Genomic DNA, 55371 nt, shown 5'->3' with positions numbered 1-55371 from the left:
GTGGCCCGAACCCCGCTTCGAAATTCTTCACGCCGGCATCCTGGATCGCCTCACCCGCCTGCTCTGGCGCCGCAGCGCGAATCTCACACCGCAACCGGTGGTCTGGCGCGAGGCATTGGCAGCGGTGGCCGAGCTTAACCGGGAAGGAGGGGAAAACCCCTGGCGGCTGCCAACGATCAACGAACTGGAAGTGCTGGTGGATTGCGCCGCCCACAGCCCGGCCTTGCCTTCCGGGCATCCTTTCGCCGACGTGCAGGACATTTACTGGTCGTCTACCACCAGCCTGTTCGAGCCCGATTGGGCTTGGGCCCTGTACCTGGAAAAAGGCGCGACGGGCGTCGGGCAAAAGCGGTTCGCAGAATTTTCGGTATGGGCCGTGGCAACCACTGTAGGCCGTTAGGCCGTTCAGATGCCACGAGAACCAGAGCACAACTAATTCAGAATGATGCGAATGCCCTTCAAAGCTCATGTTGAGAGTGGCTAAAAACCAATCTGGTCCAGGCACGTTGCATGCTTATCCGGTTATGCAAGAGCGTTGAATATTCGCGATTGTCTGTTAACTGGTTTTTCTGTATTTTTACTTGCTTATGCCGCTTTTACGTATTCACCGACCATTTGTCTTTTCTCTCTTTCCAGCGCTGCCAGATCGATGCCGAAAAACTCCAGCAGAAGTTGTTCCTTGCTGGTATGGATAGGCATATACCATGGATACTGCGGCTTGTATGGCTCGCACAGGCTAAGCCCTTTCTGTTGTTCGGCCCATTCAAGGAAACTGGCGATAGTGTGCGTCAAGTCGGAGACGCGTTCGAATTTATTGTTCAATGGGTATTTGGTGTCTGACATAGTCCGAATTTCCTTGATATTAAATAATTATTCTTAAGTTCGTGCATGGTTGGTTAGCGCAGTGGATCGACATAGGCCTCGGCACCCAGCCAGTCATTTTCTCCCGCGCCGAATCCGGGGTTTGTGCCGGCGCCTAACCCGATCGCTGCGGCAGCATGGTGGCGCATCTCTTCGACGATGGATGGCGGCGGCGGAATACTCTTTCTGTCGGTCAGAAAAAATCCGTAGTTGGCAAAGCGGCTGGTTTTCTGGTTATTCGTGTTGGACACGCTATTCTCCAATCTCATCGCTATAAAAACACGGCATCAAGAGCTCGGGCGGCCTTGAGCCTTCTTACTGATGCGCAATCGGTTTTTCGGTGAACAAGTAGTCCTTGAGCTCCTTGGTAAACTTGGGGTCTTTGCGCCGAATCCACTCCAGCAGCATGGATGCATGCTCTTTTTCCTCGTCTCGATTGTGCTCGAGGATCGCCTTGAGTTCCGTGTCTTTACAGGCATCAGCACGTTGGTTGTACCAATCAACGGCTTCCAGCTCTTCCATCAGAGAAACAATGGCTCTGTGCATGTCGCGCGTTTCAGTGGACAGTTCCTCTACAGGCTCGTGATAACCGACACTGGACATTTCTTTACTCCTGTTAATTGCGGGATTGTTGGCGAAGAATGCTTTACTTTGATGCAAGCAGATCTAGCCTCCTTCGTCGCAGCCGGCCTGTCGCCACCTGTGCCCCTGGCGTAGCGACAGGCTGGACTAATTGCATGGAGGAAACTCAGGATGCAGGTGCAAGGCTAGTCGTAGGACCAAGCGCGGTCGGTGCGGTGGCGTACATAGGTCCACACTTGTCCACGGCAGACCACGTAGGTCATGGCCTTGGTTCGGGTATCAGGAAGTTCGCATCGCCGCCGCAGTCCTTGGGAGTGGGGGAGTGCTCTGGACTACGGCGAGCACGAACCGGGCTCTGTGTGCGGTGTCGTACAGACGGTTGCCATCATTTGAGTAATATTACGGGTAAGAACATGGCGATGACTGCCGAGATAGGCCCGCTCTGCTCATGTAATCCATTGTTTTTATTTTGCGTTCTTTGCGCCTTTGCAGTTCAGATGCTTTTTTAAGGATGAATATGCCGCGACGCACGAAAATAGCGCTCGCCGTCGCCGCCGGTCTGATCGCCGTTCCTGCGGTCGCGTTGGTCGTGCTACTCAATTTCGACTGGAACCGAGCCAAGCCATGGCTCAATGCGCGCAGCAGCGAAGCGCTCGGCCGCCCGTTCGCGATCTCGGGAGACCTCTCGCTGACTTGGGAAAAGCAAGCCGCGGGGCCGGCCGAACCGGATGAAGGTTGGCGCGGCATGATTCCGTGGCCGCATTGGGTCGCGCATGACATTCACGTCGGCAATCCGCCAGCCATGATGGCGCTTGCGCCAGCCGATACGAGTGCACCAGCGCCTGCGCCGGTCGATACGAGTGCAACGGCGCTGCAACCGGCCGACATGGCAAGCATCAAGCAGTTGGCCTTTTCGCTGAACCCCTGGGCATTGCTGGGAAAAAAAATCTCGATCCCAGTCCTGCGTTTCGATTCGCCCGTCGTCAGCTTGCTGCGTAGCGCCGATGGCAAGAACAACTGGACTTTCAAGAACGTCGATAAGCCATCGCCCTGGCAGCTGGAATTGCAACGCGTCATCTTTACCAAAGGCAGCGTCCACCTGAGCGACGCCGTCCAGCATGCCGATGTGACGGCCGATATCGATACGCTAGCCTCGGACCCGATTTATGGCGTGGCGTGGCACATACGCGGCAAGTTCAATGGCGAAGCAGTCAGCGGCAACGGTAAGGCTGGCGCCGTGTTATCGCTGCAACACCAAACTGCACCTTACCCGATCATGGCCCATCTGCGCATGGGGAAAACCGTGATTGCAGTCGAGGGGTCGCTCACCAAGCCGACTGATCTGGCGGCACTTGACATGCGCTTGAAATTGTCCGGCGTGAGCATGGCGCGGCTGTATGCACTCAGCGGCATCGTCTTGCCGGAGACACCGCCGTTCGCGACGGAGGGCCATTTGATCGGCACCCTGAGCCCGCATGGCGGGCGCTGGATTTATGAGAAATTCAGCGGCAAGGTCGGCTCCAGCGATATCGGTGGCAGCCTCGACTATCAATCGAAACAACCCCGTGCTTTGTTATCCGGGACGGTTGTGTCGCACTTGTTGCACTTTTCCGATCTGGCACCCCTGATCGGCGCCGACTCGAATGCCAGCAAGGCCAAGCGCGGTGCCGCCGCCGTCCAACCGGAGAACAAAGCGTTACCGGTCGAACCCTTCAAGACGGAGCGCTGGACCAGTATCGATGCCGACATTAAATTCAGCGCCGAAAAAATTATTCGCAAAAAGGAATTGCCCATCAACAAGCTGACTACGAACGTGCATCTGCAAGACGGCGTGTTGTCCTTGTTGCCGCTCAATTTTGACATGGCGGGGGGGAACCTGAGTTCGAACATCACGCTCGACGGCAGCGGAAAAGCCGGCAAGAATGCGATCAAGGCGACCATGAAAGTGACGGCCCGCCATTTGAAGTTGAAACAATTATTTCCCGCCTTGCAACCGCTGCAAGCGAGTGCCGGTGAAATCAATGGCGATGCCTCCCTGTCAGCGGTCGGCAACTCGGTTGCCAGCTTGCTGGGCGCATCCAATGGCGAAATCAAGACCCTGATCAATCAAGGTACGGTCAGTAAACTCTTGCTAGAAGAAATGGGTTTGAATATCGGCAACGTGATCCTCACCCGCCTGGTCGGCGACAAGCAAGTCAAGCTCAATTGCATGGCGACCGATTTTGGCGTGACCAATGGCCTGATGCAAACGCGCAGCTTTATCATCGATACCGACGACGCCCTGCTCGCTGTCAGCGGCAACATCAATTTGGCGCAGGAACAACTGGATCTGACCATCAACACCCATAGCGAAGGGTTGCGCGTGCTTTCGCTCAGAGCGCCGCTCTATGTGCGCGGCAGCTTCAAGCAGCCGCGCGTCAGTGTCGACAAGGGGGTATTGGCAATGAAAGCGGGTGGCGCAATCGGGCTGGCAGCCTTGGCGCCGGTCGCGGCCCTGATCCCCTTGATCAATGCCGGGCCGGGAGAAGACAGCGAGTGCGCCAGGCTATTGGCAGATGCGCGCGTCAAACCGGTGGCGCCACCGCCGGGCAAGACTTACCACAGAAAAGCGAAACCCAACGTAAAATAAAATGCCGATGGAAACCGCCAGGGCAGTCGCATCCAGCCCCGCAATCTGTCAGCCAGAAAAGCCGTGTCTATGTATGAAAGCGCACAGAGGAATTCTAGACAAATTCCTACCATTGAACCTTGCGTCATCCATAGGCTCACAGGCATAGGACAACAATGACCGGAATTTATCTAGGGAAGCTATCGGAACACGACCCTCTGCACGGTTATCTCCAGCATGACATTCAGCCGCAGATCAGCGGCGCCTCGGGCAGCTCGAAGTACCGTGTATTCAAGCTCAATGGCTCAAACGACGTGTACCTGTATGAAGACCGCAATACTTGCACAAGGGTCATAGGCAAGTTTTTTCTTTCTTCAAGAAAGAAGGACGCAGTCAAGGCGGTATCACGCCTGACGCGCGAATTCGACAATCTCTGCATGATGCGCGATTACGGACTGACGGGCTATCCCCACCATGTCGTCAGGCCGCTTGGTCGCAACTATTCGTTGAATGCGCTTCTGGTCACCGAATACTGCGAGGGAGAACTGCTCAGCGAAGTGATACTGGAGGTGATACAGGGCGGCGACCAAGGTAAACTCTATCATAAGCTAACCGCACTCGCGTATTTCCTGTCCGCCTTTCACAACCGGACAGCCATAGGCGTGGGAGTCGAGTTCCACCAAGACTGCGATTATATGGATCGCCTGATCGACAGACTGCTTGAAATCAGGGCAATCGGAGAGGGCGAGGCACGTGAGTTGTACTGGCTGCGCGACCAGTGGCGTGATCAGCCGAGGATGTGGGAAGACCAGAAAGTGCTCGTGCATGGGGATGCGACACCTGAGAATTTTATGTTCGGCAATGAGTTGCAAGTAATCGCGTTCGATCTGGAGAGAACCAAGCGCGCTGATCGTGTTTTCGACACCGGCCGCATCGCCGGAGAACTGAAGCATTTTTTCATGCGTGCAACCGGCAACAAGGACGCCGCCGAGCCTTTCATCGGCCACTTCCTCTGGGAATATGCCTGCCACTTCCCAAACCGCGATAGCGCCTTTCAATCGATCACCGGCAGGACACCGTTCTACATGGGAATTACGCTATTGCGCATTGCGCGTAACAGTTGGATCGAACCGAATTACCGCCATCGCCTGATCAGAGAGGCAAAAGAATGCCTGCGGAGGTTTTAAATGATCGTTAAAGGTATTGCTTTCGATATCAACGGAACACTTTCGAATATCCAGACGAACGAATGGCATGACGATGTGTATCGCGTCATCAGCAATCTCCTGTCATATCAAGGCATATCTCTCGACCCGAACGTTGTTAAGGATCTGTATTTCCAGATAATGAAAGAACAACGCACGGCATACGGTGAGCGTTACGCGGAATTCGATGCCATCGGTATCTTCCGAGAGATCATCACCCGGCACTCGACGGATTTCACACGCGGCCTGCCAACTGAGAAGCTTGAACAGCTCCCGAGACTTCTTGCCGAGACTTACCGTGCCGCATCACGCTTCCAGTTGCAGCTCTATCCCGGCGTAGAGGACACGATCCGACAACTGTACCCAAAATATCATCTTGCAATAATTTCCGATGGTCAGACCGCCTACGCAGTCCCGGAACTGAACGCCGTTGGGTTATCTGGATATTTCGATCCGATCATCATCTCGGGAGACGTCGGGTACCGCAAGCCCGATGAACGCCTGTTTACAGCAGCATTGACCGCCATGAAAATGGAGCCGTCAGAGGTTCTGTTTGTGGGCAACGACATGTACCGCGATGTTTATGGGGCGCAGAGACTCGGAATGAAAACTGTTTTTTTCAAGTCAAACCAGGGGACGCAGGAAAAAGAGGGCGTAAAACCCGACTATATTATTTACAATTTCCCTGAATTGCTAAACGCCATCCGATTTTTTGAGGACCGGTGACTTACCGGTTTACTATTCGACCGCCGTGAGAGGATTGGTCCTCGTTCAAAATGCCGTCCCGAAACCCTCATCCGTTTCCAGTCTCAGTGCAGGCAAACCGGCGAGTTCATGAATAGGCATCAGCACGCCGCGCGTATCAGGCATGGCGTCAAACAACATATAAAGATATTTGCTGCCGCCTTTGGATTCGTATGCCTCTTCGAGAAAACGCATATGCTCATGTGCGGCAAGACAGTCGCGCGTCTTGCAATCTTGTTTATAGTGTTCGATCAATGAATGGATCACGCTCATGTGTTCGTCGTTCAGGGCGAAGTTTTTGGCTGCGGCGTTTTTCCTGACTGTTTGTTCAAGCTGATCTTTGGTCAAGTCTTTGACCGCGTCGTAAATCAGATTTTCTCCTTCGTGCATCGTGTTTTCGGCATTATTCATCATTGATCTCCTTGATTGTTGATGGGCAAATGGCCCACAGCGGCTTCATGTGATTCTTTAAAGGTTATCTGCACTTTAGATTGTTGCTGCATGCAACCAGACACGGCATTTTTGCGGTCCTGATGTGAGCCCCCGGGTCAAGTCCTTGCTCTTCCCGAGGGCGGCGCATAGAGCGACTCTCTATTCCGTCGTTTTGCCGTCGAAGTGTTCGTTGTCGGCCTCCGCCTCGTCGCGGGTATGGTGGACAACGCCGTCGCGATGATTCGGTGGCGCATAGAGCGTATAGAGCTTCAGCGGAACACTGCCAGTATTGATGATGTTGTGATTTGTCCCAGCCGGGACGAGCACGGCGAAGCCCGCGCTGATCAACGTGCGAACACCATCCAGAACGGCCTCACCGGCACCCTCTTCCACGCGAAAAAACTGATCGAGCTTGTGAACTTCCATTCCGATCTCTTCCTTTGGCTTCAACGTCATGACAACGAGCTGACAGTGCTTGGCCGTGTAAAGTACCCGGCGAAAGTCTTTATTCTTGACGGTAATGCTTTCGATGTTTTGTACAAAACCTTTCATGGTGACTTCTCCAGTTAACAGCTTCAGACCCGATCAGGATTGGACGGACATGACAGGTCAGCCCACACCAACGCACGATGCCTCATGAGCGGCCTATAGTCTGTTCGGCAACGCACACAGGACACCGGTTTTTCTATGTGCGCTGGCGCACGGTGCCTGGCGTCACTCGCGGATATCCTTTGCAGGACTGTGACAAGGAGGTTTGAAATGAACGAGATAAATATTCTGGGTATCGTGGGGAGCCTGCGCAAAGATTCTTACAACCATTTTGCACTCAAGGCGGCGCAGGAACTGGTGCCGGAGGGCGCGGTGCTGAACCTGATCGAACTCCATGGCATTCCGGTATTCAATCAGGATGATGAAATGGCTCCACCGGCAATCGTGCTTGAATTCAAGCGACAGATTCTGGCCGCCGATGCCATCCTGTTCGGCACGCCGGAATACAACTATTCGCTTTCCGGCGTGCTCAAGAATGCTATCGACTGGGCCTCGAGGCCCTTTGGTGAAAGCGCTTGGCTGGACAAACCGGGGGCGATAATGGGGGCTTCAACCGGTAGTCTGGGAACGGCCCGCGCGCAATACCATCTGCGGCAAATCCTCGTCGCGCAGAACATGCCCATGGTCAATCAACCGGAAGTGATGATCAGCAATGCCGCGCAGCGCTTTGACCAGAAGGGCAGGCTGACCGATGAACCGACCAGGCAGCACATTCAGAAGCTCCTGGCCGCGCTGGTGCAGCTTGCACGAATCAGCCCGCCGATGAAAAGCCAGACCGGTTGAGGATCGCAGCGCACTGGGCCGCCAATGCGAATCCGGACAGTGCTTCCTGCCACCCGCGCCAATGCCATCACCGAACGTCGCCCTATGTATGACACCGCACAGACTGCACCTGATCATGCGACTATCTTTGCACGTTCATCCGGAGTTTTCATGAAATCAGTCCAGGTTGTCGCTGCACGAGGTAGACAAGTGGCGAAAGGCCGGCTATGAAAAGAGAAGCTCGATTGGCAATTCCGCCGGTCGGGTCTCGAATCGAAGGAGTTTGATATGAACCGGGATATCTTTGAAGATTACTGGAAGCAGTTCAAGGGCAAGGCTAAAGCACGGTGTGACAAGCCCAGCGACGATTACCTCGACGTGATTGCGGACAAACGCGCCGAAAAGGCATCTCCTACAGGAAAATGCATGATGAAGGAAGAAATTCCGCCCCGCAGGGCTGTGCTGCGCGGTGCATTGGCGGTTGGTTGTAGCCTTTTTGTGCCAATCGCACTTTTTAGTTCTCCGGCCAACAGCGCGAATTCTGCCCCGCCAACGGCAACCAAGAAAGTGCCAAAGGCAAGCGTGCAGTACCAGACAAAGCCGAAAGACGCGCAAAAATGCAGCAACTGCGTGAATTTCATCGCCGCCTCGAATACCTGCAAGCTGGTTGATGGCCAGATCAGTCCCGAGGGCTGGTGCAGCCTGTGGGTCAAGAAGGCCTGAGCCGTTACTTCACCAGGCTTGCGCCCCGGGCATTGCGAACTTCCTGATAGTGCGCCATGACAGCGCTCGGGAGGTGGCAGGACAGATCGCCGGCCCGGTACTTGCGGACAATTTGTTTGCACAAGCCCGTGGTTGATTTCTGGAGCAGAGTCATGAGCAATCACCTGTCGCTGGAGGTGCCGTGGCTGAATATCGCTTGCTGACGATCTGGCGCATCCAAGCGCCGCTGGAAGAGGTGTACGCGGCCATCCACAATTCCCTGCGCTGGCCGGACTGGTGGCCGGGCGTGCAAAAAGTGGAACGGTGGCAGCCGGTGACGCCGATGGCATCAACAGCGTCTGGCGCTATTCCTGGCAGGGGCAATTACCCTACCGGGTGGTGTTCGAAGTGTACGCCACACGCATTGAAAGGCTGGTGGCCATCGAGGGAACCGCCCGGGGCGACCTTGACGGGATCGGCCGCTGGCATTTCTCCCGCCAGGACGCGGTCAGCATCGTCCGTTGCGAGTGGCATGTCCGCAGCACCCGGTGGTGGATGAACCTGATCGCACCGGTTGCCCGCTCGATGTTTATCCGTAACCATGCGCTGGTCATGTCGCAGGGCGGGGCAGGACTGGCCCGCCTGCTCAGGTCGTCCCTGGTGGGCCAGGAAACCCTCGACCTGATGGCAGAAACCGTCCCGCCAAAGGCAGCGCTCGGGTGGCGGCGGGAGCGCGGGCGGATTGATCCGGCAATGGCACTGGTTGCCGGTATCGGCGCCGGCGTGATTGCCACCTTGGCACAGCTTGCCCTGTGGTGGCTGGCTGATATGCCGCTCCCCGAAACCCTTTTTCGGGATGCGCGCCTGACTGCCGCCCTGGCCATGGGTACCGATGTCCTGCCCCCGCCGTCGACGCCGCAGTGGGACTCCTGCTGGTCGCGACGCTGATCCACTTCGGCCTGTCCGTCGCCTACGCCCTGATCCCGGCGCACTTGGCCAGTCGCCTGCGCACCGGAACGGCTCTCTTTGCCGGCGCCCTGTACGGCTTGGCCATTTACGTGGTCAATCTGTACGGCTTCACCCTGCTATTCCCCTGGTTCGCGATGACCCGCGACTGGGTGACACTGGCTGCCCACCTCGTATTTGGTGTTGCGCTGGCGGGAGGATGCCGGCTGTTTTCGGCGAAGGTATGATCCGCTTTAATCGTCGCCCGACGCGGCAATAACGCCCGGCCCCTGAAACTCCCCATCCAGGCGTGCCTGCTGAGCGAGATGGTGCGACAGCGCACGGACGCGTCAGGGTACGCAGAATATGCTCGAATACCATCCGTTTCGCACGGTTCACCCCAAGGAGAAATAGCATGGACCAATACCGCCACCACGTATCGGGATTTTTTGCCCACCCCGGAGAAGCCGAAAGCGCGCTTTCCAGGCTCGTCGAGCGGGGGTTGCCGCGCGAACGGCTGCATCTCTTCGAAACCGACTCGGCTCAGCCGGTCACCGCGCAGCAAAAGAAAAGCAATGAAGTGCTGAAGGACGTGCTCGTAGACGGCGCAATCGGAACCGCGCTTGGCACCGGCATCGGCGCGCTAGCGGAAGTGGCGCTGGTGGCGGCGAACGTGAGTCTGTTCGTCGCCAGCCCGTTGCTTGCTCCCCTCATGTTGCTGGGCTGGGGCGCCAGCCTCGGCGGTATCATCGGCGCCGCGGCCGGTACCACGGCCGGCGCCGGAAACAAGGAAGGGCAGCTTGCGGATCTGATCCGCGATGCGATCTCGAGCGGCCAGGTCGTGCTGGTGGCGGAGACCCGGACGGAGCAGGAGACGACGATTGCACGGGAAGTCATCCAGGCTTCGGTCGGGGACTACAACGACGTCAGCACGGCGTGAACGCGATCGACCTAATGGATTAAGCCCAACGGGAATCAGTTACCTATGCCAATGTTCGTACAGACTGTTCCCGGTCCCATAGTCGCGTCTTTGCCGCAGCAATAAATGCAGCTTTGTCGTTGGCATCCACGACGCCCGCATCCTGTCCGACATTCGCTGTTTTCAAAAGCGCCTGGCCACCTTTGTCGACGGCGATTGCCTTGAGGTGACCGAACGCATCGCGCACGAAATCGATCGCTGCGCCTTCCATCGACAGTGCTTTTGCGCCTGCGTCGGAGAGGATGACGGCGACTGCGTCAAATAGCACAGAAGGGGTACCCGCCAGTTGTCCGTCAGCCGCCAGCATCGAGCCATCGGCAAGCTTCGCGCCGCCCACTTTGGGGGCGACGATCTTCACGCTAGCACCCGCATCGGTCGCGGCCTTTTTAATCTTCTTGATGACAGCGCCGTCCGAACCGTCCGCGATCAGGATGCCAATCGCGCGCCCCATGAGCGTGCCTTTCATCTTGCCGATGATCTGCAATGCGGGCGAAGGCGCCATCTCCTGCACGGGCGCTGCGGCTATCGGCGCATCGGGCATGCTGCCGAACCCAAGACCCGCGGCGACACGCTTGGCGAGGTCTTCTTCGATATGGCGCAGGTGACCGACCATCGCCTCACGCACGTGCACATGTTCGACCTTGGAAAGCTCAAACACTAACGCCGAGGCGATGTGCGCCTGCTCATACCCGGTCTGGCTGAGATAGAACTGCCGCGCCTGGCTGTAGTGGTCGGCAAAGCTCTCGGCACGGATGCGGCCTTTCTCGCCGGTTTCAGTTACCGCCGCGCTATGAAAACCCATGGCTGGCGTTTCGCGTGGCGAGCTTTCAGACAAGGAATTGGGTTCATACGCAACACGGCCCGCCGGTTGCGCCATCCGCATGTGCCCGTCGCGCTGATGATTGGCGAACGGGCACTTGGGTGCGTTGACCGGGATCTGGTGAAAATTGGGCGAACCCAGGCGCGAAAGCTGCGTATCGAGGTAGGAGAACAAACGGCCTTGCAACAGAGGGTCATTCGAGAAATCGATACCAGGTACGATATTAGCGGGACAGTAAGCAACCTGTTCGGTTTCAGCGAAGAAATTGTTCGGCCAGCGATCCAGCACCATGCGTCCGATCACTTGCAAGGGCACCAGTTCTTCGGGAATCAGCTTGGTCGCGTCCAGATGATCGAACGGGAATCTGTCCGCTTCCTCCTGCGTGAAAAGTTGAACCGAGAACTCCCACTCGGGGAAGTTGCCGGCTTCGATGGCCTCGAACATATCGCGGCGATGGAAGTCTTGATCGGCGCCGGAAATTTTCACGGTCTCATCCCAAATGGTGGACTGCAAGCCGAGCTTCGGACGCCAGTGGAATTTGACGAAGGTCGATTCGCCGGCGTCGTTAATCAGGCGGAAACTATGCACGCCAAAGGCTTCAATCATGCGCAGCGAACGCGGCAGGGTGCGATCCGACATGATCCACATCACCATGTGCATGGATTCAGGCGTGAGCGAAATGAAATCCCAGAACGTGTCGTGCCCGGTCGCCGATTGCGGAAAGCCGCGGTCTGGTTCCATTTTTACGGCATGAATAAGGTCGGGGAATTTGATGGCGTCCTGGATGAAGAAAACCGGGATGTTGTTGCCGACCAGATCCCAGTTGCCTTCCTTGGTGTAAAATTTGACGGCAAACCCGCGTACGTCACGCGGGGTGTCGACCGAACCTGCACCGCCTGCGACGGTAGATATGCGAGTAAACACGGGCGTCTTCTCACCTACTTCGGTGAGTATCCTGGCGGTGGTGTATTGCTTCAACGAGGCGGTCAGCTCGAAGAATCCATGCACGCCCGTCGCTCGCGCGTGAACGATACGCTCGGGAATACGCTCGTGATCGAAATGGGTGATTTTTTCGCGGAGGATGAAATCCTCCAGAAGCGTAGGCCCTCGCGGATTGGCCCTGAGCGAGTTTTGATTATCGGGAAGTGCGATGCCCTGGTTCGTGGTGAGCGCGGGGTGCTCTCCACCCGCGATCTGGTGCAGTTCGCCGCCAGCCGCCCGTTGTGTGTCTCCAGTCGGGGCCGAGCCCTTTTCCTGTTTGCGTTTTCCAGAATTACTCGTTGCCTTTCCTTTGCTCATGATCGATCTCCTTGGTGAGTAGCGCCGGACTACCGGCTATTGTCGTGTGCCGATGCGTAGGCGGTTATTAGCGCCATGCGATTCTCGGCAAATCGCTCCAAATCAAACAATTTGCATTTTTCATGCTGATGGATGGTCATTAATAAGTGTGCTTAGCACCTCTGAATCTTCGAGGTGAACCTGGGCCCATGCTTCCCGGTCACGGCGCCGGCAGGCTTCGCGCAGGGGGCGGCACTGGCCAAGGCCGGGCTCGCGCTGACGAACGGAACAAACCAGAGCGGCAAGCGCCAGCACCGAGATCCGGCTCCTCATGACCAGCGAGCGGCTGAGGCAGGATGCTGGAATGAGCACTTTTCTACAGCTTCGTTAGCAGCTTGTCAGTTCAGGAAAAAATAGATAATCACTAAAACGATTGCAGGGACACCCAGCAGCCAGGCAATCAAATATTTTCCCATCATATTTCTCCTTTAAAAAATGCGATTGCAAAGAATAAAGAAATAGACTTGCAGCGATAATTGAAGAATAGACGACTTCACTAGATACACCCCGCCCGGTGCCGGCCGAGATCGGCAACGTGGCCATTTCACCGGGCGAGCGCCAAAACCACCAAGCCAGTCAACAGGGCGGTCAGGCGCGGTTGCAACAGCCTGACTGCAGGGCACAACCCGTCACAGCAGTCCCAGCAACAGCAGCACGATGATGATGATCACCACCAAACCCAGCCCACCACTGGGCCCATAGCCCCAGCTCCTGCTGTGCGGCCAGGCCGGAATGGCGCCGATCAGCATCAGGATCAGAACGATTAATAGTATGGTTCCCAAGCTCATGATTTTCTCCTTGATTTGTGATGCGGGTCAGTGAGCCAGGGTCATCGGTTCGCCGAGCAACTGCGCCCGGATTTCACCATTCGGGTACTGAGCGCTGCGCACACTGACGTAAAGCTTGCCGGCCAGGTAACTCTTGTACCGCGCCGCGGTCAGCTTGGCATCGGCGGGCACGGTAAAGGTGTCGTCGGTGGTTTTGGTCAGGGTAATGATAGCCGGGCCGTTTTTCCCGGCGGCGGCCTCATGAATATGCGCCATCGTCGGGACCAGCCCGGAAACCTTGATGCTGCCGCTCACCGTGTGGTCAGGCAGCACCTTGATTTGCCCCGTACCCATCGCTGAAGTTGTCACCGGTGGCACCACGGAGCTGCCATTCAGGGAAATCGACATGGGCTGCTGGGCGTACAGGTTTGCCGAGGCCAGGAGCAGCAGAGCAAGCGGGGCCGCCAGACTGAGCAGGCTCCTGGGGAATTTTGACGTATTGATCATGGTTGACTCCTTGAAAAATCGCAGGGAAGGCGCGCCGGTGCAGCCGCTTAAGACAGTGCTTTACCCGGTTGCCGAGAGTCCCACATGCACCGTACACCTGGAGCGGTCTCAATTCTGTTCGGTAACGCACACAGGCTACCGGTTTTTTATGTGTGCTGGCGCACTGTGCCGGGTGTTACGCGCTGGTATCCTGAAAAAGACCGGGACAAGAAGTCTTGAACCCAATGGTTTAATGACGCAAGGAGAATGAGATGCCATCGACTGCTGCGGCGCTGGATGCCGAAGAGATCGAAAGGATGGACGCCTATTGGCGCGCCGCCAATTACTTGTCAGTGGGGCAGATTTATCTGCTGGACAATCCACTGCTGAAACAGCCACTGCAACTGGCGCACATCAAGCCGCGCCTGCTGGGTCACTGGGGCACCACGCCGGGGCTGAACTTCATCTATGTGCACATGAACCGGGTGATCAGGCAGCAAGAACTCAGCATGATCTTCATTGCCGGCCCCGGTCACGGCGGCCCGGCGGTGGTGGCGAACACTTATCTGGAAGGCAGTTACAGCGAGCTGTATGCCGATATCTCGCAGGACGAGGAGGGAATGCGGCGGCTGTTCCGCCAGTTTTCCTTCCCCGGCGGCATTCCCAGCCACGCCGCGCCGGAAACTCCCGGTTCCATCCACGAGGGCGGCGAGCTGGGTTATGCCTTGTTCCACGCTTATGGCGCGGTGTTCGACAATCCGGCGCTGATCGCCTGCTGCGTGGTGGGCGACGGCGAAGCTGAGACCGGGCCGATGGCCACTTCCTGGCATTCCAACAAGTTTCTCAATCCGCGCACGGACGGCGCGGTGTTGCCGATCCTGCACCTGAATGGCTACAAGATTGCCAATCCGGCCATCCTCGCCCGCATCAGCCACGCCGAGCTGGAAAGCCTGTTTGTCGGCTATGGCTACCAGCCCTATTTCGTCGAAGGAGACCAGCCTGAAGCCATGCACCAGCTGATGGCGGCCACCGTCGATGCGGCCATCGCCGGGATACGCGAGATCCAGCGCAAGGCGCGGGAGGGTAGTGAAGTGAGCCGCCCGCTCTGGCCGATGATCGTATTGCGATCGCCCAAGGGCTGGACCGGGCCGAAGGAAGTGGATGGCAAGAAAACCGAAGGTTCCTGGCGTTCGCACCAGGTGCCGTTCGGCGACATGGAGAAGCCGGAGCACGTGCGGCTGCTGGAAGACTGGATGCAGTCCTACCGGCCTGAAGAGCTGTTCGATGCCAGCGGCAGGCTAAAGCCCGAACTGGCCGAACTTGCCCCCAGCGGCGAGCGCCGCATGGGGGCCAACCCTCACGCCAACGGCGGGGTGCTGCTACGCGACCTGCGCCTGCCGGACTTCCGCGACTACGCCGTGGCCGTTCCCGCGCCCGGTGCCACTCCTGCTGAATCTACCCGGGTGATGGGGGTCTTCCTGCGCGACGTGATGCGGAATAACCCGAACAATTTCCGCGTGTTCGGCCCGGACGAAACCGCCTCCAACCGCCTCGGGGCGTTGTTCGAAGTGACCAACCGCGCCTGGATGGCAGAGCGCTATGACTACGACGATCATCTCGCCCCCGATGGCCGGGTCATGGAAATCCTCTCCGAACACGCCTGCCAGGGCTGGCTCGAAGGCTATCTCCTCACCGGCCGCCATGGGCTGTTTTCCTGCTACGAGGCTTTCATCCACATCGTCGATTCGATGTTCAACCAGCACGCCAAGTGGCTCAAGGTGTGCGGCGAGATTCCCTGGCGCCGCCCCATTGCCTCGCTCAACATCCTGCTCACCTCGCACGTCTGGCGCCAGGACCACAACGGCTTCTCGCATCAGGACCCCGGCTTCATCGATCACGTGGTGAACAAGAAGGCCGACATCATCCGCGTTTATCTGCCGCCGGATGCCAACACCCTGCTGGTTGTCACCGACCGGTGCCTGAAGAGCCGCAACCTGGTGAATGTCATCGTCGCCGGCAAGCAGCCCGAGCTGCAATGGCTGGACATGGATGCCGCCGTCAACCATGCCTGCGCCGGCATCGGCATGTGGGAATGGGCGTGCAACGATCAGGACGGCGAACCTGATGTGGTGCTGGCGGCAGCGGGCGACGTGCCCACGCTGGAAATGCTGGCGGCCATAGACATCTTGCGCCAGCTCGCCCCCGAGCTGAAAATCCGCTTCATCAACGTGGTCGACCTGATGACCCTGCAACCGCGGGAGGAGCACCCGCACGGCTTGTCCAGCAACGAATTCGACTCTCTGTTTACTACAGACAAGCCGATTATTTTCGCCTACCATGGTTACCCCTGGCTGATCCACCGTCTCACCTACCGCCGCACCAATCACGGCAATCTGCATGCGCGTGGCTACAAGGAGGAAGGCACCACCACCACGCCGTTCGACATGGTGGTGCTCAACACCCTTGACCGCTTCCACCTGGTGATGGATGTGGCGAACCGGGTGCCGAAGTTGCAGGCTCAGGCGGCGCACATCAAACAGCGCATGCGCGACAAGCTCAACCAGCACACGCAATATATCCACCAGCACGGCGAAGACATGCCGGAAATACGCCACTGGAAATGGCCCGCTCAGGAGGTAAACACATGAACGACAATCCGCTGCTTGCACTCAAGGCATTGGGCCAGCACGTCTGGCTCGACAATCTCTCCCGTACGCTGCTGCAGGAAGGCGAGTTGCAGCGCCTGATGATGACCGAGGACGGTATCGATGGCGTGACCTCCAATCCTGCCATCTTCCACAAGGCCATTGCGGGCAGCCCTTACTACCGCGAGGATCTGGAACGCTTGCGCGGCTCGAACCTCGACGCCGAGGCGCGTTACGAGTCGCTCGTCATTCCCGACATCCAGGCGGCCTGCGACATTCTTTTGCCGGCCTATGTGTCAAGTGCCGAAGAGGCCGGCTATGTCAGCCTGGAAGTCTCGCCCGCTCTGGCGCACGACAGGTCGGGTACGGTGGCGGCCGTGCAGCGATTGCGGCAGGCGGTGGGGCGCGACAACCTGCTGATCAAGGTGCCGGCTACGTCCGCCGGTGTAAGCGCTTTCGAGCAACTGACCGCCGCAGGCATTCGGGTCAACGTCACCCTGATTTTTTCGCTGGCGCAGTACGAGGCCGTGGCGCAGGCTTATCTGCACGGGGCGCTGCGCTGGCTGGATGGCGGGGGAAATTCCAGACAATTGCGATCGGTGGCGAGCGTGTTCCTGAGCCGCGTCGATACACTGGTGGACCAACGCCTCGACGCCATAGGCACAGCGCAAGCCCAGGCACTCAGGGGCAGGAGTGGTGTGGCCCTCGCCAAACGCTGCTATTCCCATTATCTGGAGATTTTTCACGGCCCGGCCTTCGCCACGCTCGCTCAGGCTGGCGTGCGACCGCAGACGCCGCTTTGGGCCAGCACCGGCAGCAAGAATCCGGCTTACAGCGATGTGCTCTACGTGGAGGCGCTGATCGGCCAGGAAACCATCAATACCATGCCGGACGCGACCCTTGCGGCATTCCGCGACCACGGCCGCGCGGCAGCCACCCTGATGACCGGCATGGACGAGGCGCAAGCCCACATCGAGGCGCTGACGGCGCTGGGTATCGACCTCATCGACGTCGGCGAGACCTTGCAGGTCGAAGGCGTGCGTCTCTTCGCCGAAGCATATGAAAAATTGCTTGCCGCCGTGCAGTGACATGCCCGTCGTTCTGACGCTCAACAGCGGTTCGTCCAGTCTCAAGGCCAGCCCGTTCTGCGTTGACGGCACGCGCCGTGACTGGTGCGCCGCTTGCCGATTCCGCAGAAGCTTGGCATGCGCCGCTACGGCTTTCATGGCCTCAACTACGCCTACATCGCATCCCAATTGCCGTCATTGCTGGGGCAGTCGGCGCCTTTGCCGCCAAGGCCGGCGGCATCGATGCGCTGGTGTTCAGCGGCGGCATCGGCGAACACGCGCCGCAGATCCGAGAGCGCATTTGCGAACCGCTCGGCTTTCTCGGTCTGGCCCTCGACGCCGAAGCCAACCAGGCCAACAGTACCTGGATCAGCGTAGCCGGTTTCAAGCCCGTGCTACGCCTCGCTGCTGGCGAAGAAGGCGTCATCCGTGATCTGGTTGTCGCGTTGTTGGATTAGTCCGTGCTAGTGCTGCGCCACAATGAAAAACGGCCACTCCCGGACGTGATGTCCCGCAGTGGCCCGCGGGCAGTTTCGTTTACTTGACCCGCATGTCATTCTTGACCGACGTCACACCCTTGACACTGCGTGCAAGCTCAACGGCTTTGCTTTCAGCGGCGCGGGAACTCACAAAACCGCTCAATTGAACCACGCCTTTGAAAGTCTCCACATTGATTTCAGCGGATTTCAAGGATGGCTCATTGAATATGGCAGCCTTGACCTTGGTGGTGATGACGCTATCGTCGATATACTCACCGGTCCCTTCCTGCTTCGAAGTGGACGCGCAGCCCACGACAGACACCAGCGCAATCGCCAGGAAAAATGCGGAAAGATACTTGCTAAGTTGTTTCATGATTAAATTCTCCCAAAAAAATACGAAAATAAAACTCTCAAAGTAACTTGCGATCAAAGGGCTCTCTGCAAATGCCTGTTTGCCTTTCCATCGCATCCAAGCGGTTCAATAATGACCCTGAATCCGGGCGCCGTCTGTGCGCTGTCGCACATAAGTCCGACAGTCGCCAAGTCCGTTTTCGGCGATCATGTGCTTAACCAGCGCTTCCTTAAAACAAAAGGCCAACCCAAGATAAATGGGTTGGCCTTTATTTGTTGTGGAGCGTATTGAGGAGCTGAAGGTTACCTCTGAACTGGCTTCTGAACCTTTACTTCCACCATTACGCGGCGGTTGGGTTGCAGGCATTCAACCAGCTTCTTGTTTTTGCCGCTGACTTTGCCTTTCACGTTATCGCAGGAAACAACTGGCTCGGATTCACCTTTTGCAGCGGTTTCAATGCGATTAGCTTCAACGCCTTGCCCAACCAGGTAATCCTTCACAGCATCCGCACGACGCTGGGATAACTTCTGATTGTAGGCATCGGAGCCGATGCGGTCGGTATGGCCGGTCACCAGCACCACTTCAACTTGCGGATATTCCTTCAACTTGCCAACGACTTCATTGTCCAGTTGTTTCTTGCCGTCAGCGCGTATGACCGACTTGTCAAAGTCGAACAGCGTTTCGGCTTGCAGGGTGATGGGGGCGAAAGCGGCTTTTTCCGGGCCGACGACAGGAGCAGGCGCAGCAGCGGGTGTCTCGGCTTCCGCTATTTTGGGCTCAGCTTTCTTGACCAGATCCGGATCGCATTCCGCAATCGCCATGGCCGGTGTCCAGTAGCCGGTTCTCCAGCATTCGTTGTAGTTGTTCTTGACCAGATTGCCGCGGGTATCGGTCAAATAACCTTCCTTGGTGATTTCATCCGCGGAAGCAATGCCCACTGAGATTAAAGAAGCCATAACAAGCATATTAAGAACGAGTCGTGAAGTTTTCATGTTTTTCCCTTTTATTAATCATGAGTAATCTGAAACTATAAATCCGGCGCACAGCGGGCCGCCGGCAATGACATTGCTGATCAGTAGCGAGATACGCGGTCGTTCTCGATAAGGACTCGGTCTCCGACGCGCAAATCGTTAATGCTTTGCTGCGTCACGGTTTGATACCCCCCGTTGTCAAGCCGTACCCGTATGCGATATGCCTCTTGCTGCTTATTGCCCTTTTCTATCTCGTGACCCACCATGGCACCACCTACCACACCGGCCACGGTCGCGACATCCTTGCCGGTGCCACCACCGACTTGATGTCCGAGCACTCCGCCTACGACACCGCCGATGACGGCGCCAGCACCTATCCCGTCGCTACTGCTACGGGTGATCTCGATCACGTCAATTACGCCATAAGCATAAGAGGCGCGGGAATAGGATGACGAGGATGACACGGGGCGAGTATCGGTATTCGCGCAGCCGCTCATCAGGGCGGCTACAGCGAGAAAAGTTACGGTAACTATTTGTGGTGATTTCATAAAACCTCCTGAATTGATGATTGAAGGTTAGTCGCAAAATAAAATGCCTTCCGTGCGGTAGCGTACATAATTCTGACATCGTCCTATAATGGGATTTGGCAACTGGTTCTTATTAACCGCTTTCATGTAAGTGTGGGGCTGTTTTTCTGATGAGGAATATTCTGCATGCCTGACCTTCATTCCCCAAGACAAAACCACCTTCTCGCCGCACTGCCCGCGGCGGAATACGAATACCTGTCTCCCCTTCTTGAACTGGTCCAGATGCGACTCGGCGATGTTCTTTACGAGCCCGGGGGCGAGTTGCATTACGTCTATTTCCCTACGACCGCAACCTTGTCGCTGCTTTACGTCATGGAGGACGGCGCATCAGCCGAAATCGCCGGGGTCGGCAACGAGGGCGTCATCGGTGTCGCCATCTTCATGGCAGGAGAAAACATGCCCAATCTGGCCATTGTGCAGTGCGCGGGCTATGCCTATCGGCTGAAGCGGCAGTTGCTGAAGGATGAGTTCAATCGTGGTGGGGGGCGCCGTTCCGGCGCATTGCAAAATTTGTTGCTGCGTTACACCCAGGCACTGATTACGCAGGTATCCCAGACCGCAGTCTGCAATCGATACCATTCGGTGGAGCAGCAACTGTGTCGCTTTCTGTTGTCAAGTCTCGACCGATCTCCCTTGAATGAATTGACCGTGACGCAGGAATTGATTGCCAAAATGCTCGGAGTGCGTCGCGAGGGCATCACGGAGACTGCCGGGAAGTTGCGGCACGCTGGTTTGATTAGTTACCGCCGTGGTCACATCACTGTGCTTGACCGGTCTGGATTGGAGAAACGGGCCTGCGAGTGCTACCAGGTAGTCAAAACGGAATTCGATCGACTGTTCCCCGATGTAATTGCTACGCAAGCCGTTAAGCCCCGTTGCATGCGGGTAAGCCTTGCCGCCTCGCAGGACGAGAAGCGCGCTACCGCATTCCGCCCCTCAATACAAACTCGCCGTCACGATCACCGCGCCAGATGAAGTGATGTAATCAAGCCAGGCACGCTGGCAAATATCCTCGATCCTTAGAAGCTACCTTAATAAATATCACGGATTCGTTGCAGCCAGAAAATCCGCCAGCATTCACTCTCCAATCCTGGTTCAATATCATCGCCGGGTATGTCGTTCCTTGAAAAATTACGCGCAATGTTCGCCAGCGTACAGAATTGGCTGGTCCTTCAGCTTACGCTTGTCAATGTGTTGCACTGTCGAAGCGTCATGTCACTTCAGGTTACACGACTGCGCCAAGGGTTGAGCGTACGAGTTGGCTGCTGATTTTTCATGCCGACACAAGCGCCTGATCCACCGGCACTGTTACCCAAAAACTGCTTCGGCTTGTCTGACTGCTCACAATGAGGTGCGCGGTTTTTACTATTCATTTAAGAGGATCCATCATGAAATATTCCATACTATTTGCATCGCTTATAACCGTGTTCGGATTGACTGCCTGCGATAAACCAACCGTGGTCAATGTTCCTGCACCAGCGGCTCCAGTACCAGGCCCCCCCGGACCACAAGGCGCGACTGGCACACCGGGGGCAACTGGAACCCAGGGCGATGCTGGCACCCAGGGCGATGCTGGCACCCAGGGTGCCACCGGAGCCCAAGGCTATGAAGGCGCCCAAGGTGATACCGGCAAAACCGGTAAGACCGGTGGTGACACAGTGATCATTGTTCCGGCTCAGCCCGAGCAAAAATAGCCTGTGTTGCAGCGTTAACAGCCGGCTATAACGTGAAACTCGCGCAGCGAGACCTCCTGACTCTCTCCCTCCGGCTCCGGGAGAGAGTCAGGAGAGAGGGAAACGGTCATGGCGAATCGCTGTCGCTTAGAGGCGCCTGCTTTTGGTTAATCATCTGTGGCGGCGGTTCGCCATGACCGTTCGGACGCTTCAATGATCCCCAACCTTCAGGAGAGTCGAGTGCCATCCGCGGAACATGTCCCGGCGGAAAACCGTCTGCTTGCCGCCCTTCCTAGCAAAGATCGCCAACACTTTCTGTCAGGCTGCGAGCAAGTCGAGCTGTTATTGGGAAATATTCTCTGCGAGCCTGGAGAGACAATTCGCTACGTTTATTTTCCCACCGATAGTTCCATTTCATTGGTGACTCCCGGCGACGGTCACGGCAGCTTGGAGGTGGCCTTGGTCGGCAGTGAAGGTATGTACGGGATTCCCCTCATGCTTGGGGTGGATGTTTCACCTTTGCATGCCGTGGTGCAGGGCTCAGGCCCTGCATGGCGAATGGACGCTGAACGGTTCCGCCGCGAACTCAAACACAGCGTTGCACTGCAACAGGAGCTGAACCGCTACATCTATGTGTTGATGAGCCAACTGGCGCAAACAGCCGCTTGCACCCACTTTCATGTCGTAGAAGAGCGCCTTGCCCGTTGGCTCCTGATGACGCGAGACCGGGCGCACTCAGCGGAGTTTCATATTACCCACGAATTACTTGCCCAGGTGCTGGGCGTGCGCCGCGTGGGTGTCACCAAAGCCGCGGGTTCGCTGCAGAAGAAAAAACTGATCAGCTATAGCCGGGGGGATGTCAAGATTCGCGACATTGCTGGTTTGGAAGCCGCGTCCTGCCGGTGTTACCGGGCCGACAAGGAAACGTACGACCGTATCTTGCATATCTAGGAGCCTGTCGGGCCTGATTTGGGTGTGCGGCGGGCGCCTGGCTGCTTTTCTGGATTTTTCGGCTTCCTGCTACCGGCCACGCAGTTTACGCATCATCTGCCACGTTACCCAGCCGCGCCCCAGCCATTTCCCGACGCGGGCGGGCCGCAGTGCCGCAAGCAAGACCACGCCGCCGACGATCCAGGCAGGATGGCTCTTGATATAGCGCAGCGCGGCCAGCCCCTGGTCGGCCCGCGCCAAGGGGGTGCGCCACGGCTCGATGTTTTGCGCCAGCGTCATTCGTTGCGCTGCGGCTTGCGCAACCAGGCGTTCACGCCGTTCCGCCAGCCGGATCAATTTATCGTTCATGAACGGGAAGCGAGCTGTTGCCGGTCTTTCAACAATTCCGACAGACTCGCTGCAAACAGTCTCGGCTTTGTCCTCGCTTTGTGCATGGCGAACATCCATGCCGCCACGCCAACTGCCAAAAAGAATCCGGCAAGGCCACTTAGCGCCAGGATGCGGTGCGTGTCCCAGAACACGACCACGAGCAGGATCGTTGCCAGCACCACGCCAACCCCGAGGCAAAACAGGGCGACCAATGTCAACACCAGTATCGACAGCAAACGCTCCCGATCTTCCTCCAGGTCTGCGGACAACAGATCGAGGCGCGTATGCGCGATGGCAACCAGCGTTGCTGCGAGAGTTGCCAGCGACTCGAGCAGCCCCTTGCTCCCGCCGGGTGTTTTCTCAGTCACGGCGAAGCGACTAGCGGCGGCCGATGAGCAAGCCGATCACCAAGCCAACCCCGGCGGCGACGCCGACGGCTTTCCATGGATTTTCGTGGACATAAGCGTCGGTAGCCTTGGCGGCCTCTTTGGTTTTGACCAGCAGTGCCGCCTGCGTCTCCGCCATCTTGGCTTTCACAACCCGGAGGGATTCTTCCGCCTTGGCGCGTACTTCGGCCAGTTTCTCACCACCTTGGTTGGCAGTCGCTTTCAGCAGTGCTTCGGTGTCTGCCACCACCACCTTGAAATCATCAGATAATTTTTCCATGCTTTTCTCCGTTGCTTGTTCTATCGTGTTCATGGTGGATTCCTATCGTTTTACTTTGTGGCTTACTCGTTAAAAAATGGGCAAAATCCGTTGTGCGGCTGCCCGGAATTGATTGGCTTATCCTTCACCGGCGGCAGCAAAATCTATCACGGCCGGCAGCAACTTTGTTACGCCAATCAGGGAAACTGATTCTACTTGTTGCGCATGCCAAGCAGGAGCACCCCTGCTACTATCGCCCCCACGCCGGCCCAGATTGGGACGTTTACTGTCTGCGTGTCCTTGACTGACAACTCTATCGGGCCCAGCTTGGCCTGATGCGTTTCCTTGGTGTAAGTGAAACCGCCATACGCCAATCCCAAGCCGCCGGCCACGATCAGAACGATTGCCAACATCTTGATTGCGTCCATATTAATTTTCTCCTGTAGAAACTCATCGACGGAGAAGCCTGGTAACACAGAAGCCGTGAACAACCGGATCGCTTTACCCGACACCTCGCTGCATGGAAAAATTACCGGGTTGTTACAGGCGCCGACCTTGAATGACACGCAGCAATATCACCACGATCGCTACAATCAGGAGAATGTGAATGAATCCGCCCATGGTATACGAGGAAACCAAGCCAAGCACCCAGAGGATAATCAAGATAACTGCAATAGTTTCGAGCATTTTCGCTACTCCTAATAAGACGATCAGATTTACTGCCGACTCTTGATCCGCATGTCATTTCTGACCGACTTCACGCCCTTGACGCTGCGTGCAACGTCGACCGCGTTTTTGCCATCTGCCTCCGTACTGACGAAGCCGCTTAACTGAACCTCACCCTTGAAGGTTTTGACATTTATTTCAGCAGACTTCAACGAAGGTTCATTAAATATCGACGCCTTTACCTTTGTCGTGATAACGCTGTCATCAAGGTATTCCCCTGTGCTTTCTTGCCTGGACGTCGACGCGCAACCCAGTACAGTCGCAAACATGACGGCAAGGATAATCGTGGAAATGAATTTAAGTTGTTTTATGACCGTACTCCCCATGTAAATTTAAATCGCCCGGATACAAGCCATGATCATAAAATCTGGATAGCCCTGGCGTTATAAACGACCTCGCATTGAGAATTCAATCAATGGCATCAAATCCCACGCAAACGCCCTTGATTAAAGATGATCCTCTTCTTTTCAAAAGCGCTCTGTGCGCTAGCGCACTTATCGAGCAGACTTTTTTTTCGAGATCACAATCGTCCCAGCAGCAACAGAATAATCAGGATGATCAATACCAGCCCGAGCCCTCCGCTCGGGCCGTAACCCCAAGACCTGCTGTGTGGCCAGGTAGGAATCGCGCCGATCAGCATCAATATCACAATGATTAATAGAATTGTTCCCAATGACATTTCGTTTCCCCTTCTGATATCACCTAAAATAGGTGTCTTAATATATGTATAGCATAGATTTTTCCCCGCTTGCACGGCCCGATTTCGGGGGGGGGCCTGTTTACTCGATCTGTAGCGCGAAGGTGCCTGCGCCACGTTCCACTGCGATCAGGCGCAGCAGTGGGTCAAGTTGCTGCTGATGCTGTGGGGGAACGCGGGCGATGCCCAGAAAATTCGGGCTACCTCCGTTTGTCCAGGACCCTTTGCCATCGAGTTGTAGCGGACCTTGAATGGTACGCAGCAAGAGATGAACCGTCGCACCCTCGCCATCGAAATTTACTTCATAGTCGCCCAGGGGCGAGATGGGCGTGAACACCGATCCGGCGTCGCGCCATTGCAGCGCGGCGCTGCCGTGCATTTGCCCGCGCTCGATTGAGAGGCTGGCGACGTGCAGCAATAATTCGCCGCTAAGACCCAGCGGCGCAAGCTTGGGTACGCCCAGACCCAGGGCCGCGGCCGGCAAACTAATGTCGGCGTTCGTCAGTTCGATTCGGGATAATGATATCGTCACCGGAAATGACTGGGTCGCCTGCTCCAGTTCGACTTCGCAAACCAGGTGTCCGCGCAGCAATGACGCCGGCAGCATGCGCCAGGCGAAGCTTTTCGCAACGCCGGTTCGCCCGCCCGCATCGCGAATCTCGATCTGCCCCGAGCCCGACCACAGCGTGCCCTGCGCTTCGACCAGGCGCAGCTTGCCCTGGCTTATGCGCTGCAAGCCGGCATCGACCAACGTCGCTGGCGCGGTAGCAATGACCCCGAGCGAATATGCCACAAGTCCGATCGTGACCAGGCTCCAGTGTTTCATGGGTGCTTGACCCGAAGCAGGGTCGCGGTCACGCTGACCATACCCGGCGTAGACAGGGTTTCGATCCGGCAAGTGTCGAGTCGAACTTGCTGCGATTTCAGGCTGGCGACCCAGTTGAGCCAATCCGCGAACACAACGGCGCCGAACACGATTCCCACTTGATTGGCGTCCGGCGCATCGATTTTCACCAGTGCGTGGGACAGTCCTGCTGCATCGGCTTGGGCTTGCACCAGCGCACGCAGATCCGTCTGCGATGCCGGTGTGGCCGGCGTGGCGCGCAGGCGCTCGAGTTCGGCCGCCTGCTGTTCGAGACGGGCTGCCTGCGCCCGAAGTGCCGGCACGCTCGCGCGCAAGCGCGAATGTTCCCGCCCCCCCGACTGCACCAGCCACACATACAACGCAGCCCCCATTATCACCATCAGAATCACGATGACCGTTCGCTCTCGCGGTGCCCGCGATGCCCATGCCTTAAGCAGTTGCGCTCTCACGACGCCCCCACGATCAGGACCAGCGTTGCGCTTGCGGCGCGCGCCGAGGCCGAAGACTTGTCAACGCTCAGGCCTGACTGGAGCAGGCGCGCCACGATGCGTGGCACCGCTGCCTCTTCGTTTATGGCAAGTTCCAGCGTCATCCGCCCACCCTCGTAAGACACGGCACGTACTGCGCCGGCCGGTAGTTCCTTCGTTGCTGCCGCCACTTGCTCGATCATCGGCAGAAAGTCGCTGCTGTCGGATAGTCCTGCGCTATGACGCGCTTCTGCGAGCTTGCGGCGCATTTGCAGCGCCGGATCTACTACGGCGACGGCATCGGGGAAAGCGGTGCGAAACTGCGCTTCCATTTGCTGGCGCAATGCCCGCTGCTCGCCGGCAAGCAGCGTCCAGTCGGTGACCAGCGCGAGTGCATGCAACGTCAGTGCTGCGCCCAGTATCCAGGCAGCCGGTCGCAGACGTTTTGCCGCGCCGGAAAAAACACGCCAGCGCTGGCGCTGCTGCGTCAGGCTGACACCGGCGTCGGGCGATGCCGTGCGCCAATCCCATGTTCCGGCGATGCGCAGGTCAACTCCAAGCTCGCGTTGCCATGCCGTGATATCCGGCACCGCATCGGGCGTCGTTATATAGAGCGCAATCGATGTTGGGCCAGCGCTGCGCGTTTTTTCTTCTTCCAGCAAGAGGCGCAGAAACAATGGGGGCGATTCCGGGTCGCCGCAATCCGTTGCCGCACCTTCGAATTCCCCGCTACGTACAAACCCCTCGCGACCATTCCAGGCGACGCTCCATTCTCCCGCCCGAATAGGCAACAACAGCGTTTCGCTGTGCACTTCGTCGACACGTATGCCGACGGCGCCGAGCGCATGACGCCAGCGCTCCAGCCCCCCCTTGTCTACCACCGCGAGCGCGTCTTCGTCACCCACGGAGCCGAGCCAACTCACCTGGTTGGCATCCGGTTCGCCCGCCGTTTGCTCCTCCACCGCAAAGGCAAGCACCGATCCGGCGCGGCGTCTGGCTCCATGCGGCACGCGCGCGCGCGTGATCAGCACCTGCGCGGCAGGAATCACCAGCTGAACGCGCTCGACACGCTGCGGCAGATCCGCGAGCCGACCTTCTCCTGCAACAGGTTCGCGATTGTCATTGACCAGCGCCCATTGACAGTGCTGCGGCTGTTCGAGAAGCGAGCCGTAGATGCGAAGCAAGCTCATAACATTTTTCTCCAAACGATGGTTGGCCAATTGGCGTCCGTGCGCGCAAGCAGCGCTATGCTGCGCGCCTGCGCGCTGCCGATGGTGACGCGTAGCTGCACCATAAAGTAATTACTGCTGAAAGCGATGTCTTCATTCGCCACCTTGACGTCCCTGGGAAGCTGGTCCGGGAAATCAGTGCGGTCGCGAAAATAAGCACGGTCGCGCTTCTCGACCAAAGCACGGGCGCCGTCCAGACTCAAATCATCGACCACGGCTGCAATGACCTCAGGCGACGCAGTGTTCACGTTCACGGCAGTGAAGACGGGCAATGCCGAAACGTATGGACGCAAGCGTGCGCGTACGCTTTCGTCAAAGCCGCGCACCAGTACCAACTCGGCCACATCGATCAATGGCCGGTTGGCGGCAAGGTAAGGCGACGGCAATGCCAGATAATATTCATCTTCGGCTCCACCCTCAGGCTGCGGCTCGCTATCGGCGTCGACCCAGTCTGCGACTGCATCGGCAAGCTCGGGCGGCAATCCCAATATGGACAGCAAGCGTTGGAAATGTGCGCGCTGCGCGAGGTTGACCTTGCCGTCCTTGACCAGATTGTTGAGATTGAATCTTCCCTGCTGGTCTTCGATTAACCCGGAAAGGCTGCCGTTCTCGACCGGAATCGGTGGCAGCCGCAGCGCCCATGGTTCACCCAGATAATCGATATTGCTAGCGCGGCGATCGTCGCGCAGCAGTGCGCGGGTCCAATCCACACCGACCTGAATCAGCGTCTGCGCCTGGACATGATCGGCGGTAAGTTCGTTCTGCCGCAACCAGCTACTTTGCGTGACCATCATCGCCGTCGCCGTTATCGCGGCAAGTGCGACTACCCCCATGGCGAGCACGATGGCCACTCCATTTTGTCGAGCTCTCATGATCTCAACGCAAACACGCGCACGATCTCTTCGCCGGAAGTGAGCACGATGCGCAGCCGTACGGCTTGGGGAATGGGGGTATCAATAGGTGACGCCGGCCACGCGTCCACCCATGCAAGATCGGCATTGAGGTATTGCAATTCAAATTTCGTCACTCCACTCAATACGGGGTAGCGAGCGGGCAGCGCATCGGGCGCCACGTCGAGTCCCGGCCACAGCCACAGTTCGATCTCCTGTTTCTCGTTCAGCCGGTACGCAAGCCGCCGTGGCGTGTCGCCGCCCTCGGACGAAGCAAAGCGGCTGAACGTCAGGCGCGGTTCAAGCGCCACGCCGGCCTGGCCGCGCCACGCCGGCGCGGTGCCAAATGGGGTTCGCACCGGACGCGGCGCCGCGAGCTGCACGTCGCGCTCGAAGCGCGCCAGGAAAGCTGCCGTGCGCCGCCATTTTTCAGTCTCCTGTCCGACGTGTTCGCGCGCATCGAGTACCGCGCCCAGGCCGCGATACGACATCAGCGCCAGCAGCGAGAGTATGAGCAGCGCGGCCAGCAGTTCGATCAGCGTAAATCCGCGGATTGAAACACCCGAAGCCGTCTTCACTTGACGACACCCGGCGGCTGCCCCACGAATCCGACGAGATGAGCGAGTGCATGTGTTTCCTCGGGGACCGCGAATACACGAATATCGACGCGACGAAATGAGGTGTTAGGCGTAACGCTGACTTCCTCGCGCCACGCGAACTTCATCGCGCCTTGGCGTTCCGTGCCACGCTGCATGCCTAGCGGCAACCAAACGCCACGGGCGCGCTGCTCCGCCAAAACATTCTCCGCAACCCAGCCGGCGAGTAAACGCGCACGCAGTTCGCCAACGCTGTTCGTGCCGCCAGCTGCCACGCGCAGCGACGCGAGTAGCGCGACCGAGATGATGGCAAGCGCGACCAGCACCTCGACCAGTGTAAAACCGCTGCGTTTAGCGCCGCACCGACGGGTCATTCGTTCTCTCTCCTTCTGGTAACACGCGCACGTCGCCAACCGGGGAATTCGCTACCGTGTAATGCGCGGCACCCAAGGACATTTCGACGTTGAAAACAAGCACCGAGCCGTAGGGGCTGAACTCCACACGCATGTGTTGAGGCGATCGCCTGTTTTCCACGCGCATGTTCGAGATCCTCATTCCTTGCGGCAAAGTCCGCGCGCGCAACAAGTCGTCGTCGACGATCTCGGACCAACCCAGGTCTTCACTGAATCGCCAGAACCGGTAGCCTGGTCCATCCGATGTCCAGGCAATCGACTTGCCGCTAAAGCGCGACTCTGTCTCGGCAATATTCATCAGTTGCGCCAGCCTTTCGACTTCGACCCGCAGCAAGGCTCTATCATCCGGCTGCGCGATGGTGCTGACCAGGCCGATCAAAAGGCCCATGATCACCAGCACGACGAGCATCTCTATGAGCGTGAAGCCGCGATTTTTTGCAGCCGCGATCGCGCGCGTATTCCTAGAGAAACCAGGAGCCAATGTCGGCATCGTTGCCTTCGCCGCCGAGCGCACCATCGGCACCCAAACTGAAAATGTCGATCTCGCCACGCATGCCGGGATTCAGGTACTGGTAGGGATTGCCCCAGGGATCTTTCGGCAGACGCTCGACATACCCACCGGCTTTCCAGTTAGTCGGGAGCGGAGCGGTAGTCGGCCGCGAGGCCAGCGCCTGCAATCCCTGTTCGGTAACGGGGTAACGCTGGTTGTCCAGCCGATAAAGCTTGAGCGCCTGCATCAGGCTGGCGATATCCTGCTTTGCCGCCATCACCCGCGCCTCGTCGGGTCGGCTGATGATTTTCGGCACCACCAAAGCGGCGAGAATTCCAAGAATCACGACCACCACCATGACTTCGAGCAACGTAAATCCGTTTTGCCGGCCCGTTGTTTTCATTTGTACACTCCATGTGCTGAATCGATCTAACAAGCTGTTCAACATAGCTATCTAGCCAAGTACGCAGAGTATCCGCTCTGCTTCGAGCCCACTCCGTGCGCTAGCGTACATACGCCGGAATACTTTTGCCCTAGCATTCGTTCCGCATGGAGATAGACCGTCTGGCCTGATGCGGATACGTTGGGTCGATCATTGCGCATCGCTTCCCCGTGTACGGGTGCGCCAACAAAAAAAGATGCAGCGACTCTCATACGACAGATCAAATATTGCACAAACAGCTGCGATCGCGCTGGTGGCTGTTGCCGCGCTGGGTTTGCTTGCCCTGGTGGCTGCGTACTGGACTTGGGAATGGCTTGCGCCGCGTCCGGAATCGCGTGCGCCGGTTGCAGCAAATGTGGGTGGGCATGCGGCGTCCGCCAACGGGCTGTTTGGCAAGCTGGAGCGGGATCGAAACAGTGCGTCGCCGACGGGAATCGCGATCAGGCTGCTCGGCATCGTGGCAGCCACAGCAGGCCGGCGCGGTTACGCTGTCATGCGGCTCGAGCCGAGAGAGATTCTCGCGGTGCGTGAGGGGGAAGACATCGCTCCCGGTATCCGGCTCGCGGAAGTCGGTACCGATCACGTCATTCTGGAGCGGGGAGGGACTCGCGAAACACTGGCCTGGCCGGCGAAAAATACGTCCGCGGACTCCGCTGTGCCGCGAATTAATAAATAGAAGTCGCCGACATGACTCATGGCGCGTAAGGGGTTGAGATGAAGCATTGCTGGTTGCAAACTGGATTGCTGTGGATGGGTATGGTGATCCCGATCGGGCAGGCATGGCCTGCAGACGAGTCAGCGCGCCCCGCCATGACCGCATCTGTGGAAAAACCCCGGGGGGGTGGGGTTACCGCCAGCCCGGATGAAGTTATCCTGAATCTCGTCAATGCCGAGATTGAGGGTGTGGTGAAGGTGGTCAGCGAGATTACCGGAAAAAATTTCGTGCTCGACCCGCGGGTGAAGGGCACGATCAACATCGTCTCGACCAAACCAATGCGGCGATCCGTCGTATATGATGTATTTGTATCGGCGCTGCGTTTGCAGGGTTTTGCGGTGATCGAGGGTCGTGGCATCGTGAAAATCGTTCCCGAGGCCGACGCCAAACTGAATCCGAGTCCCACCTACGGCCCTTCGGAGCAGGCACGCGGCGCGGGAGACCGGATTCAGACCAGGATATTCACGCTACAGCACGAATCGGCGGCGCAGATGGTGCCGATCCTGCGCCCGCTGATCTCCCCCAACAACACCATCACCGCATACCAGAACAGCAACACGCTGGTGATCACCGACTACGCGAACGACCTTCAACGCATCGAAAAAATCATCGACTCGATCGACCTGCCGAACGTAAGCGATCCGGTCGTGATCCCTCTTCAGTATGCTTCGGCGGTCGATGTCGCTGCAACGGTCAGCCGCCTGTTTGAGGAAGCTTTGCATGCCCAAGGCGCAGCCGGGGCGGACCCGGCCCAGCGCTTCACTGTGATCGCGGATGCTCGCTCGAACAGCTTGCTGGCGCGCTCTGGCAACCCATCGCGCCTCACCCAGTTGCGCAAATTCGTGACGATGCTGGATACGCCAACCAACGCCGGCGGCAATATTCACGTCGTCTACTTGAAGAACGCCGAGGCAGTGAAGCTTGCCGAGACGCTGCGTGCAATCTATCAAGGTGACGCCAGCTCAACCGTCGCGCCGCGCACGGCCATTGCCGCGACTGCCGCGCTCGGCACCCCTGCACCGGCCCCGATGCAGGCCCCGGGCGCCCCGGCATCGCTCGGCGCAGGCCAGACCCAGGCTGTCCCGACCTCGCCCGGCATTATCCAGGCCGATGCGGCCACCAACTCGATCATTATTACCGCGCCTGACGCGATCTACAATAATTTGCGCGCAGCGCTGGACAAACTCGACGTGCGTCGCGCACAGGTGTATGTCGAAGCGCTGATTGCCGAGATCACCGCCGACAAGGCCGCGGAGTTCGGGGTTCAGTGGCAGGATTTGAGCGGCTTGGGCAAGACCAATACACAGGCTTTCGGCGGCACCAATTTCGGCACTTCCGGTCAGAACATCATCGGTATTTCCCAGAATCCGGCGTCGGCCTCGAGCGGGCTTAATATTGGCATCGTGAAGGGCCAAGTCACCATTCCCGGCATCGGCCAGATTTTGAACCTCGGTCTCCTGGTTCGCGCGCTGGAAACGGATGCCAATGCGAACATCCTGTCCACCCCGACGCTGTTGACGATGGACAACGAAGAAGCCGCGATCGTCATCGGCCAGAACGTCCCCTTCATTACCGGCCAGTATGCGATGTCGGGTGCAGCCACCACGCCCACCCCTTTTCAGACGATCGAGCGGCGTGATGTCGGCCTGACGCTGCGGATCAAGCCGCAAATCTCCGAAGGTGGTACGGTGCGTCTGCAGATCTATCAGGAGGTATCCAGCGTCCAGAACAACACCAACGCAGCCGGCGTGATCACCAACAAGCGCGCGGTATCATCGACGGTTCTTGTCGACGACGGGCAAATCGTGGTGATTGGCGGCTTGATCCAGGATGAGGTCAGCGACGGCGAGCAGAAGGTTCCGTTGCTCGGAGAAGTTCCGGTGTTGGGCGGACTGTTCCGCTACAAATCGCGCGCCCACCGCAAGACCAATCTGATGATTTTCCTGCGGCCGTCGCTGGTGCGTGACAGCCAGCGTGCAGATGTATTCAGCGGCGAACGCTACGATTACATCCTCGGCGAGCAACGCAAGGCCAGGCCCGCGCACGACGCAGTTCTGCCGGACATGGATTCACCTGTTTTGCCCCCGCGCCCGATACCGGTGCCGCCGCTGGCAATCGACGTGAAGCCGTCCCATGATGGTGGGGCATAACCGATGAACCGGGGCACCCTGAAGATTCCCTATGCATTTGCCAAGGCCAACGGCGTGCTCGTCACCGCCATGAGCGATGACCACGCCGAGGTGGCGGTGCGCAGCGACGCCCACCCGGGTGCGCTTGCCGAATTGCGCCGCACGCTAGGCGTGCCGCTACGCGCCCGCCGCATTGATGTCGGGGAATTCGAGGAGTTAGTCACTGCGTCCTACAACGGTGCCGATGCCGGCGCGGCCGCGCTGGCCGGCGATCTGGCGCAGGACCTGGATCTGTCGAGATTGCTGCAGGAAATCCCCGAGGTCGAGGACTTGCTCGAAAGTCAGGACGATGCGCCGGTTATCCGCCTGATCAATGCGCTGTTCACGCAAGCGTTGCGCGATGGCGCCTCGGACATCCATATCGAACCGTTCGAAACTCGCTCGGTAGTGCGGCTACGCATCGACGGCACGCTGCGCGACCTGATTGAACCAGCGCGCGCGCTCCATGCCGCCATCGTCTCGCGCATAAAGATCATGTCGCAGCTCGATATCGCGGAAAAACGCCTGCCGCAGGATGGCCGCATCACTCTGCGCGTGGCCGGCAAGCCGGTTGACGTGCGTGTCTCAACGATTCCAACCGGGCACGGTGAACGCGTGGTGCTGCGCTTGCTCGACAAGCAGGCCGGGCGGCTCGATCTAACCAAGCTGGGCATGGACGATGCCACGCTCGCGCACATTGATCGGCTGATCCTCGAGCCGCATGGCATCGTTCTGATCACCGGCCCGACCGGCTCGGGCAAGACCACCACCCTCTACGCCGCGCTCTCAAGGCTGGACGCGGGTGCGCTCAACATCATGACAGTCGAAGACCCGATCGAGTACGACCTCGACGGCATCAGCCAGACTCAGGTCAATTCCCGGATCGAGATGGGTTTCTCGCGCGCCTTGCGCACCATCCTGCGCCAGGACCCGGACGTGGTCATGATCGGTGAAATCCGCGATCTTGAGACCGCGCAAATTGCCGTTCAGGCCAGTCTCACCGGGCATCTGGTATTTGCCACCCTGCATACCAACGATGCAGTGAGCGCAGTCACCCGGCTGGTTGACATGGGCGTGGAGCCTTTTCTGCTTTCCTCCAGTTTGATCGGCGTGGGCGCGCAACGCCTGGTGCGCCGCCTGTGCCTGGAATGCCGCAAACCGTTTGCTGCCGATGCGGCACAACTTCGCGCCCTGGGCTTCACCCCGACCGACGGCACCCTCTATTCGGCGCAAGGTTGCCCCGCCTGCAATCGCACGGGTTACCGAGGCCGCACCGGCATTTACGAATTTCTGACGGTGGATGACGACTTGCGACGACTGGTCCATGACCGTGCCTCCGAGCAGGTGCTGCGGGCGCATGCGGTGTCGCGCGGCATGCGCTCCCTGCGCGATGACGGCATGCGCCTGGCCGCACAGGGCGTGATCAGCCTCGAAGAAGTTGTGCGCGTCACGCGCGAGTAACCTCCGTCATGGAAGCCTTCCAATATCAGGCGCTGAACGCCGCCGGCCGCACCACATCCGGCGTGGTGCAAGCCGATACAGCACGCCAGGCGCGCGCGCAGTTACGCGCGCAAGGCCTGCTGCCCTCGATGATCAAACAAGTGCATGCGCGGGAACGCGCACAGCAGGTGTGGGCACGGGGCATCGCGGCGACCGAGCTCAGCCTGGTGACGCGGCAGTTGGCCACCTTGCTCGACTCCGGCCTGACCCTGGAGCAGTCGCTCAACGCACTGATCGAAGAAGCTGCCGATCCGATGACACGTGAAGTCCTCACAGGTGTCAAAACCGAAGTCACATCCGGCCAGTCGTTTGCCGGGGCACTGGGTGCCTACGAAAAGAGTTTTCCGGATTTCTACCGGGCGCTGGTGCATGGCGGCGAGGAATCGGGCGCGCTGCCGACCGTGTTGCAGCATCTCGCCGATTATCTCGACGCCCGCCAGGCGCTGAAACAGAAAACCAGTCTCGCGCTGCTCTATCCCGTCCTGGTCACCATCGTCGCGATCATGATCGTCACCGGATTGCTGGTCTATGTCGTGCCGCAGGTCGTGCAAGTGTTTCAGCAGTCGCGGCAGAGCCTGCCGTTGCTGACACGCACGCTGATCGCATTGAGCGACTTTCTGCGCGCAACCTGGCCCTATCTTCTGGTCATCATCGGTAGCGGATTTGCCGCCGCGCGCATCGCATTACGCCGCGATGCGACCCGACGTCGCGTGCACAGCCTGCTGTTGCGCACGCCCTGGCTCGGGCCGCTTGTTCGCGGTTTCAATACCTCGCGCTTCGCCAGCACGCTCTCCATTCTGGTCGGCGGCGGCGTGCCGCTGCTTTCCGCGCTGGCTTCCGGTGCGCGGGTGATGACCAACATGGTGTTGCGCGAAGCGGTCGAGCATGCCATAGAGCGTGTGCGCGAAGGCGCGAGCCTGGCCCGTGCGCTGGGCGAAACACGCGCATTTCCACCGCTCCTGATCCACCTGGTCGCGAGCGGCGAGGTGAGCGGCAAGCTCGAGCAGATGCTCGATCGTGCAGCGCACCTGGAGACTCAGGCGCTGGAACGGCGCCTGACGGTCTTCCTCACTCTGCTCGAACCGGTGATGATACTGGTGATGGGTGGCATCGTGCTGCTGATCGTGCTCGCCATCTTGCTCCCTATCATAGAAATCAACCAGTTGGTGCATTGATCCGTATCGACTCGGGACTTTTCTTTAGCCAGAATGTTCCCATCCGGATCAGCCTCCAAAGCAAATATCCTTCCCTATGTGTGCTAGCGAACAGAGCGTCGCGGACCAACGTGGGATAAGACGACAAGTGTGAGGAATTACCGAAGTTCCGGTTGATCCGATTTTAATTGGAGCAGACCAAAACAGCGGCTCACATAGTCGAAAAACATGTCAACGACGGGTACTGGGCGTAGCACAGCAGGGTAAGGCGATTGCACCGATGGTTTTTATAGTTCAGATTAAATAAGGGGAAGAATAATGAACAGATTTGAAAGCGTTACTAAGCCACTGAAGTGGCTTATGGCATTGCTGTTGGTCGCTTTGGCGGCGGGTTGCGGTGGCGGTGGGGGCGGCGGGCAAGATCCGATCCTGGGCGCACCCGTCGGAGCCATCTCCGTCGCACCAGCGGGTGCGATCATCCCGGGTGCTGTATGCCCTGTAAACGGAGCCACAATACCCACGGTGACTGCGACAAATCCCACTGATGGTAACCTGGTGGCGACAACCAGCACTACGGGTGTTGCCAACAACGGCAAGTTGATCACTGCCACCTTTAGCCTGGCGATGAATTCCGCAACGATCAACACAACAACCTTTACGCTGGCACCAGTGGGCGGGGCTGTCCTCATCCCTGCATCGGTAAGTTATAACGCCACCACAAAGGTAGCGACCTTAACGACAGCATCAGCTCTCATAGCCGGCACTAAATATCTGGCGATCATCACCCAGGGTGCCACGAGCGCCACGGGCATTCCAATCGGCTGCAGCTATGCATGGAACTTTACGACAGCCATTGTCGCCGCTTCAGGGCCGGCACCGGTAAATCTCGGATTGGCCTCGTCGTTCGGGATCGCGGCTACTGCCGGGATAACCAACACCACCACTCTCCCTATTACCACAATCAACGGGGATGCGGTGCTGGATCCAAATACTACGTGTAATGCTGTGCAAATTGATGCTGCCGGAGGTTTTGGTCTTTGCGGAAGCAACGCCTCCACTCCAATAATCAACGGAACGGTAATCAGTCCCTTATATAATACAGGAGTCACCTCAACCGCTATCAAGAACGACTTGCTGGCGGCGTTTCTCAGCATCACGCCTCCGGCCGGGCCACCAGCCGCCGGTTCACTAGGAGGAGCCACCAATATACCGGCCGGCACTACTTTAGGAGAACCGACGGGGAGCGCGCTTGTGCAGGGAGACAATTATTTCGCTCCTGGTGTCTATCAATCTATCACGTCGATTTTGGTAACGGGTGATCTCACACTCGACGGCCAGGGTGACCCGAATGCTGCCTTCATCTTTCAGTCATCCAGTACGGTCGGCACAGCACCTAGTGCCCGTATTCTCCTGATCAACGGTGCCAAGGCTTCCAACGTATTCTGGCAGGCCGGTACTTCAGCAACACTTGGAACGGCTACTGTATGGCAGGGCAACATACTGGCCTCTGAAAGTATCACGATGAACACCGGCGCAACCTCGTGTGGCAGATTGTTGGCAGGGGCTTTTGCGGCTGGCGCGTTTGTCTTTGACTCTAACGTCGTTTCAGTGCCGGGCAATCCTAATGCCCCTGCTGGTTGCATCTAGGGCATGAGGCATTAAAACAAAGGCCGGCAGAGCCATTTCTGCCGACCTTTGTTGCTGGATCAAGACTAAAACAATCATCGTGACTTAATGACTTTGTTAGGCACGGCAAATCCTCTTGGAGAAAAACATGAAATTAACACGAGCTAACTTAGCCAAAGCCACAGGAACGCTGGGTTTGGCGGCCCTCGCCGTGATCGCCGGCCCATACGCAGTGGCGGATGAAGCTGGCTGGTACGTCGGGGCCAACGTGGGCCAGTCCAGAGCGACTATCGACGATGAGCGGATCTCCCGCAGCCTGCTGGGAAGTGGTTTTACCTCGACAACGATCGCCGATGACGAGCGAGACTTCGGCTACAAGCTATACGGCGGGTACCAGTTCAACAAGAACTTTGCCCTTGAAGGCGGTTATTTCGATTTGGGGCAGTTCAGTTACCTGGCGACAACGGTACCGACGGGAACGCTGAACGGCAATATCAAGCTTCGAGGCCTGAATCTTGACGCGGTTGGTATTCTGCCCATCACTGACAAGTTTTCGGCGTTTGGCCGGGTCGGATTGAACTACGCTGAAGCCAGAGACACCTTCACCGGAACCGGAGCGGTCAATGTGCTCGACCCCAACCCCAGCAAGCGCGATACCAACTACAAGTTCGGCCTGGGGCTACAGTACGCGCTCACTGACTCCCTTGCCGTGCGCGCCGAGGCGGAACGCTACCGGATCAACGATGCCGTCGGCAACAAAGGCGACGTCGATCTGGTCTCGGTCGGCCTGGTCTACAAGTTTGGCGGCAAATCGCCGGCCCCCGCACCGCGTGCGGCGGCATCCGAACCTGTTGCCGCCGCCCCCGCGCCCCAGCCGACGGTCGTGACGCCACCTCCGCCCCCGCCTGCGGCCACGAAACCTGCGCCGAGGAGGGTGACTTTCTCCGCGGATTCTCTTTTCGATTTCGACAAGTCGACCGTGAAGCCTGCGGGCCGACAGGATCTCGACAAGCTTGCCGCAGATCTGAGGGGCGCCGACTTTGACGTCGTCAAGGTAACGGGATACAGCGACCGGATCGGTTCACACGCCTACAACATGAAGCTTTCGACACGCCGCGCCGAAGCGGTCCAGACTTATCTGGTCGAATCCGCGGGGATCCCGGCCGGCAAGATCACGGCCAGGGGCGTGGACGGGGCCAATCCCGTGACGAAGCCCGGCGAATGCAAAGGCAAGAAAGCGACCAAGAAACTGATTGCCTGCCTGGGGCCTGATCGCCGCGTGGAAGTGGAAGTCATGGCTCAGAAGCCGGCTCAGAGGTAACCGCCACCTTCCCAAAATGTTCCGCAAGTAATAAAGGCCAACCCATTAATCTTGGGTTGGCCTTTTGTTTTTAGGAAGTGCTGATCAAGATCCGTTCGCACTGAACGTAGCCCGCAGCCGAAGCGCCAACTCAAGGGTTCATTGTCTTTCGATTCCGCCGGACTTATGTGCGACACCGTACAGACGGTGCCCGGTTGCAGGGCTAATCTGGCTTTGCTGGATTGACCGGAAGGCAAACGGGCATTCGCAGGGAGCCTTCTGATCGCAAGTAACTCTGAGCGTTTTTTTTTCGTATTACTTTGGGAGGATTTAATCATGAACCAACTTAGCAAGTATCTTTCCGCACTTTTCCTCGCCGTTGCGCTGGTGTCCGTCGTGGGTTGCGCGTCCACTTCGAAGCAGGAAGGGACCGGTGAGTATATCGACGATAGCGTCATCACCACCAAGGTCAAGGCTGCCATATTCAATGAGCCTTCCTTGAAATCCGCTGAAATAAATGTGGAGACTTTCAAAGGCGTGGTTCAATTGAGCGGTTTTGTGAGTTCCAGTGCCGCTGAAAACAAAGCCGTTGAGGTCGCACGCAGCGTCAAGGGCGTGAAGTCGGTCAAGAACGACATACGGGTTAAATAACAGCAGCAGATCGGCTTGCCGTCGGACGACCCTCCGGGCATCTGCTTCAGGGGGTCGTGTGACGTTCTTCGTTTGTGATCTGCCCATCGATTGCGGCTTTATTTTTAGGCGATATGAATGAGCTTGGAAAGGGAATCAAAATGAAAATTTCAGAGAATTTAAAATTAGTCGGTATTTCGATGCTGTTGGCGGTTGGGCTTGCCGCCTGCGACAGACCGGGGCCGGCAGAGACCGCAGGTAAAAAGATAGACCAGACGGCTGATCAAGCCGGCAAGAAAATAGGTGAAGCGGCCGATAAAGTCGGTGAAAAACTGGGCGAGCAAGGCGTGAAAGCCGGAGTGGCCATCGATGATGCCGAGATTACGGCCAAGGTCAAAGCCGCCATTTTTGCCGAGCCCGGTCTCAAGACGCTGCAAATCAGCGTGGATACCGTAAAAGGCGTGGTGACATTGAGCGGATCTGTCGATACGCAGCCGAGTAGCGATAGGGCCAAAGCACTGGCGGGTGCGGTGGCTGGCGTCAATGAGGTTGAAAACCGGCTGGTGGTAAAGTAAATTCAGATGAGGTTGAGTTGTCGCGGACCACTTAAGGAGTAGGCCATGGAAATTAAAGACGCATATAAACAAAAAATGGCGGCGCAACTGAAAGAATGGGGCGCCCAAATCGATTTATTGGAAGCCAAGGTGGAGAACGCGGGGGCTGACATGAAGGTCAAGCGTGCCGAGGCGCTTCATGAGTTGCGTGCCAAACAGCGTGCGGCGTCTGAAAAAATGCAGGAGCTGGAGAAGGCCGGTGGTGAAGCCTGGGAGCAGGTCAAAGAAACTGCTGACAAAATCTGGGAAGACCTGAAGACTGGCCTCGCTGACGCCCATTCCAAATTCAAGTGAAGTATTGGCAGGTGACGCTGCCTAGCAGCCTGTCGACCTTGAAGAATCGAGGCAAAATATGGACCGATCAGGCGGATTTGCAGCCGATTTCCTTGTCGAGTGCGTTGTTGATATTTTTCACATTGATGATAGGTTTTATTTTAGGTTGGTCCTTGCATAGTTACTTCTTGTATCGAAAATTCAATGGTGATCCGAAGGTTAATAAAGGGTAACCATCGGGTAAAACGGTTTTATGTACCATATTATTCAGCTTATTTGCCTGAAAATTTATTAGGAGAAATAATGATGAATTCACGTTTCATGCGCATGACCAGCCGCTTGTTGATCGCCAGCGTTTTAGGCCTTGGCCTGCCGCTCCAGTCGGCTCATGCCGGGCTGGTGGGAACGGACAAAGTGGCCGTATCCGCTCAGTCCCAATCCGAGCGCGAGCGTATTCGCGCTTTCCTTGACCGTGAAGACGTGCGCAAGGAATTGCAGACTCAGGGAGTCGACGTCAACACTGCCAAAGCGCGTGTGGATGCGCTGACCGACGAAGAGGTGCAGAAGGTTGCGGGCAAGCTGGACAAGATGCCCGCCGGTGGTGAAATTATCGGGATTCTGTTCACCATTTTCGTGATCCTGCTGGTGACGGACATTCTGGGCTTTACCAAAGTGTTTCCGTTTACGCGCTCGATCAAGTAAATTCGACCCATGTTGTTTCGAGTCTGCGTCCGCTTAATCGCGGGCGTTTTCTTTTTGATCTGGCTGGGCGGTTGCGCCACGCCGCAGACGCAGTCCCTGCTCAAGACGAGCGCCAGGCAGCTGCCGCAGCAGGTGGAGCTTAGCGAGGTGCCGTTCTACCCCCAGGAAACCCACCAGTGCGGCCCGGCGTCACTCGCCATGGCGCTTGGTGCAGGGGGGGGCGTCCAAGTGACCCCGCAGGACCTGACCCCGCAAGTGTACCTGCCGGGGCTCTCGGGCAGCCTGCAAGTCGAAATGCTGGCCGCCACGCGGCGCAATGGCCTGTTGGCCTATGAGCTGGCACCGAAGCTGGACGATTTGCTGACGGAAGTGGCTGACGGTTCGCCGGTGGTCGTGCTGCAAAACCTCGCGCTGAGCTGGTATCCGGTGTGGCATTACGCGGTGGTGGTGGGTTACGACCTCAAGCGCGAGGAAATTATCCTGCGCTCCGGTCTGGAGCGGCGGCAGGTGCTACCTTTAACGACTTTCGAGCATACTTGGGAGCGCGCCGGCTACTGGGCGATGCTTGCGCTGCCGCCGGGCAGGATGCCCCGCACCGCGACTGAAGCTGCATACGTTGCCTCGGCCGTGGCTCTGGAAAAAACTGCCCCGCCGAAAAGTGCTGAAGCCACCTATGAAGCCGCCCTCAAACGTTGGCCGCGTAACCTTTCCGCCCGCATCGGCCTGGGCAATGCGGCCTATGCCCAAGGCGACTGGAAGCGCGCCGAAAAAGCATACCTGCAGGCAACGCTGGATCATCCGAAGTCCGCCATTGCCTTCAACAACCTTGCCCAAACGTTAGCCGAGCAAAAGCGTTATCCCGAAGCGCTGGTTTTGGCAAATAAGGCCGTCCTCCTGGGCGGTCCGGAGCAGGACGCTGCCAGGAATACCCTGGATCAGATCAGAAATAAACTGCGGAAGTAAGAGCCTGTTCCGGTTGTCTAGGCTTCAGGACGGATTGCGCTGGAACAGCCAATAGCGCTCCGATTTGTCCCCAGGCCGATTCCCTTCCCAGATTTTGTTCCATTCCGGGCCGGGAGGCGCATCCGGGTTCCTGGCGCTGCCCTGCACCAGCAGCAGATCACACTCGATTCCCTTGTGAGTTTCCGTGCGTCGGGTAAGGATGCCGGCGTAGTATTCCAGCAGGGCGCGCTGCGGCTCGCCCAGTTTGTTGCTGGAAATGCAGGCGTGGCGAGCGGGCAAGGCTTGCTGCATGGAGGCGATCATGGAGCGGTAGCTCTTGCCGGCATCGAGCCAGGGCAGCCACACTGTCATCATGATCACCCACACCAGCGTGATGCCGGTAGCCGAGTTGAGCACGGCACGCGGATTGCGGGGCAGGGATCTTGCCCAGAAAATGATGAACAACCAGGCCAGGGTGGCCAGTAGCGCAATGGCAAAGTGCAGCGGTTCGAACGCCGGGATGTAACCCGGCTGCAATCTTTGCAAACGCTCTGCCTGGGAGGCGGGATACCCGGAGATCATGGCGAACCAGTAGAACCAGAACACGCCGGCGATAAAGCCGAAGGTCATGATGCTGAACCAGTTCAGCGCGCTGGCCGCGCCGCGGCGTATGGTGTTGACGCCTGGAGCGGCCAGCAGCGAGAGTGGCAGCAGCATCGGCAGGGCATAGAGCTCGCGTGCGTCGGAAGCCAGGCTGAGTACCCCCAGCATCACCAGGAAGGCGGTGAGCGCAAGCTGAACGCCGGCTTGCCTGAAGACGGTGCGCCGCCCCTGCCACAGCGTCCACAGCGCAATCGGCAGGGCTGGCCAGGCGAACCAGGGCAGGGTTTTTAAATAATACCAGTGATCGCTGCCGGGGCCGAGTTTGGCGAAGCCGAGGAACCGCCCCAGATTGTTGATCCAGAACCATTCCCGGAACAGTTCCGGCGAGCGCAGATACAGCAGAGTCGGCCAAATGGTCAGCCATGGCACAGCCGCGAAGAAGGCTGTTGCAAGGCACAGCAAGTAATCCCGGCTGCGCCAGTGGCGGAATGCGAGCGGCAACAGCAGGGCAGTCAGTCCAACGAGCCCGGGTGCGATCAGCCCCTTGGACATGAAGCCGATACCGGTTCCCGTGCCGAGCCAGAAACCTGCCAGTACGAATCTCCTGTGACTCAGAGCCAAGCCGTAGATGGCCATGGCGAAGCCGGCCAGCAATGCGGTGTCGGTGATCATTTCATGGCCACGGATCAGCAACCCCAGGCAACCAATCAGGATGAGCACAGCGAGGCGGCCATGGCCCTTGCCCCACAGTTCCCTGCCGGCCAACCCGGTGAGCAGCAGCGCGATCGCCATGAAAAAGCCGGTGGCCAGGCGCGCTGCGTCATGCAGAGGAAGCGCGAAGGAAAATATTTTTCCGAAAAGCGCCGCGGTGAGGTAATACAGCGGCGGCTTTTCCATGAAAGGCTCGCCACCCAGGGTCGGTACGATCCAGTCGCCGCTTTGGAGAATATGGTAAATCAGCCCGAAGCTGTAGGCTTCATCGGGTTTCCAGGGCTGATGGCCGATCAGGCCGGGCAGTATCCAGGCAAGGCAGAGGATGGCAAGCAGGAAGAAGGTTGAACGGTTGCTGGAGTTGGTCAAGTTTGTGGGTTGGCTCATGGTATCTCGGATTGGGCCGGCGGCTACTCGACCGTTTTAAGGTGCTGCCCTGCCTGCGGCTCACCGCTGGGGTAGGCGTGATTCATCAGGCGCAGGTAGCCCTCGGCATTCTTGCCGAGGGGGGACTGGCGCGCCAGGTTGGCGAAGGTTTCCCCTTTTTTGGCGGTGCGGGTGTGTATGCGTGTGGGCTTCGCCAGTTTGCGCTCGGCATCCTGCAAGGCGTGAAAACTGTCGATCGCGGACGATATTTCTGTTTGGTGGCGGTTATAGGCGGACGGGGTTTTTGCGGTGGCCACCAGGATGAAGGACTGATCCCGGAAAAATATCACGCCGACCTTGACCGGTTTGCCCTGGCGTATGCCGCTCATGATGGCGGCGGGCAGGCCGTTGATCGGGCCGGTTTCCAGCTCGTTGCCGGCATCCAGCCGGACACTGCGGCGCAGGAATTCTGTCGGCGTGTCGCGTGCGGGGCCGGCCAGTAGCAATTCGATTTGTCCGTCGTTTTCCGGGCTGAGGGCGATCACCTTGTCGGGGCTGTTTTTAACTTTCCAGTCGGGAGGGAAATTCAGCCCGAATCCCAGCCCTTCATGCAGGAACCGGCTGTCGCGGACAATGCCCTGGCTGGGACTGTCGCCGAAAATCAGTCCGTTGACTTGCGCCAGATAGGCGGCCTGGCGGCTGTCGGTTTGGGATTGCTGGACAAAACGGTTGGCCTCGCCGACCACTTCCTTGAGCCGGGTATCGTTGTCGGGGTGGGTCGCGAACAGACCGTGGTAGCGCCTCGGCTCGCGGCCTTCTCCGCGGGCGATTTCGGCATCGAACTGTTCCTGGTTCTTGAGGACGCCGACCACCTTCACCATCGCCTGCGGGTCGTAGCCGGTGCGCGCCAGGTATTCCGCACCGAGGCGGTCCGCTTCCAGTTCGTGGTCGCGCCCGTAACCTGAAAGCAATGCGTTGCCGAGCAGGTTGAGCAGATCCTGAGCGCCGCCGCGCAACTCCGGCACCAGGATGGAGCCCAGCGCCACGCCGATACTGGCGGCCATCGAGGCACTGTACTGCTGCACGCTGTGGCGCGCGGTGACGTGGCCGATTTCATGGCCCAGCACGGCAGCGAGCTCGGCTTCGGAGCTAAGGTAAGCCATGATGCCGCGGGTGATGTAGATATAGCCGCCGGGTAGGGCGAAGGCGTTGATTTCCGGGCTGTCGACTACGGTGAAGTGGTACTCCAGGTTGCCGCGGTGGCTTTTCTGCGCGAGGCGCTGACCGACTTCGTTGACATAACGCTGCAGGGCGGGGTTGTCGTAAACGCCATATTCCTGGCGGACTTCCTCGTCGCCCTTCTGGCCGGTGCGGACTTCGTCGCTTTCGGACATCATGACGAAATTCTGCCGTCCTGTAACCGGGTTGACGGCACAGTTGGCGAGCAGTCCCAGGCAGAGCAGACCGGCAAACAATCTGGAGGCGAAAGCGAGTCTCGTCATGACTTATTTTAGCTGACCCTGGATAAACAAAAAAGGCAGCTTGAGGCTGCCTTTATGTTGCTGCGTAGCGTCGAAGCTTACTTCATGCCGTATTTCTGGCGGAATTTCTCGACGCGGCCGGCGGTATCGATGGTCTTCTGCTTGCCAGTGTAGAACGGGTGACACATCGAGCAGACTTCAATGCCCAGCGCCTTGTTCATGGTGGAGCGGGTCTTGAACTTGGAGCCGCAGCTGCAAGTTACGTCGATTTCGTTGTAGTCGGGATGAATTTCCGGTTTCATGGCTTAAATCCTTGGAATCTGGCGGCTTTTTTTAGGGCCGAATTCTTAAAAAAGAGGGATTATCCTCTAAAAAATGGGCTTTATCAAGCCCGCGCATTGTTACCGGCGCATGGAATCGAAAAAGTCCGCGTTGTTTTTGGTTGCCTTGATCTTGTCGATCAGGAATTCCGTCGCTTCCAGATCATCCATCGGGTAGAGCAGTTTACGCAGCACCCAGATTTTTTGCAGGATATCGGGTTTGATCAGCAGCTCTTCCTTGCGGGTGCCGGAGCGGTTGACGTTGATCGCCGGATACAGGCGCTTCTCCGCCATCTTGCGATCCATGTGGATTTCCATGTTGCCGGTACCCTTGAATTCCTCGTAGATCACGTCGTCCATGCGCGAACCGGTATCCACCAGGGCGGTGGCGATGATGGTGAGCGAGCCACCTTCCTCGATGTTGCGCGCCGCGCCGAAGAAGCGCTTGGGGCGCTGCAGGGCGTTGGCGTCCACACCGCCGGTGAGCACCTTGCCGGAGGCCGGCACCACGGTGTTGTAGGCACGTGCCAGACGGGTGATCGAATCGAGCAGAATCACCACGTCCTTCTTGTGTTCCACCAGGCGCTTGGCTTTTTCCAGCACCATTTCGGCAACCTGGACGTGGCGCGTGGCGGGTTCGTCGAAGGTGGAGGAAACCACCTCGCCGCGCACCGAGCGCTGCATTTCCGTCACTTCTTCCGGTCGCTCGTCGATCAGCAGCACGATCAGATAGCACTCCGGGTGGTTGGCCGCGATGGAGTGGGCGATATGCTGCAGCATCACGGTCTTGCCGGATTTCGGCGAGGCCACCAGCAGGCCGCGCTGGCCCTTGCCGATCGGCGCGACCATGTCGATGACGCGACCGGTGATGTTCTCTTCCGCCTTGATATCGCGTTCCAGAATCATCGGCTGATTCGGGAACAGCGGCGTCAGGTTCTCGAACAGGATCTTGTGCTTGGAGTTCTCCGGCGGTTCGCCGTTGACATTGTCCACCTTGACCAGTGCGAAATAGCGCTCGCCCTCCTTGGGGGTGCGGATCTCACCCTCGATCGAATCGCCAGTGTGCAGGTTGAAGCGGCGAATCTGAGAGGGGCTGACATAAATGTCGTCTGGTCCGGCCAGATAGGAGGTGTCAGGAGAACGGAGGAAGCCGAAGCCATCAGGCAGCACTTCCAGCGTGCCTTCGCCGTAAATGCTTTCGCCTTTCTTGGCCTGATTCTTCAGTAGGGCAAAAATCAGATCCTGCTTGCGCAGGCGGCTGGCACCCTCGATTTCATTGGTGATGGCCATTTCCACCAGTTCGGTGACGGGGAGGTGTTTTAAATCGGATAAGCGCATGGCGGTAGGGTAGGATGAATCAGTAGAAAAGGTGGATCAAAGATAGAGCAAGGTGGATCTGGAGTTTCAGAGTGCGGCGGGAAGAAACTTGCGCCTGAGCCCGAGGAACGGGCAGTCAGACGCTAGGTTATCGGCTTTAGATATTGCTGTCAATGAATGCGGTCAGCTGCGATTTGGACAGGGCGCCGACTTTGGTGGCTTCGATGTTGCCATTCTTGAAAATCATCAGGGTAGGAATGCCGCGGATGCCGAATTTGGGCGGCGTGGCCTGGTTTTCGTCGATGTTGAGCTTGGCGACCTTGAGGCGTCCGGCGTATTCCTGCGCCACTTCGTCAAGCACCGGGGCGATCATCTTGCACGGGCCGCACCAGTCTGCCCAGTAGTCAACCAGCACGGGCAACGGGGATTGCAGGACTTCCTGCTCGAAGGTGTCGTCGGTGACGTAATGGATATGCTCGCTCATGAGGTTCTTGCTCCAGTTCAAAGAGAATCAACGGAAAAGAGGGTGAAACGCTGTGACAGTTTGACGATTGTGTTTGCTTTTTGTGTTGTGACAGACGTATTGCCAGTTTATGGGCTGGGTATGAAGTTATTTTTTGAACTTTATCCTAACCAAAAAAATCCGGCAAGGGGAATTGTTGGGTAATGCGTTGATTATGCCACCCGGTTTCGGGATAAAATCAGGTTGTTCCCCATTGTTCCCGGTATTCCCGGACACCTATCACTTCATTATATGCGGAAATTTCCGGTAGACACTGTTTCCGTCCCCAACCTGCTGCGCACCGCCGCGCGGGAAATCGTCGCGCTGGAGCGGGAGCGGCTGCCCAGGCTGACCGGCCTGGTGATTCTGCTGCCGAATTTTCATGCCGTCGATTTGATGGGCGAGGTGCTGTGCGAGGCGGCGGGCGCGCCCTCCCTGCTGCTGCCGCGCATGACCACCCTGACGGAATGGGCCGGAGAGGGGGCGCTCGGGCGTGAAATCCTCCCCGACAGCTGCCGTGCCGCCCTGCTTTACCAGGCCCTGCGCGAGCGGAAGTGGTTTGCCGATGCCGATTTGTGGCATGTCAGCCGGGAATTGCTCAGCCTGTTCGACGATATTGCCCGGCAGGGAACCGGCCTGCCGGACTCCTATCCCGAATTCGTCGCGCTGCTGGAACAAGCCTACCGCACCCGTGCCGGCGCGCCACTGCAGTTCGAGGCGCGCCTGGTGCACGAGCTGTGGTATGCCATGAGCCTCAGCGGCGATGGCCGCGTCGACAGCATCACCGCCTACCACCTGCGGCTGGCCAGTTTGTCCGGTGCCGCTATCTCACCCTTGTATGCCGTCGGCCTGTCCGGCCTGACGCCGATGGAGCAGGATTTTTTCCGTCGCTACGGGGAAAGTCAGCCGGTTCACCTGTTTGGCTGCGGCGGCGAGGCTTTGGCCGATGACTTGAGCCGGTTGGTGCAAGTCGCCTGGCAGTCGCCGGTAGCCGCGGAAGAAGCGGCGCCGCCCGGCCTGCGCGAACGTGCCGTCGAATTCCGTCAGCGCTGCCCGGAAAGCCCGCTGCAAGGCCGCCTCGAATTGCTCGAGGCGCACAGCCTGGAGCAGGAGGCGCAGGCGGTGGATAGCCAGATCCGCGAGTGGCTGCAGGCAGGCAAAAGCGCAATCGCGGTGATCGCCCAGGACCGGCTGGTCGCGCGCCGCGCCCGCGCCCTGCTGGAGCGCGGCCAGATCCTGGTCGCGGACGAAACCGGCTGGACCTTTTCCACCGTGGCCGCCAGCGCCGTGGTGATGCGCTGGCTCGACGCCATGGCCAGCCACTTTCATTATCTCGATCTGCTCGACCTGCTCAAATCCCCGCTGATCTTCGCCGACTGGGAGGGTGGGGCGCGCAAGCACGCCGTCTACGGCCTCGAGCAACTGGTACGCCGCCATAGCGTGATCTCCGGCTTGCATCACTACCGCAGCCTGGCGCAGCGTGAGGGCGCGGAAGACGTGCTCGAGCTGCTGGCCCGGCTGGAGCAGGCGCAGGCCCGCTTCGGCGCGCGCAAGCGTGGGCTGGCGGCATGGCTGGTCAGCCTGCTGGAAAGCCTGGAGATGCTGGGCCTGCATCGGGGTCTGGCGCAGGACTTAGCCGGAGAGCAGTTGCTGCGCCTGCTTGAGCGCCTGCAAAAAGAATTGGGCCAGGATCAGGGGCTGTTCTCCCTGAGCGAATGGCGGCGCTGGCTCGACAGCCAGCTCGAAGCCGCCACCTTCCGCGATACCGGCATCACCAGCCCGGTGGTGTTCACCCATCTCGGCGCCACGCGCCTGCGCCGCTTCGACGGCGTGATCGTGGCCGGCGGCGACGCCGCCCATTTTCCGGGAAGAGGAAAGGAAAGCGCCTTCTTCAACCAATCGGTGCGGGCGCAACTGGGGCTGCCGACCTTCGAGCAGGATCTGCGCCAGATGGAGCAGGACTTCACCGTGCTGCTGGCGGACTGCGGCACCCTGCTCATTACCTGGCAGGGGCGGAAGAACGCCGAACCCAATCTGGCGAGCCCGTGGGTCGAGCGGCTGGAAGCCTTTCACGAGCTGGCCTATGGCGAAAAATTGCCGCGCCGGGCGGCTGCGGACGTGGAATGGTCAGCGCAGGGCATACTCCTTCCCCCTTCTAGGGGGAAGGCTGGGATGGGGGTGACGGTGGTTGATTCACAATCCACATCCCCAGCACCGCTTCCAACCCCCACCCTAACCCTCCCCCTGCTAGGGGGAGGGAATGCTTTTGCGGCATCCAGCCCCTCGCTGCCGCCGGAACTGGTGCCGACCAGCCTCTCCGCCAGCGGCTACAACAGCCTGATGGCCTGCCCCTACCAGTTTTACGCCCGCCACGCCCTGCATCTGAACGAGCTGGATGAAGTGCAGCAGGCGCTGGAAAAAAAGGATTACGGCGAGCACGTGCACGCCATCCTGCACCATTTCCACCAGCGTTATCCCGCCATCAGCGGCTGCGACCGGGCCGAGATGGAACAGGCGCTCTCCGACATCAGCCGGGAAGAATTCCGCCAGGCGCTGGAGGCGGATTACCTCGCCCGCGCCTGGGCACTGCGTTGGGAGGTGCGCATCCCGGCTTATCTCGACTGGCAGGCGGAGCGCGAGCGGGAAGGCTGGCGCTGGCACGACGGCGAGCTGTGGCGCACGCTGGAACTGGCGCTGGACGGGGGGCGCAGCCTGACCCTGAAGGGCCGGATCGACCGCGTCGACACCCGCTCGGACGATGGGGAAGCCGCCTACGCCGTGCTGGATTACAAGACCCAGAGCCGCATCGGTCTGCAAAAAAAGCTGGAAACGCCGGGCGAGGACGTGCAGCTGCCGGTGTATGCCTTGCTCCTGGAAGAGTCGGTGGTCGAGGCGGCATTCGTGCCGGTGGACGAGGATGGCAGCACCAGGCTGGTGGCGCAGGAAGACATTTATGCGCTGAGCCAAGCCACCGGGCAGCGCCTGCGCGAGCTGTTCAACGCACTCTACCGGGGCGCGGCGCTGCCCGCCCAAGGCAGCGACCAGGCGTGCACCTGGTGCGAGATGAGCGGCCTGTGCCGCAAGGATTATCATGACGGGCAATGAGATCAACCGCGCCGCGCTGAATCCAGCTTCTTCGGCGGTGGTCGAAGCCTGTGCCGGCAGCGGCAAGACCTGGCTGCTGGTGTCGCGCATCGTGCGCCTGCTGCTGGCCGGGGCGGCGCCGTCCGAAATCCTGGCGATCACCTTCACCCGCAAGGCGGCGCAGGAAATGGCGGCCCGCCTGCGCGACTGGCTGCGCCTGCTGGCCTTGGCGCCGGACGAGGAAGTGCGAGATTTTCTACGTGAAAGAGCTGTTCCGGAGCACGAAATCGAGTCCCTGCTGCCCCGCGCCCGCAGCCTGTTCGAAATCTTCCTTTCCGCCCAGCCCGGGATCACCATCAACACCTTCCACGGCTGGTTTCTGCAACTGCTCCAGCGCGCCCCGCTGGAGAGCGGTGCGGGCGGCGACTGGGGGCTGCTCGACCAGACCTCCGCGCTGCTGGAGGAAGCCTGGCAGCTGTTCGCCGAAGAGCTGCAATCCGAACCCGGCTCGGAAGCTGCCCAAGCGCTGGATTTCCTTTTCGCCGAGCACGGCCTGCACAATACCCGTAGCCTGCTGCTCGATTTTGTCGCCAAGCGCGCGGAATGGTGGGCCTATACCCAAGGGGCGGAGGATGCGGCAGCCTTTGCCACCAATGCCGTGCGCCGCGATCTGGCGGTGGAGCCGGAGCGGGATGTGCTCGCCGAGCTGTTTGCCGATAGCGGCCTGATCCTGGATTTGCAGTCCTTTATGGGGCTGCTGGAAATCAACACGGATACGGACAAGGCGCTTGCCGTCGGGCTTGCACGAGTTCTTGCGGATGTTGGCGGGCAGGGGTTTGCCCTATGCTTCGAGTCGATCTGTGCCGTTTTCTTCACCCTGAAAGGCGACCCGCGCAAGCGCAAGACAAGCAAGGATCAGGCGAAGCGCCTTACTGCGGAAGGCGAAGCGCGCCTGCTCGAACTGCATGGGTGCCTGAGCGAGCGCCTTGCGGCGGTGCGGGATGCTCTCGCCGCGCAGGCCGCTTACCGCTTCAATCGCGCCGGCCTGCGCTGCGGCGCGGGGCTGCTTGCCGCCTACCAGCGCCTCAAGGAAGAGCGGCGGGCAGTGGATTTCACCGACGTGGAATGGCGCGTCCACCAGCTGCTCAACCGCTCCGACCATGCCGAATACATGCAGTACAAGCTCGACTGCCGCTACCGCCATATCCTGCTCGACGAATTCCAGGACACCAACCCGCTGCAATGGCAGATCATGCGCTCCTGGCTCGATGCCTCGACCGGCGCGGGCAGCGCGCCGACGGTGTTTCTGGTGGGCGACCCGAAGCAGGCGATCTACCGCTTCCGCCGCGCCGATGCGCGTCTGTTCGGCATCGCCGCCGATTTTCTGGAGCAAGGCTACGGTGCGGCCAGGCTGCAGCAGAACGTTTCCCGCCGCAGCGCGCCGCCGGTGCTGGAGGCGGTGAACCGCCTGTTCGGGCAGGAGGCGGAATTTACCGGGTTCGAGCTGCACCAAGCCCATCACGCCGAGATCCCAGGTCGGGTGGAAGTGCTGCCCCTGGCCCAAGACGATCAAGACCAACCTGCCGAGGCCCAGCCGTCCGTCCTGGTCTTGCGCGATCCCCTGACCGAGCCGGTGGAGGAAGAGGAAGACCAGCGCGTCGAGCGGGAAGCCCAGCAGCTGGCGGAAAAAATCGGCGACATGGTCGGCACATGGCAGATCGCCACGGAGAATGGCGAGGGCAGGCCGGCGGAATTCCGCGACATCCTGCTGCTGAAACGCAGCCGCACCCGGCTGGAAATCTACGAGCGCGCCCTGCGCGCGGCCCGCATCCCCTACGTCAGCTCGCGTCAGGGCGGGCTGCTCGACACCCTGGAATGCGCCGATCTGACCGCCTTGCTGACTTTCCTCATCACCCCCTTCGCCGACCTGTGCCTGGCCCAGGCGCTGCGCTCGCCCCTGTTCGGCTGTGCCGACGACGACCTGATGGCGCTGGCGCGCGAATCCGACGGCTCCTGGTGGGCTCGCCTGCACGCCGTGGCTGGGCGGGAGGCATCCAGCCCGGCGCTGCGCCGCGCCTTGGGCCTGCTGCAAGGCTGGCTCGCGCTGACCGACACCCTGCCGGTTCACGACCTGCTCGACCGCATCTATTTCGAGGGCGACTTGCTACCACGCTACGTCGCCGCCGTGCCGGAAGCGATGCGCGGCGCGGTGCAGGCCAACCTGCACGCCTTCATGGAACTGGCGCTGAACGTGGACAGCGGCCGCTATCCCAGCCTGCCCAAATTCATCAACGAACTGCAGCAGCTGCGCCGTGCGGCAGCGCAAGAGGCCCCGGACGAAGGCATCGTCGGCGATGCCGGCAACGCCGTGCGCATCCTCACCATCCACGGTTCCAAGGGGCTGGAATCGCCCATCGTCTGGCTGCTCGACGCCCATGCCTCGCCCCGCAACGAGCGCGGCTACCGGGCCGTGCTGGACTGGCCGCCGGAAAGCCCGCGCCCGCAGCATTTCTTCCTTTACGCCGGCAAGCGCGAGCGCGCCGCGCAGTGGCAGCCGGTGTTCGATGCGGAGGCCCAGCTGGAGCGGCGCGAAGACCTGAACCTGCTGTATGTCGCGATGACCCGCGCCCGTCAGGCGCTGATCGTCAGCGGCAGCGAAGGAATGCGCAAGTCCGAGGAAAGCTGGCATGGAAAAATCCGCAACGCCGTCGCTGGCGAAAATGCCGGGGAAACCTGCGAACTCGGCCAGATGCCGCAGCTGCCTGCAGGCGCAGTGCAACCGGAAGCGGCGCCTTCCCCCGTCTGCCATAATCATTCAGCGGCGGCCATTCCCACCGGCAAACGCACCAGCCAGCGCCAGACCGAGGCACAGCGCCATGGCATCCGTCTCCATGCGCTGCTGGAATGGATCGCCCCGCCCGCGCCGGTGCTCGACCGGGCGTGGCTGCAAGACAGGCTGGAAGTGGACGATACCGAGTTCGATGCGCTCTGGCAGGATGCCCTGCACCTCACCCAAGCCCCCCATTTGCAGCGCTTCTTCGATCCCGCACGCTATGTGAACGCCTGGAAGGAAGTGCCCTACCGCACTGCTGCGGGGGAGAGTCGGCGTCTCGACCGGTTGGTTGAGTTCGAGGATGACGTCTGGATACTGGATTTCAAGGCCGCAGAACGGGCGGAAGAGGGGGATTTGGCGGCTAGCTCCGCGCCTTATCTGGGGCAGATGAGGGAGTATCGGATGGCTATGGAGGGGGTGTTTGCACCTAAGGTGGTGCGGGCGGTGTTGGTGTTTGGGAATGGGTTGGTGTTTGAAATCGATTAGCCAGATCTGAGCCAACGTTTGAATTCACGGGCCTGCGCGGCTTTTTGCGCAGGTCCGGTGGAATGATGGGTTGGGCGCCTGATGTGCACAGAGACTATTTTCCGCTACCAATCCATGTTTGCGGCTTGGTCGAACCGCCCCGTGAGGTGATCTACAAAATCGGTCATATCTTCAATTGATGTCATCGCTTGGGCGTATGTGCCATCTGCAACCATGGTAAGGATTAGCGGCAAGCCACTTTTCTGTATGTAGAATTCGGCGGCTTGACGTGGGCCAGACCACAAGTGTGCAATAAACTCTTCGATAACCGCGAGAGCTTGATCGTCTTCGAATGAAAGTTCGCTGCCGAGCACAAATTTTCGACTACCGGCCAGATGTGGCAGTAAGACAGGAACTGCACCTGCACCCGAATGGAACTTGAAGGCCTCGCCTTGTTTACCGAACGCGCCATGCGCAACGAAGTTTCGAAGCTGCTTACGTATCACCACAAGTTTGTCGAATAGGTTCTTCGTAGTCGGTTCCGTAACGTCAAGTGCGCGCTTGAACTTGGCCTGCCAATCAGCCTCAGCCAACTCAGTAACTTCATTGCCGGTTTTAACTTTCCCATTCAGGATTGCGATGTGGATGAAGACATGCTCGGTCCAACTATAGAAGGCCTCAATTGCTGCGAGCGCTAACCAGCGTGATTCAGTTCTTAGCTTCCTTGCAGGCATATGCACACTAGTCGAAGAGCCGCCGTCAAAGTTGCGCGTCTCGACGTGGCGCTCGTCCTTTCGATCTACTGCTTCTCTAGCCTTTATCCGATACGTCTCTAGGTGGTAGGTGAAGCGATCAAAGAGCGGTTCGCTTTTATTAAGAACATTGACTGCTGAATTCTGGACGGCTTGGCCGGCCAGCCATTCGAAGAACGGCTGCGCAGCTTTCACCCCTTTTTGAATGCGGATGACAATCTGGCGGGCGACATCTTCTTCTGCACTAGCGTCGTGTGCGAAAATCCCGAGCCCCATCTTGCGATGCTCGATCAGATAAGCCTTCCCATTGAAGTCGATCGGTACGGACCACGAGATCTTCTCGAATTGGCCCAGATTCTTGAATCCAAGGAGGTCAACCAGCAGAAAGTAAACGAGGTAGTAAGCGGGGAGCTCGTTGCTTGCCTTAGTTCTTTGCGCAGTGAACAAAAACTTTGGGTCGGCGAGTGTTTCCGGACCTGTTGGACGAATTTCCCCAATCGCACGAAGGGCAGCCTTTCGAATGTGTTCAAATTCAGGAGGAAGAACGAGCTTCTTACTCATTTTTTTGGTATGTCAGAGGCAGCCATGTCATGGCTCAGTTGTAAGGCGTCCAACGTAAAGTAGACATCATATTTGACGCTAATAAGGCATGAATCAAAGGGGCTAGGCACGATCATATTTTGTGTTGGCATGTTAGAGCTCAGAAGTGCATTTTATGACAATGTGGTCACTATAGGGATTTGTCTGATTGGTTACAAGCGATGCTGGGTTTTGTGTGCGCTACGCGCAGATATTTAGATGCCGGGGGCTGCCCGGCAGCAGGTTACTTTATTTTGCGTTGCCCAAAATACAAGTAACCAAACAAAAGGGCAGTGCGCCAGCACAAACTGGCAAGTGATAGTTGGTGAAAGTCCAACACAAGAAAGGAGTAGCGAACCGTCTTGACCCCGAGTCATGCGTTGCGCATCGCGAGGTGCGT

Annotated in this window: 62 protein-coding genes (1 of these 62 only partly in view); 29 read left to right on the top strand and 33 right to left on the bottom strand. The window is 58.7% G+C overall.

Features of this window, described 5'->3' with window-relative positions:
• Window positions 1-400, top strand: partial view of a DUF1566 domain-containing protein gene (locus tag VMV64_RS15615; protein WP_325331978.1) — the 3' end only. The gene continues 617 nt to the left of window position 1, outside the view; the window shows 400 of its 1017 coding nt (coding positions 618-1017); its start codon lies beyond the left edge, outside the window; its stop codon occupies window positions 398-400.
• A 185-nt stretch (window positions 401-585) separates the two neighbouring features.
• On the opposite strand, the gene VMV64_RS15610 is transcribed toward VMV64_RS15615, so the two are convergent.
• From VMV64_RS15610 to VMV64_RS15600, 3 genes are all read right to left on the bottom strand, one after another.
• A complete protein-coding gene (locus tag VMV64_RS15610) occupies window positions 586-843 on the bottom strand; it encodes a hypothetical protein (RefSeq protein ID WP_325331976.1) in 258 nt (85 codons plus the stop codon).
• A 53-nt stretch (window positions 844-896) separates the two neighbouring features.
• Window positions 897-1112 (bottom strand): hypothetical protein, encoded by a 216-nt coding sequence (locus VMV64_RS15605; protein ID WP_325331974.1) that lies wholly within the window; start codon window positions 1110-1112, stop codon window positions 897-899.
• A 64-nt stretch (window positions 1113-1176) separates the two neighbouring features.
• Window positions 1177-1464: a ferritin-like domain-containing protein gene (locus VMV64_RS15600; protein ID WP_325331972.1), complete on the bottom strand. Its 288-nt coding sequence runs from the start codon at window positions 1462-1464 to the stop codon at window positions 1177-1179.
• A 496-nt stretch (window positions 1465-1960) separates the two neighbouring features.
• On the opposite strand from VMV64_RS15600, the gene VMV64_RS15595 reads away from it, so the two are divergent.
• From VMV64_RS15595 to VMV64_RS15585, 3 genes are all read left to right on the top strand, one after another.
• Window positions 1961-4072 carry an AsmA family protein gene (locus tag VMV64_RS15595; RefSeq protein ID WP_325331970.1) on the top strand — a complete coding sequence of 704 codons (2112 nt, stop codon included), beginning with the start codon at window positions 1961-1963 and terminating at the stop codon, window positions 4070-4072.
• Window positions 4073-4227: 155 nt separating this feature from the next.
• A complete protein-coding gene (locus VMV64_RS15590) occupies window positions 4228-5238 on the top strand; it encodes a phosphotransferase (protein ID WP_325331968.1) in 1011 nt (336 codons plus the stop codon).
• Window positions 5239-5982, top strand: a complete 744-nt coding sequence (locus VMV64_RS15585) for an HAD family hydrolase (RefSeq protein ID WP_325331966.1) — start codon at window positions 5239-5241, stop codon at window positions 5980-5982.
• A 45-nt stretch (window positions 5983-6027) separates the two neighbouring features.
• Here VMV64_RS15585 and VMV64_RS15580 read toward each other — a convergent pair whose 3' ends face one another.
• Window positions 6028-6414 (bottom strand): TusE/DsrC/DsvC family sulfur relay protein, encoded by a 387-nt coding sequence (locus VMV64_RS15580; RefSeq protein WP_325331964.1) that lies wholly within the window; start codon window positions 6412-6414, stop codon window positions 6028-6030.
• Window positions 6415-6591: 177 nt separating this feature from the next.
• Window positions 6592-6984 carry a cupin domain-containing protein gene (locus tag VMV64_RS15575; protein WP_325331962.1) on the bottom strand — a complete coding sequence of 131 codons (393 nt, stop codon included), beginning with the start codon at window positions 6982-6984 and terminating at the stop codon, window positions 6592-6594.
• 207 nt (window positions 6985-7191) lie between these two features.
• Here VMV64_RS15575 and VMV64_RS15570 point away from each other — a divergent pair, with 207 nt between their 5' ends.
• Together VMV64_RS15570 and VMV64_RS15565 are read left to right on the top strand one after the other, a co-directional pair.
• Complete coding sequence (locus VMV64_RS15570) at window positions 7192-7764, top strand: NAD(P)H-dependent oxidoreductase (protein ID WP_325331960.1); 573 nt, start codon at window positions 7192-7194, stop codon at window positions 7762-7764.
• Window positions 7765-8031: 267 nt separating this feature from the next.
• Window positions 8032-8466: a high-potential iron-sulfur protein gene (locus VMV64_RS15565; protein ID WP_325331958.1), complete on the top strand. Its 435-nt coding sequence runs from the start codon at window positions 8032-8034 to the stop codon at window positions 8464-8466.
• 4 nt (window positions 8467-8470) lie between these two features.
• On the opposite strand, the gene VMV64_RS15560 is transcribed toward VMV64_RS15565, so the two are convergent.
• Window positions 8471-8620, bottom strand: a complete 150-nt coding sequence (locus VMV64_RS15560) for a hypothetical protein (RefSeq protein ID WP_325331956.1) — start codon at window positions 8618-8620, stop codon at window positions 8471-8473.
• Window positions 8621-8769: 149 nt separating this feature from the next.
• Here VMV64_RS15560 and VMV64_RS15555 point away from each other — a divergent pair, with 149 nt between their 5' ends.
• The 3 genes from VMV64_RS15555 (at window position 8770) to VMV64_RS15545 (ending at window position 10330) form a co-directional block, all read left to right on the top strand.
• Window positions 8770-9393, top strand: a complete 624-nt coding sequence (locus VMV64_RS15555; protein ID WP_325331954.1) for a hypothetical protein — start codon at window positions 8770-8772, stop codon at window positions 9391-9393.
• Entirely contained in the window at window positions 9366-9638 is a 273-nt protein-coding gene (locus VMV64_RS15550; RefSeq protein ID WP_325331952.1) for a hypothetical protein, read from the top strand. Before VMV64_RS15555 ends, VMV64_RS15550 begins: the two co-directional genes overlap by 28 nt.
• Before the next feature lie 62 nt (window positions 9639-9700).
• Complete coding sequence (locus VMV64_RS15545; protein WP_325331950.1) at window positions 9701-10330, top strand: hypothetical protein; 630 nt, start codon at window positions 9701-9703, stop codon at window positions 10328-10330.
• 43 nt (window positions 10331-10373) lie between these two features.
• Here VMV64_RS15545 and VMV64_RS15540 read toward each other — a convergent pair whose 3' ends face one another.
• The 3 genes from VMV64_RS15540 to VMV64_RS15530 all read right to left on the bottom strand — a co-directional run bounded on the left by VMV64_RS15540 (window position 10374) and on the right by VMV64_RS15530 (window position 13801).
• Entirely contained in the window at window positions 10374-12488 is a 2115-nt protein-coding gene (locus VMV64_RS15540; RefSeq protein WP_325331948.1) for a catalase, read from the bottom strand.
• Window positions 12489-13156: 668 nt separating this feature from the next.
• Window positions 13157-13309, bottom strand: coding sequence for a DUF3309 family protein (locus tag VMV64_RS15535; protein ID WP_349255110.1), 153 nt, complete (start codon window positions 13307-13309; stop codon window positions 13157-13159).
• Window positions 13310-13342: 33 nt separating this feature from the next.
• Entirely contained in the window at window positions 13343-13801 is a 459-nt protein-coding gene (locus VMV64_RS15530) for a CHRD domain-containing protein (protein ID WP_325331944.1), read from the bottom strand.
• Window positions 13802-14052: 251 nt separating this feature from the next.
• Here VMV64_RS15530 and VMV64_RS15525 point away from each other — a divergent pair, with 251 nt between their 5' ends.
• The 3 genes from VMV64_RS15525 to VMV64_RS15515 all read left to right on the top strand — a co-directional run bounded on the left by VMV64_RS15525 (window position 14053) and on the right by VMV64_RS15515 (window position 17950).
• Entirely contained in the window at window positions 14053-16428 is a 2376-nt protein-coding gene (locus VMV64_RS15525) for a phosphoketolase family protein (protein WP_325331942.1), read from the top strand.
• Window positions 16425-17513, top strand: a complete 1089-nt coding sequence (tal, locus tag VMV64_RS15520; protein WP_325331940.1) for a transaldolase — start codon at window positions 16425-16427, stop codon at window positions 17511-17513. Before VMV64_RS15525 ends, tal begins: the two co-directional genes overlap by 4 nt.
• A 77-nt stretch (window positions 17514-17590) precedes the next feature.
• Window positions 17591-17950, top strand: a complete 360-nt coding sequence (locus tag VMV64_RS15515; protein ID WP_325331938.1) for a hypothetical protein — start codon at window positions 17591-17593, stop codon at window positions 17948-17950.
• 79 nt (window positions 17951-18029) lie between these two features.
• Here the strand turns inward: VMV64_RS15515 and VMV64_RS15510 are convergent, their stop codons facing one another.
• The 3 genes from VMV64_RS15510 to VMV64_RS17455 all read right to left on the bottom strand — a co-directional run bounded on the left by VMV64_RS15510 (window position 18030) and on the right by VMV64_RS17455 (window position 19632).
• Window positions 18030-18344: a BON domain-containing protein gene (locus VMV64_RS15510; RefSeq protein ID WP_325332023.1), complete on the bottom strand. Its 315-nt coding sequence runs from the start codon at window positions 18342-18344 to the stop codon at window positions 18030-18032.
• Window positions 18345-18625: 281 nt separating this feature from the next.
• Window positions 18626-19279 (bottom strand): OmpA family protein, encoded by a 654-nt coding sequence (locus tag VMV64_RS15505; RefSeq protein WP_325331936.1) that lies wholly within the window; start codon window positions 19277-19279, stop codon window positions 18626-18628.
• A gap of 116 nt (window positions 19280-19395) precedes the next feature.
• Window positions 19396-19632, bottom strand: coding sequence for a glycine zipper 2TM domain-containing protein (locus VMV64_RS17455; RefSeq protein ID WP_414718909.1), 237 nt, complete (start codon window positions 19630-19632; stop codon window positions 19396-19398).
• Between VMV64_RS17455 and VMV64_RS15500 the strand changes: the two genes are divergently transcribed.
• From VMV64_RS15500 to VMV64_RS15485, 4 genes are all read left to right on the top strand, one after another.
• Window positions 19522-19746 carry a hypothetical protein gene (locus tag VMV64_RS15500; RefSeq protein WP_325331935.1) on the top strand — a complete coding sequence of 75 codons (225 nt, stop codon included), beginning with the start codon at window positions 19522-19524 and terminating at the stop codon, window positions 19744-19746. The two genes, VMV64_RS17455 and VMV64_RS15500, sit on opposite strands and share 111 nt — an antisense overlap.
• Before the next feature lie 261 nt (window positions 19747-20007).
• The gene (locus tag VMV64_RS15495; RefSeq protein ID WP_325331933.1) at window positions 20008-20856 is read left to right on the top strand and encodes a Crp/Fnr family transcriptional regulator; all 849 of its coding nucleotides are present in this window, start codon (window positions 20008-20010) and stop codon (window positions 20854-20856) included.
• Window positions 20857-21269: 413 nt separating this feature from the next.
• Window positions 21270-21575 carry a hypothetical protein gene (locus tag VMV64_RS15490; protein WP_325331931.1) on the top strand — a complete coding sequence of 102 codons (306 nt, stop codon included), beginning with the start codon at window positions 21270-21272 and terminating at the stop codon, window positions 21573-21575.
• 219 nt (window positions 21576-21794) lie between these two features.
• Complete coding sequence (locus VMV64_RS15485) at window positions 21795-22505, top strand: Crp/Fnr family transcriptional regulator (protein WP_325331929.1); 711 nt, start codon at window positions 21795-21797, stop codon at window positions 22503-22505.
• A gap of 69 nt (window positions 22506-22574) precedes the next feature.
• Here the strand turns inward: VMV64_RS15485 and VMV64_RS15480 are convergent, their stop codons facing one another.
• The 15 genes from VMV64_RS15480 to gspG form a co-directional block, all read right to left on the bottom strand.
• Window positions 22575-22853 carry a YqjK-like family protein gene (locus tag VMV64_RS15480; protein WP_325331927.1) on the bottom strand — a complete coding sequence of 93 codons (279 nt, stop codon included), beginning with the start codon at window positions 22851-22853 and terminating at the stop codon, window positions 22575-22577.
• Window positions 22850-23242: a phage holin family protein gene (locus VMV64_RS15475; protein ID WP_325331925.1), complete on the bottom strand. Its 393-nt coding sequence runs from the start codon at window positions 23240-23242 to the stop codon at window positions 22850-22852. Before VMV64_RS15475 ends, VMV64_RS15480 begins: the two co-directional genes overlap by 4 nt.
• A 10-nt stretch (window positions 23243-23252) precedes the next feature.
• On the bottom strand, window positions 23253-23573 hold the full coding sequence (locus VMV64_RS15470) for a DUF883 family protein (RefSeq protein ID WP_325331923.1): 321 nt from the start codon (window positions 23571-23573) through the stop codon (window positions 23253-23255).
• Window positions 23574-23731: 158 nt separating this feature from the next.
• Window positions 23732-23947 carry a hypothetical protein gene (locus tag VMV64_RS15465; RefSeq protein WP_325331921.1) on the bottom strand — a complete coding sequence of 72 codons (216 nt, stop codon included), beginning with the start codon at window positions 23945-23947 and terminating at the stop codon, window positions 23732-23734.
• A gap of 112 nt (window positions 23948-24059) precedes the next feature.
• Window positions 24060-24206: a lmo0937 family membrane protein gene (locus VMV64_RS15460; RefSeq protein ID WP_325331919.1), complete on the bottom strand. Its 147-nt coding sequence runs from the start codon at window positions 24204-24206 to the stop codon at window positions 24060-24062.
• Window positions 24207-24235: 29 nt separating this feature from the next.
• A complete protein-coding gene (locus tag VMV64_RS15455) occupies window positions 24236-24556 on the bottom strand; it encodes a BON domain-containing protein (protein ID WP_325332021.1) in 321 nt (106 codons plus the stop codon).
• Between the two features lie 209 nt (window positions 24557-24765).
• Window positions 24766-24918 carry a DUF3309 family protein gene (locus VMV64_RS15450; protein ID WP_349255109.1) on the bottom strand — a complete coding sequence of 51 codons (153 nt, stop codon included), beginning with the start codon at window positions 24916-24918 and terminating at the stop codon, window positions 24766-24768.
• A 106-nt stretch (window positions 24919-25024) separates the two neighbouring features.
• Window positions 25025-25768, bottom strand: coding sequence for a type II secretion system protein N (locus tag VMV64_RS15445; RefSeq protein ID WP_325331915.1), 744 nt, complete (start codon window positions 25766-25768; stop codon window positions 25025-25027).
• Window positions 25765-26256 (bottom strand): type II secretion system protein M, encoded by a 492-nt coding sequence (locus tag VMV64_RS15440; protein ID WP_325331913.1) that lies wholly within the window; start codon window positions 26254-26256, stop codon window positions 25765-25767. The genes VMV64_RS15445 and VMV64_RS15440 overlap by 4 nt, the downstream gene beginning before the upstream one ends.
• Window positions 26253-27464 (bottom strand): type II secretion system protein GspL, encoded by a 1212-nt coding sequence (gene gspL / locus VMV64_RS15435; protein ID WP_325331911.1) that lies wholly within the window; start codon window positions 27462-27464, stop codon window positions 26253-26255. The genes VMV64_RS15440 and gspL overlap by 4 nt, the downstream gene beginning before the upstream one ends.
• A complete protein-coding gene (gspK, locus tag VMV64_RS15430; RefSeq protein WP_325331909.1) occupies window positions 27461-28375 on the bottom strand; it encodes a type II secretion system minor pseudopilin GspK in 915 nt (304 codons plus the stop codon). The genes gspL and gspK overlap by 4 nt, the downstream gene beginning before the upstream one ends.
• The gene (locus VMV64_RS15425) at window positions 28372-28971 is read right to left on the bottom strand and encodes a type II secretion system protein GspJ (RefSeq protein ID WP_325331907.1); all 600 of its coding nucleotides are present in this window, start codon (window positions 28969-28971) and stop codon (window positions 28372-28374) included. The genes gspK and VMV64_RS15425 overlap by 4 nt, the downstream gene beginning before the upstream one ends.
• On the bottom strand, window positions 28968-29363 hold the full coding sequence (gspI, locus tag VMV64_RS15420) for a type II secretion system minor pseudopilin GspI (protein ID WP_325331905.1): 396 nt from the start codon (window positions 29361-29363) through the stop codon (window positions 28968-28970). The genes VMV64_RS15425 and gspI overlap by 4 nt, the downstream gene beginning before the upstream one ends.
• Window positions 29341-29892, bottom strand: a complete 552-nt coding sequence (locus VMV64_RS15415) for a prepilin-type N-terminal cleavage/methylation domain-containing protein (protein WP_325331904.1) — start codon at window positions 29890-29892, stop codon at window positions 29341-29343. Before VMV64_RS15415 ends, gspI begins: the two co-directional genes overlap by 23 nt.
• A complete protein-coding gene (gspG, locus tag VMV64_RS15410; protein WP_325331903.1) occupies window positions 29864-30295 on the bottom strand; it encodes a type II secretion system major pseudopilin GspG in 432 nt (143 codons plus the stop codon). Before gspG ends, VMV64_RS15415 begins: the two co-directional genes overlap by 29 nt.
• A gap of 235 nt (window positions 30296-30530) precedes the next feature.
• Between gspG and VMV64_RS15405 the strand changes: the two genes are divergently transcribed.
• The 11 genes from VMV64_RS15405 to VMV64_RS15355 all read left to right on the top strand — a co-directional run bounded on the left by VMV64_RS15405 (window position 30531) and on the right by VMV64_RS15355 (window position 41979).
• Window positions 30531-31010, top strand: coding sequence for a type II secretion system protein N (locus VMV64_RS15405; RefSeq protein WP_325331902.1), 480 nt, complete (start codon window positions 30531-30533; stop codon window positions 31008-31010).
• A 38-nt stretch (window positions 31011-31048) separates the two neighbouring features.
• A complete protein-coding gene (gene gspD, locus VMV64_RS15400; RefSeq protein WP_325331901.1) occupies window positions 31049-33199 on the top strand; it encodes a type II secretion system secretin GspD in 2151 nt (716 codons plus the stop codon).
• 3 nt (window positions 33200-33202) lie between these two features.
• Window positions 33203-34678, top strand: a complete 1476-nt coding sequence (gspE, locus tag VMV64_RS15395; RefSeq protein WP_325331900.1) for a type II secretion system ATPase GspE — start codon at window positions 33203-33205, stop codon at window positions 34676-34678.
• An 8-nt stretch (window positions 34679-34686) separates the two neighbouring features.
• Window positions 34687-35892: a type II secretion system inner membrane protein GspF gene (gene gspF / locus VMV64_RS15390; protein WP_325331899.1), complete on the top strand. Its 1206-nt coding sequence runs from the start codon at window positions 34687-34689 to the stop codon at window positions 35890-35892.
• A 297-nt stretch (window positions 35893-36189) separates the two neighbouring features.
• Window positions 36190-37518 carry an ice-binding family protein gene (locus VMV64_RS15385; RefSeq protein ID WP_325331898.1) on the top strand — a complete coding sequence of 443 codons (1329 nt, stop codon included), beginning with the start codon at window positions 36190-36192 and terminating at the stop codon, window positions 37516-37518.
• A 127-nt stretch (window positions 37519-37645) separates the two neighbouring features.
• Window positions 37646-38818 carry an outer membrane beta-barrel protein gene (locus VMV64_RS15380; RefSeq protein WP_325331897.1) on the top strand — a complete coding sequence of 391 codons (1173 nt, stop codon included), beginning with the start codon at window positions 37646-37648 and terminating at the stop codon, window positions 38816-38818.
• Between the two features lie 315 nt (window positions 38819-39133).
• Complete coding sequence (locus VMV64_RS15375) at window positions 39134-39448, top strand: BON domain-containing protein (protein WP_325331896.1); 315 nt, start codon at window positions 39134-39136, stop codon at window positions 39446-39448.
• A 140-nt stretch (window positions 39449-39588) separates the two neighbouring features.
• Window positions 39589-40002 carry a BON domain-containing protein gene (locus tag VMV64_RS15370; RefSeq protein ID WP_325331895.1) on the top strand — a complete coding sequence of 138 codons (414 nt, stop codon included), beginning with the start codon at window positions 39589-39591 and terminating at the stop codon, window positions 40000-40002.
• A gap of 45 nt (window positions 40003-40047) precedes the next feature.
• Window positions 40048-40335, top strand: coding sequence for a hypothetical protein (locus VMV64_RS15365; protein ID WP_325331894.1), 288 nt, complete (start codon window positions 40048-40050; stop codon window positions 40333-40335).
• Window positions 40336-40617: 282 nt separating this feature from the next.
• Window positions 40618-41016 (top strand): PA2779 family protein, encoded by a 399-nt coding sequence (locus tag VMV64_RS15360; RefSeq protein WP_325331893.1) that lies wholly within the window; start codon window positions 40618-40620, stop codon window positions 41014-41016.
• Between the two features lie 54 nt (window positions 41017-41070).
• Window positions 41071-41979, top strand: coding sequence for a PA2778 family cysteine peptidase (locus VMV64_RS15355; RefSeq protein ID WP_325331892.1), 909 nt, complete (start codon window positions 41071-41073; stop codon window positions 41977-41979).
• A 24-nt stretch (window positions 41980-42003) separates the two neighbouring features.
• On the opposite strand, the gene VMV64_RS15350 is transcribed toward VMV64_RS15355, so the two are convergent.
• The 5 genes from VMV64_RS15350 to trxA form a co-directional block, all read right to left on the bottom strand.
• The gene (locus VMV64_RS15350) at window positions 42004-43659 is read right to left on the bottom strand and encodes an ArnT family glycosyltransferase (protein ID WP_325331891.1); all 1656 of its coding nucleotides are present in this window, start codon (window positions 43657-43659) and stop codon (window positions 42004-42006) included.
• 23 nt (window positions 43660-43682) lie between these two features.
• Window positions 43683-45140 carry a M48 family metalloprotease gene (locus VMV64_RS15345; protein WP_325331890.1) on the bottom strand — a complete coding sequence of 486 codons (1458 nt, stop codon included), beginning with the start codon at window positions 45138-45140 and terminating at the stop codon, window positions 43683-43685.
• 77 nt (window positions 45141-45217) lie between these two features.
• On the bottom strand, window positions 45218-45421 hold the full coding sequence (rpmE, locus tag VMV64_RS15340; RefSeq protein WP_325331889.1) for a 50S ribosomal protein L31: 204 nt from the start codon (window positions 45419-45421) through the stop codon (window positions 45218-45220).
• Window positions 45422-45520: 99 nt separating this feature from the next.
• Complete coding sequence (rho, locus tag VMV64_RS15335) at window positions 45521-46777, bottom strand: transcription termination factor Rho (protein WP_325331888.1); 1257 nt, start codon at window positions 46775-46777, stop codon at window positions 45521-45523.
• Window positions 46778-46913: 136 nt separating this feature from the next.
• Window positions 46914-47240, bottom strand: coding sequence for a thioredoxin TrxA (trxA, locus tag VMV64_RS15330; protein ID WP_325331887.1), 327 nt, complete (start codon window positions 47238-47240; stop codon window positions 46914-46916).
• 270 nt (window positions 47241-47510) lie between these two features.
• On the opposite strand from trxA, the gene VMV64_RS15325 reads away from it, so the two are divergent.
• On the top strand, window positions 47511-50363 hold the full coding sequence (locus VMV64_RS15325; RefSeq protein ID WP_325331886.1) for a PD-(D/E)XK nuclease family protein: 2853 nt from the start codon (window positions 47511-47513) through the stop codon (window positions 50361-50363).
• Complete coding sequence (locus VMV64_RS15320) at window positions 50350-53661, top strand: UvrD-helicase domain-containing protein (RefSeq protein ID WP_325331885.1); 3312 nt, start codon at window positions 50350-50352, stop codon at window positions 53659-53661. Before VMV64_RS15325 ends, VMV64_RS15320 begins: the two co-directional genes overlap by 14 nt.
• A 104-nt stretch (window positions 53662-53765) precedes the next feature.
• Here the strand turns inward: VMV64_RS15320 and VMV64_RS15315 are convergent, their stop codons facing one another.
• A complete protein-coding gene (locus VMV64_RS15315) occupies window positions 53766-54953 on the bottom strand; it encodes a hypothetical protein (RefSeq protein ID WP_325331884.1) in 1188 nt (395 codons plus the stop codon).
• Window positions 54954-55371 lie beyond the last annotated feature (418 nt).

It is taken from the genome of Sulfuricella sp. (genome assembly GCF_035531155.1).
Classification (GTDB): Bacteria; Pseudomonadota; Gammaproteobacteria; order Burkholderiales; family Sulfuricellaceae; genus Sulfuricella.
This window is presented reverse-complemented; position numbering and strand designations above follow the sequence as displayed.

Bases quoted from the DNA above. Each gene is read 5' to 3' on its own strand.
- VMV64_RS15610 (WP_325331976.1), bottom strand. From the start codon at position 843: ATGTCAGACACCAAATACCCATTGAACAATAAATTCGAACGCGTCTCC.
- VMV64_RS15600 (WP_325331972.1), bottom strand. From the start codon at position 1,464: ATGTCCAGTGTCGGTTATCACGAGCCTGTAGAGGAACTGTCCACTGAA.
- VMV64_RS15595 (WP_325331970.1), top strand. From the start codon at position 1,961: ATGCCGCGACGCACGAAAATAGCGCTCGCCGTCGCCGCCGGTCTGATC.
- VMV64_RS15590 (WP_325331968.1), top strand. From the start codon at position 4,228: ATGACCGGAATTTATCTAGGGAAGCTATCGGAACACGACCCTCTGCAC.
- VMV64_RS15585 (WP_325331966.1), top strand. From the start codon at position 5,239: ATGATCGTTAAAGGTATTGCTTTCGATATCAACGGAACACTTTCGAAT.
- VMV64_RS15580 (WP_325331964.1), bottom strand. From the start codon at position 6,414: ATGATGAATAATGCCGAAAACACGATGCACGAAGGAGAAAATCTGATT.
- VMV64_RS15575 (WP_325331962.1), bottom strand. From the start codon at position 6,984: ATGAAAGGTTTTGTACAAAACATCGAAAGCATTACCGTCAAGAATAAA.
- VMV64_RS15570 (WP_325331960.1), top strand. From the start codon at position 7,192: ATGAACGAGATAAATATTCTGGGTATCGTGGGGAGCCTGCGCAAAGAT.
- VMV64_RS15565 (WP_325331958.1), top strand. From the start codon at position 8,032: ATGAACCGGGATATCTTTGAAGATTACTGGAAGCAGTTCAAGGGCAAG.
- VMV64_RS15560 (WP_325331956.1), bottom strand. From the start codon at position 8,620: ATGACTCTGCTCCAGAAATCAACCACGGGCTTGTGCAAACAAATTGTC.
- VMV64_RS15540 (WP_325331948.1), bottom strand. From the start codon at position 12,488: ATGAGCAAAGGAAAGGCAACGAGTAATTCTGGAAAACGCAAACAGGAA.
- VMV64_RS15530 (WP_325331944.1), bottom strand. From the start codon at position 13,801: ATGATCAATACGTCAAAATTCCCCAGGAGCCTGCTCAGTCTGGCGGCC.
- VMV64_RS15525 (WP_325331942.1), top strand. From the start codon at position 14,053: ATGCCATCGACTGCTGCGGCGCTGGATGCCGAAGAGATCGAAAGGATG.
- tal (WP_325331940.1), top strand. From the start codon at position 16,425: ATGAACGACAATCCGCTGCTTGCACTCAAGGCATTGGGCCAGCACGTC.
- VMV64_RS15510 (WP_325332023.1), bottom strand. From the start codon at position 18,344: ATGAAACAACTTAGCAAGTATCTTTCCGCATTTTTCCTGGCGATTGCG.
- VMV64_RS15505 (WP_325331936.1), bottom strand. From the start codon at position 19,279: ATGGCTTCTTTAATCTCAGTGGGCATTGCTTCCGCGGATGAAATCACC.
- VMV64_RS15495 (WP_325331933.1), top strand. From the start codon at position 20,008: ATGCCTGACCTTCATTCCCCAAGACAAAACCACCTTCTCGCCGCACTG.
- VMV64_RS15490 (WP_325331931.1), top strand. From the start codon at position 21,270: ATGAAATATTCCATACTATTTGCATCGCTTATAACCGTGTTCGGATTG.
- VMV64_RS15480 (WP_325331927.1), bottom strand. From the start codon at position 22,853: ATGAACGATAAATTGATCCGGCTGGCGGAACGGCGTGAACGCCTGGTT.
- VMV64_RS15470 (WP_325331923.1), bottom strand. From the start codon at position 23,573: ATGAACACGATAGAACAAGCAACGGAGAAAAGCATGGAAAAATTATCT.
- VMV64_RS15465 (WP_325331921.1), bottom strand. From the start codon at position 23,947: ATGGACGCAATCAAGATGTTGGCAATCGTTCTGATCGTGGCCGGCGGC.
- VMV64_RS15460 (WP_325331919.1), bottom strand. From the start codon at position 24,206: ATGCTCGAAACTATTGCAGTTATCTTGATTATCCTCTGGGTGCTTGGC.
- VMV64_RS15445 (WP_325331915.1), bottom strand. From the start codon at position 25,768: ATGAAACACTGGAGCCTGGTCACGATCGGACTTGTGGCATATTCGCTC.
- gspL (WP_325331911.1), bottom strand. From the start codon at position 27,464: ATGAGCTTGCTTCGCATCTACGGCTCGCTTCTCGAACAGCCGCAGCAC.
- gspK (WP_325331909.1), bottom strand. From the start codon at position 28,375: ATGAGAGCTCGACAAAATGGAGTGGCCATCGTGCTCGCCATGGGGGTA.
- gspI (WP_325331905.1), bottom strand. From the start codon at position 29,363: ATGACCCGTCGGTGCGGCGCTAAACGCAGCGGTTTTACACTGGTCGAG.
- VMV64_RS15415 (WP_325331904.1), bottom strand. From the start codon at position 29,892: ATGCCGACATTGGCTCCTGGTTTCTCTAGGAATACGCGCGCGATCGCG.
- gspG (WP_325331903.1), bottom strand. From the start codon at position 30,295: ATGAAAACAACGGGCCGGCAAAACGGATTTACGTTGCTCGAAGTCATG.
- VMV64_RS15405 (WP_325331902.1), top strand. From the start codon at position 30,531: ATGCAGCGACTCTCATACGACAGATCAAATATTGCACAAACAGCTGCG.
- gspD (WP_325331901.1), top strand. From the start codon at position 31,049: ATGAAGCATTGCTGGTTGCAAACTGGATTGCTGTGGATGGGTATGGTG.
- gspE (WP_325331900.1), top strand. From the start codon at position 33,203: ATGAACCGGGGCACCCTGAAGATTCCCTATGCATTTGCCAAGGCCAAC.
- gspF (WP_325331899.1), top strand. From the start codon at position 34,687: ATGGAAGCCTTCCAATATCAGGCGCTGAACGCCGCCGGCCGCACCACA.
- VMV64_RS15385 (WP_325331898.1), top strand. From the start codon at position 36,190: ATGAACAGATTTGAAAGCGTTACTAAGCCACTGAAGTGGCTTATGGCA.
- VMV64_RS15380 (WP_325331897.1), top strand. From the start codon at position 37,646: ATGAAATTAACACGAGCTAACTTAGCCAAAGCCACAGGAACGCTGGGT.
- VMV64_RS15375 (WP_325331896.1), top strand. From the start codon at position 39,134: ATGAACCAACTTAGCAAGTATCTTTCCGCACTTTTCCTCGCCGTTGCG.
- VMV64_RS15370 (WP_325331895.1), top strand. From the start codon at position 39,589: ATGAAAATTTCAGAGAATTTAAAATTAGTCGGTATTTCGATGCTGTTG.
- VMV64_RS15365 (WP_325331894.1), top strand. From the start codon at position 40,048: ATGGAAATTAAAGACGCATATAAACAAAAAATGGCGGCGCAACTGAAA.
- VMV64_RS15360 (WP_325331893.1), top strand. From the start codon at position 40,618: ATGATGAATTCACGTTTCATGCGCATGACCAGCCGCTTGTTGATCGCC.
- VMV64_RS15350 (WP_325331891.1), bottom strand. From the start codon at position 43,659: ATGAGCCAACCCACAAACTTGACCAACTCCAGCAACCGTTCAACCTTC.
- VMV64_RS15345 (WP_325331890.1), bottom strand. From the start codon at position 45,140: ATGACGAGACTCGCTTTCGCCTCCAGATTGTTTGCCGGTCTGCTCTGC.
- rpmE (WP_325331889.1), bottom strand. From the start codon at position 45,421: ATGAAACCGGAAATTCATCCCGACTACAACGAAATCGACGTAACTTGC.
- rho (WP_325331888.1), bottom strand. From the start codon at position 46,777: ATGCGCTTATCCGATTTAAAACACCTCCCCGTCACCGAACTGGTGGAA.
- trxA (WP_325331887.1), bottom strand. From the start codon at position 47,240: ATGAGCGAGCATATCCATTACGTCACCGACGACACCTTCGAGCAGGAA.
- VMV64_RS15325 (WP_325331886.1), top strand. From the start codon at position 47,511: ATGCGGAAATTTCCGGTAGACACTGTTTCCGTCCCCAACCTGCTGCGC.
- VMV64_RS15320 (WP_325331885.1), top strand. From the start codon at position 50,350: ATGACGGGCAATGAGATCAACCGCGCCGCGCTGAATCCAGCTTCTTCG.
- VMV64_RS15315 (WP_325331884.1), bottom strand. From the start codon at position 54,953: ATGAGTAAGAAGCTCGTTCTTCCTCCTGAATTTGAACACATTCGAAAG.